Source organism: Rhizobium azibense, assembly GCF_004342325.1.
Classification (GTDB): Bacteria; Pseudomonadota; Alphaproteobacteria; order Rhizobiales; family Rhizobiaceae; genus Rhizobium; species Rhizobium etli_B.
Genome location: NZ_SMBJ01000004.1, coordinates 168,077 through 224,760 on the forward strand (window position 1 = coordinate 168,077; position 56,684 = coordinate 224,760).

General features: G+C 59.7%; 50 protein-coding genes, 1 tRNA gene and 4 pseudogenes (1 of these 55 cut by a window edge). 29 read left to right on the forward strand and 26 right to left on the reverse strand.

Going from position 1 to position 56,684, the window contains the following annotated elements; translation table 11 throughout:
* Both EV130_RS11215 and EV130_RS11220 read right to left on the reverse strand, forming a co-directional pair.
* On the reverse strand, positions 1 to 192 hold the 5' portion of the coding sequence (locus EV130_RS11215; protein ID WP_074060015.1) for a class I SAM-dependent methyltransferase. The gene continues 471 nt to the left of window position 1, outside the view; the window shows 192 of its 663 coding nt (coding positions 1-192); it begins with the start codon at positions 190 to 192; the stop codon falls past the left edge of the window.
* Positions 193 to 393: 201 nt separating this feature from the next.
* A complete protein-coding gene (locus EV130_RS11220; protein WP_074060014.1) occupies positions 394 to 720 on the reverse strand; it encodes a hypothetical protein in 327 nt (108 codons plus the stop codon).
* Positions 721 to 917: 197 nt separating this feature from the next.
* Between EV130_RS11220 and EV130_RS11225 the strand changes: the two genes are divergently transcribed.
* Positions 918 to 1,388, forward strand: coding sequence for an aminoacyl-tRNA deacylase (locus EV130_RS11225; protein WP_074060013.1), 471 nt, complete (start codon positions 918 to 920; stop codon positions 1,386 to 1,388).
* 1,007 nt (positions 1,389 to 2,395) lie between these two features.
* A pseudogene (locus EV130_RS33315) lies at positions 2,396 to 2,689 on the forward strand (type II toxin-antitoxin system HipA family toxin); the annotation flags it as partial.
* Positions 2,690 to 3,207: 518 nt separating this feature from the next.
* On the opposite strand, the gene EV130_RS11235 reads toward EV130_RS33315, so the two are convergent.
* From EV130_RS11235 to EV130_RS11245, 3 genes are all read right to left on the reverse strand, one after another.
* Positions 3,208 to 3,284 (reverse strand) — tRNA-Arg (locus EV130_RS11235).
* Between the two features lie 121 nt (positions 3,285 to 3,405).
* Positions 3,406 to 4,905, reverse strand: a complete 1,500-nt coding sequence (locus EV130_RS11240; RefSeq protein ID WP_074060012.1) for an ATP-binding protein — start codon at positions 4,903 to 4,905, stop codon at positions 3,406 to 3,408.
* 144 nt (positions 4,906 to 5,049) lie between these two features.
* Complete coding sequence (locus EV130_RS11245) at positions 5,050 to 7,047, reverse strand: methyl-accepting chemotaxis protein (protein WP_132660302.1); 1,998 nt, start codon at positions 7,045 to 7,047, stop codon at positions 5,050 to 5,052.
* A gap of 451 nt (positions 7,048 to 7,498) precedes the next feature.
* On the opposite strand from EV130_RS11245, the gene rpmH reads away from it, so the two are divergent.
* The 4 genes from rpmH (at position 7,499) to yihA (ending at position 10,646) form a co-directional block, all read left to right on the forward strand.
* Complete coding sequence (gene rpmH / locus EV130_RS11255) at positions 7,499 to 7,633, forward strand: 50S ribosomal protein L34 (RefSeq protein ID WP_016552555.1); 135 nt, start codon at positions 7,499 to 7,501, stop codon at positions 7,631 to 7,633.
* 21 nt (positions 7,634 to 7,654) lie between these two features.
* Positions 7,655 to 8,053 carry a ribonuclease P protein component gene (rnpA, locus tag EV130_RS11260; RefSeq protein ID WP_074060010.1) on the forward strand — a complete coding sequence of 133 codons (399 nt, stop codon included), beginning with the start codon at positions 7,655 to 7,657 and terminating at the stop codon, positions 8,051 to 8,053.
* Positions 8,053 to 9,843 (forward strand): membrane protein insertase YidC, encoded by a 1,791-nt coding sequence (gene yidC, locus EV130_RS11265; protein WP_132660306.1) that lies wholly within the window; start codon positions 8,053 to 8,055, stop codon positions 9,841 to 9,843. Before rnpA ends, yidC begins: the two co-directional genes overlap by 1 nt.
* 146 nt (positions 9,844 to 9,989) lie before the next feature.
* Complete coding sequence (yihA, locus tag EV130_RS11270) at positions 9,990 to 10,646, forward strand: ribosome biogenesis GTP-binding protein YihA/YsxC (RefSeq protein WP_074060008.1); 657 nt, start codon at positions 9,990 to 9,992, stop codon at positions 10,644 to 10,646.
* Positions 10,647 to 10,678: 32 nt separating this feature from the next.
* Here the strand turns inward: yihA and EV130_RS33320 are convergent.
* The 3 genes and pseudogenes from EV130_RS33320 to EV130_RS11285 form a co-directional block, all read right to left on the reverse strand.
* Positions 10,679 to 10,960 (reverse strand): annotated as a pseudogene (locus tag EV130_RS33320) (fasciclin domain-containing protein); the annotation flags it as partial.
* 106 nt (positions 10,961 to 11,066) lie between these two features.
* The gene (locus EV130_RS11280) at positions 11,067 to 11,792 is read right to left on the reverse strand and encodes an anti-sigma factor (RefSeq protein WP_132551112.1); all 726 of its coding nucleotides are present in this window, start codon (positions 11,790 to 11,792) and stop codon (positions 11,067 to 11,069) included.
* Positions 11,789 to 12,330 (reverse strand): annotated as a pseudogene (locus EV130_RS11285) (sigma-70 family RNA polymerase sigma factor). Before EV130_RS11285 ends, EV130_RS11280 begins: the two are co-directional and overlap by 4 nt.
* 121 nt (positions 12,331 to 12,451) lie before the next feature.
* Here EV130_RS11285 and argB point away from each other — a divergent pair.
* Positions 12,452 to 13,339, forward strand: coding sequence for an acetylglutamate kinase (gene argB / locus EV130_RS11290; RefSeq protein WP_132660308.1), 888 nt, complete (start codon positions 12,452 to 12,454; stop codon positions 13,337 to 13,339).
* Position 13,340: 1 nt separating this feature from the next.
* On the opposite strand, the gene EV130_RS11295 is transcribed toward argB, so the two are convergent.
* Both EV130_RS11295 and EV130_RS11300 read right to left on the reverse strand, forming a co-directional pair.
* Positions 13,341 to 14,120, reverse strand: coding sequence for an isocitrate lyase/PEP mutase family protein (locus tag EV130_RS11295; protein WP_074060005.1), 780 nt, complete (start codon positions 14,118 to 14,120; stop codon positions 13,341 to 13,343).
* Complete coding sequence (locus tag EV130_RS11300; RefSeq protein ID WP_132660310.1) at positions 14,120 to 15,196, reverse strand: bifunctional transcriptional activator/DNA repair enzyme AdaA; 1,077 nt, start codon at positions 15,194 to 15,196, stop codon at positions 14,120 to 14,122. Before EV130_RS11300 ends, EV130_RS11295 begins: the two co-directional genes overlap by 1 nt.
* A gap of 98 nt (positions 15,197 to 15,294) precedes the next feature.
* On the opposite strand from EV130_RS11300, the gene EV130_RS11305 reads away from it, so the two are divergent.
* On the forward strand, positions 15,295 to 16,005 hold the full coding sequence (locus tag EV130_RS11305; protein ID WP_132660312.1) for a pyrimidine 5'-nucleotidase: 711 nt from the start codon (positions 15,295 to 15,297) through the stop codon (positions 16,003 to 16,005).
* A gap of 392 nt (positions 16,006 to 16,397) precedes the next feature.
* Here EV130_RS11305 and EV130_RS11310 read toward each other — a convergent pair whose 3' ends face one another.
* Positions 16,398 to 17,264, reverse strand: coding sequence for an LOG family protein (locus tag EV130_RS11310; RefSeq protein ID WP_074063030.1), 867 nt, complete (start codon positions 17,262 to 17,264; stop codon positions 16,398 to 16,400).
* A 193-nt stretch (positions 17,265 to 17,457) separates the two neighbouring features.
* Between EV130_RS11310 and dapD the strand changes: the two genes are divergently transcribed.
* The 3 genes from dapD to EV130_RS11325 all read left to right on the forward strand — a co-directional run bounded on the left by dapD (position 17,458) and on the right by EV130_RS11325 (position 20,206).
* On the forward strand, positions 17,458 to 18,318 hold the full coding sequence (gene dapD, locus EV130_RS11315) for a 2,3,4,5-tetrahydropyridine-2,6-dicarboxylate N-succinyltransferase (RefSeq protein ID WP_074060003.1): 861 nt from the start codon (positions 17,458 to 17,460) through the stop codon (positions 18,316 to 18,318).
* Between the two features lie 111 nt (positions 18,319 to 18,429).
* Positions 18,430 to 19,623, forward strand: coding sequence for a succinyl-diaminopimelate desuccinylase (gene dapE / locus EV130_RS11320; RefSeq protein WP_132660314.1), 1,194 nt, complete (start codon positions 18,430 to 18,432; stop codon positions 19,621 to 19,623).
* A complete protein-coding gene (locus tag EV130_RS11325; protein ID WP_132551118.1) occupies positions 19,610 to 20,206 on the forward strand; it encodes a hypothetical protein in 597 nt (198 codons plus the stop codon). Before dapE ends, EV130_RS11325 begins: the two co-directional genes overlap by 14 nt.
* A gap of 18 nt (positions 20,207 to 20,224) precedes the next feature.
* On the opposite strand, the gene truA is transcribed toward EV130_RS11325, so the two are convergent.
* The 5 genes from truA to EV130_RS11345 all read right to left on the reverse strand — a co-directional run bounded on the left by truA (position 20,225) and on the right by EV130_RS11345 (position 24,559).
* Complete coding sequence (gene truA, locus EV130_RS11330; RefSeq protein WP_132660316.1) at positions 20,225 to 21,028, reverse strand: tRNA pseudouridine(38-40) synthase TruA; 804 nt, start codon at positions 21,026 to 21,028, stop codon at positions 20,225 to 20,227.
* Positions 21,028 to 21,963, reverse strand: coding sequence for a methionyl-tRNA formyltransferase (gene fmt / locus EV130_RS11335; RefSeq protein WP_132660318.1), 936 nt, complete (start codon positions 21,961 to 21,963; stop codon positions 21,028 to 21,030). Before fmt ends, truA begins: the two co-directional genes overlap by 1 nt.
* 310 nt (positions 21,964 to 22,273) lie before the next feature.
* Positions 22,274 to 22,420: a hypothetical protein gene (locus EV130_RS32545; RefSeq protein WP_165918520.1), complete on the reverse strand. Its 147-nt coding sequence runs from the start codon at positions 22,418 to 22,420 to the stop codon at positions 22,274 to 22,276.
* Positions 22,421 to 22,449: 29 nt separating this feature from the next.
* Positions 22,450 to 22,968, reverse strand: coding sequence for a peptide deformylase (gene def, locus EV130_RS11340; protein ID WP_074059998.1), 519 nt, complete (start codon positions 22,966 to 22,968; stop codon positions 22,450 to 22,452).
* Positions 22,969 to 23,062: 94 nt separating this feature from the next.
* Positions 23,063 to 24,559, reverse strand: coding sequence for a globin-coupled sensor protein (locus EV130_RS11345; protein ID WP_132660320.1), 1,497 nt, complete (start codon positions 24,557 to 24,559; stop codon positions 23,063 to 23,065).
* Between the two features lie 205 nt (positions 24,560 to 24,764).
* Between EV130_RS11345 and EV130_RS11350 the strand changes: the two genes are divergently transcribed.
* From EV130_RS11350 to EV130_RS11360, 3 genes and pseudogenes are all read left to right on the forward strand, one after another.
* Positions 24,765 to 25,988 (forward strand): DNA recombination protein RmuC, encoded by a 1,224-nt coding sequence (locus EV130_RS11350; RefSeq protein WP_132660322.1) that lies wholly within the window; start codon positions 24,765 to 24,767, stop codon positions 25,986 to 25,988.
* A 50-nt stretch (positions 25,989 to 26,038) separates the two neighbouring features.
* Positions 26,039 to 26,938, forward strand: a complete 900-nt coding sequence (locus EV130_RS11355) for a ribokinase (protein WP_132660324.1) — start codon at positions 26,039 to 26,041, stop codon at positions 26,936 to 26,938.
* A 228-nt stretch (positions 26,939 to 27,166) separates the two neighbouring features.
* Positions 27,167 to 29,490: pseudogene (locus EV130_RS11360) on the forward strand (methyl-accepting chemotaxis protein).
* A 77-nt stretch (positions 29,491 to 29,567) separates the two neighbouring features.
* Here the strand turns inward: EV130_RS11360 and ptsN are convergent.
* The 6 genes from ptsN to lptC form a co-directional block, all read right to left on the reverse strand.
* Entirely contained in the window at positions 29,568 to 30,032 is a 465-nt protein-coding gene (gene ptsN / locus EV130_RS11365) for a PTS IIA-like nitrogen regulatory protein PtsN (protein ID WP_074059993.1), read from the reverse strand.
* 70 nt (positions 30,033 to 30,102) lie between these two features.
* Positions 30,103 to 30,675, reverse strand: coding sequence for a ribosome hibernation-promoting factor, HPF/YfiA family (gene hpf / locus EV130_RS11370; protein WP_074059992.1), 573 nt, complete (start codon positions 30,673 to 30,675; stop codon positions 30,103 to 30,105).
* Between the two features lie 255 nt (positions 30,676 to 30,930).
* Positions 30,931 to 32,469, reverse strand: a complete 1,539-nt coding sequence (rpoN, locus tag EV130_RS11375; protein ID WP_132660326.1) for an RNA polymerase factor sigma-54 — start codon at positions 32,467 to 32,469, stop codon at positions 30,931 to 30,933.
* A gap of 156 nt (positions 32,470 to 32,625) precedes the next feature.
* Positions 32,626 to 33,414: an LPS export ABC transporter ATP-binding protein gene (lptB, locus tag EV130_RS11385; RefSeq protein ID WP_074059990.1), complete on the reverse strand. Its 789-nt coding sequence runs from the start codon at positions 33,412 to 33,414 to the stop codon at positions 32,626 to 32,628.
* A 39-nt stretch (positions 33,415 to 33,453) separates the two neighbouring features.
* Positions 33,454 to 34,059 (reverse strand): LptA/OstA family protein, encoded by a 606-nt coding sequence (locus tag EV130_RS11390; protein ID WP_132551135.1) that lies wholly within the window; start codon positions 34,057 to 34,059, stop codon positions 33,454 to 33,456.
* Positions 34,060 to 34,073: 14 nt separating this feature from the next.
* Entirely contained in the window at positions 34,074 to 34,739 is a 666-nt protein-coding gene (gene lptC, locus EV130_RS11395; protein ID WP_074059988.1) for an LPS export ABC transporter periplasmic protein LptC, read from the reverse strand.
* Between the two features lie 219 nt (positions 34,740 to 34,958).
* Here lptC and sppA point away from each other — a divergent pair, with 219 nt between their 5' ends.
* From sppA to EV130_RS11410, 3 genes are all read left to right on the forward strand, one after another.
* Positions 34,959 to 35,909 (forward strand): signal peptide peptidase SppA, encoded by a 951-nt coding sequence (gene sppA / locus EV130_RS11400; RefSeq protein WP_132660328.1) that lies wholly within the window; start codon positions 34,959 to 34,961, stop codon positions 35,907 to 35,909.
* A 29-nt stretch (positions 35,910 to 35,938) separates the two neighbouring features.
* A complete protein-coding gene (locus tag EV130_RS11405) occupies positions 35,939 to 36,238 on the forward strand; it encodes an integration host factor subunit beta (RefSeq protein WP_132551137.1) in 300 nt (99 codons plus the stop codon).
* A gap of 111 nt (positions 36,239 to 36,349) precedes the next feature.
* Positions 36,350 to 36,682, forward strand: a complete 333-nt coding sequence (locus EV130_RS11410; protein ID WP_132551138.1) for a LapA family protein — start codon at positions 36,350 to 36,352, stop codon at positions 36,680 to 36,682.
* A 7-nt stretch (positions 36,683 to 36,689) separates the two neighbouring features.
* Here the strand turns inward: EV130_RS11410 and EV130_RS11415 are convergent, their stop codons facing one another.
* Together EV130_RS11415 and EV130_RS11420 are read right to left on the reverse strand one after the other, a co-directional pair.
* Positions 36,690 to 37,124 (reverse strand): GNAT family N-acetyltransferase, encoded by a 435-nt coding sequence (locus EV130_RS11415; protein ID WP_132660330.1) that lies wholly within the window; start codon positions 37,122 to 37,124, stop codon positions 36,690 to 36,692.
* 46 nt (positions 37,125 to 37,170) lie between these two features.
* On the reverse strand, positions 37,171 to 37,623 hold the full coding sequence (locus EV130_RS11420) for an SRPBCC family protein (protein WP_074059986.1): 453 nt from the start codon (positions 37,621 to 37,623) through the stop codon (positions 37,171 to 37,173).
* Positions 37,624 to 37,739: 116 nt separating this feature from the next.
* Between EV130_RS11420 and EV130_RS11425 the strand changes: the two genes are divergently transcribed.
* The 5 genes from EV130_RS11425 (at position 37,740) to olsB (ending at position 43,465) form a co-directional block, all read left to right on the forward strand.
* Entirely contained in the window at positions 37,740 to 38,837 is a 1,098-nt protein-coding gene (locus tag EV130_RS11425; RefSeq protein ID WP_132660332.1) for a class I SAM-dependent methyltransferase, read from the forward strand.
* A complete protein-coding gene (locus EV130_RS11430; protein WP_074059984.1) occupies positions 38,834 to 39,694 on the forward strand; it encodes a TrmH family RNA methyltransferase in 861 nt (286 codons plus the stop codon). Before EV130_RS11425 ends, EV130_RS11430 begins: the two co-directional genes overlap by 4 nt.
* On the forward strand, positions 39,691 to 40,194 hold the full coding sequence (gene lspA / locus EV130_RS11435) for a signal peptidase II (RefSeq protein WP_074059983.1): 504 nt from the start codon (positions 39,691 to 39,693) through the stop codon (positions 40,192 to 40,194). The genes EV130_RS11430 and lspA overlap by 4 nt, the downstream gene beginning before the upstream one ends.
* 55 nt (positions 40,195 to 40,249) lie before the next feature.
* Positions 40,250 to 42,487 (forward strand): hybrid sensor histidine kinase/response regulator, encoded by a 2,238-nt coding sequence (locus tag EV130_RS11440; protein ID WP_132660334.1) that lies wholly within the window; start codon positions 40,250 to 40,252, stop codon positions 42,485 to 42,487.
* 99 nt (positions 42,488 to 42,586) lie between these two features.
* Positions 42,587 to 43,465: a l-ornithine N(alpha)-acyltransferase gene (gene olsB / locus EV130_RS11445; protein WP_196776322.1), complete on the forward strand. Its 879-nt coding sequence runs from the start codon at positions 42,587 to 42,589 to the stop codon at positions 43,463 to 43,465.
* A 229-nt stretch (positions 43,466 to 43,694) separates the two neighbouring features.
* Here olsB and EV130_RS11450 read toward each other — a convergent pair whose 3' ends face one another.
* Positions 43,695 to 45,977, reverse strand: a complete 2,283-nt coding sequence (locus EV130_RS11450) for an NADP-dependent malic enzyme (RefSeq protein ID WP_074059980.1) — start codon at positions 45,975 to 45,977, stop codon at positions 43,695 to 43,697.
* 113 nt (positions 45,978 to 46,090) lie between these two features.
* Here EV130_RS11450 and mutS point away from each other — a divergent pair, with 113 nt between their 5' ends.
* From mutS to murJ, 4 genes are all read left to right on the forward strand, one after another.
* The gene (gene mutS, locus EV130_RS11455) at positions 46,091 to 48,817 is read left to right on the forward strand and encodes a DNA mismatch repair protein MutS (RefSeq protein WP_132660336.1); all 2,727 of its coding nucleotides are present in this window, start codon (positions 46,091 to 46,093) and stop codon (positions 48,815 to 48,817) included.
* Between the two features lie 8 nt (positions 48,818 to 48,825).
* On the forward strand, positions 48,826 to 49,101 hold the full coding sequence (locus EV130_RS11460; protein WP_132660338.1) for a hypothetical protein: 276 nt from the start codon (positions 48,826 to 48,828) through the stop codon (positions 49,099 to 49,101).
* Between the two features lie 110 nt (positions 49,102 to 49,211).
* Positions 49,212 to 52,106: a [protein-PII] uridylyltransferase gene (locus tag EV130_RS11465; protein WP_074059977.1), complete on the forward strand. Its 2,895-nt coding sequence runs from the start codon at positions 49,212 to 49,214 to the stop codon at positions 52,104 to 52,106.
* Positions 52,103 to 53,683: a murein biosynthesis integral membrane protein MurJ gene (gene murJ / locus EV130_RS11470; RefSeq protein ID WP_132551150.1), complete on the forward strand. Its 1,581-nt coding sequence runs from the start codon at positions 52,103 to 52,105 to the stop codon at positions 53,681 to 53,683. Before EV130_RS11465 ends, murJ begins: the two co-directional genes overlap by 4 nt.
* A 16-nt stretch (positions 53,684 to 53,699) precedes the next feature.
* Here murJ and EV130_RS11475 read toward each other — a convergent pair whose 3' ends face one another.
* Positions 53,700 to 54,125 carry a YcbK family protein gene (locus tag EV130_RS11475; RefSeq protein ID WP_074059975.1) on the reverse strand — a complete coding sequence of 142 codons (426 nt, stop codon included), beginning with the start codon at positions 54,123 to 54,125 and terminating at the stop codon, positions 53,700 to 53,702.
* A gap of 385 nt (positions 54,126 to 54,510) precedes the next feature.
* Between EV130_RS11475 and EV130_RS11480 the strand changes: the two genes are divergently transcribed.
* The 3 genes from EV130_RS11480 to EV130_RS11490 all read left to right on the forward strand — a co-directional run bounded on the left by EV130_RS11480 (position 54,511) and on the right by EV130_RS11490 (position 56,637).
* On the forward strand, positions 54,511 to 54,915 hold the full coding sequence (locus EV130_RS11480; protein ID WP_074059974.1) for a VOC family protein: 405 nt from the start codon (positions 54,511 to 54,513) through the stop codon (positions 54,913 to 54,915).
* Positions 54,916 to 55,004: 89 nt separating this feature from the next.
* Positions 55,005 to 56,069 (forward strand): tryptophan--tRNA ligase, encoded by a 1,065-nt coding sequence (trpS, locus tag EV130_RS11485; protein ID WP_132660340.1) that lies wholly within the window; start codon positions 55,005 to 55,007, stop codon positions 56,067 to 56,069.
* A 76-nt stretch (positions 56,070 to 56,145) separates the two neighbouring features.
* Positions 56,146 to 56,637, forward strand: a complete 492-nt coding sequence (locus EV130_RS11490; RefSeq protein WP_074059973.1) for a universal stress protein — start codon at positions 56,146 to 56,148, stop codon at positions 56,635 to 56,637.
* Positions 56,638 to 56,684: the final 47 nt, after the last annotated feature.

A 56,684-nucleotide genomic window follows, 5' to 3' on the forward strand; every position in this document is an offset into this window, starting at 1 on the left:
AAGCAGCGCCCTGGTGAAAACTCCCGTACCGGGGCCAAGTTCGATGATCGGCCCGTCAAGCGCGGCGATCTCCTTCGTCATCAGCTTGGCAAGCGAAACGCCGGAGGGAGCGATTGCAGCGACGCGAAGTGGATTGGTGATCCACGAACGGAAGAAGTGCAGGAAATCCGAGCATGCCATGTCTGCTGTCATGTTGATTGGCCCCACTTTTGAAATCAAACGCCCTTACCTGCCAGGCACCGCTTCCCGAACATCGATTTGCAGACGCCATCGGCAAAGGATCCCTTATTGCACTTTTTTATCTATTGCATTTTTGCACTTAGTGCAAGAGATGGTCGCGGGCAGATGCCGCCACACCAGCCGGCAAGAAATTCCCCACCGTCAATAAGAGCGTTACGGACTGCCAGATCGTTCGTAGACGGCGCGATAACCTTCGGACGAGGCGCAGGCATCATATTGCCTGCGCGCAGCGTCGCGCGAGAGCGCTTCGGCTTCGGCGCTATCATAGTCACCAGTCATCTGTGCACGCAGTTTGTACTGCTGCGCCGCTTCGCTATACATCGCGTTGGCTTCGCCGATGCACATCACGTGAGCAATGAACGGCGGATTGACCGGGCTTGCCACGGGATAGAGAACCGGCTTGGCGTCATAGGTGACACATCCGGCAAGAACGACCGCGACCGCCGCCATCGAAATCACAACCTGGGTTCTCGCCTTCATAATTCTCCCCGCGCCCCGCTCCGCACCACTTCGGCGCTGGACGACGATACCTGCGCAAGATTGCGCGAAACTAAGCAAGTTGATCGAGGACGGTCTCCCAACGCCTACACTTGCAGCCGCCCATTCGTCGTTGACTTCCCGGATGATGAGAGGAAAATGTCCTTATGCGTCCCAGGCAAACATAGGGAGTGCCTACGATGACGATCGCGGGGAAACTTCAGGACTATATCGCCGGTGAGGGTATCGCTTACGACACCGTCGCTCATCACCGCACTGCAACAACCAGCCAGTCGGCGCAAGCCGCACACATTCCGGGCAGCAGGCTGGCCAAATCCGTGGTCGTCCATCACGAAACGGGCTACGTCCTTGCTGTTGTTCCGAGCACACACCGGATCGAGCTCTCCACATTGCAGGATCTGATGAACAGGCGCCTTGGTCTCGCCTCGGAGGAGGAGGTTAGCTCGCTTTTTTCGGATTGCGACATTGGCGCGGTACCACCCATCGGATCTGCTTACGATGTGCCTGTCATCCTCGACGAGAGCCTCGGCGAGGCGAGTGACGTCTATTTCGAAGGCGGTGACCACAAGACACTGGTGCATGTCAGTGGGCCTAACTTTCGCAGTCTGATGAAAGATGCGCAAATCGCCCGCTTCAGCCACCGGCCGTAGATCACACAATCCCGGTCGTCGACAGGGTGGGCCCTCATTGACTTCATGGACAGCCGGCCGCAGATGAAGTGGCTGTATAACTTTTCCGATGAGTCGTCTAGGTTGTACGCCGGTGGAGTCAACGAGCAATTGCCGGAGTCAACCAACGTGAACGACAGCAACAAGAATCCAGAGCAGCTGGCGCGCGATCAGATCGACGAGTGAAGGGGTGACGTGTCTGCGGGCTCGGTCCCACGCCTCATGTCCTATGCCATGCCCAAGGGCGGCCAAGGAGTTAGATCGGCGCGGGGGCAGCCGTTTGGCGTTCGATGCGCGCCTGTGGGGCCGAAGCCGAACCACGGATCAGATTTTCCGTGAAGGCTTAGCCAAAGAACTCCGTACAACCAACTTCATGACACCCCGAACTTCTCAACCGTCGCGCCCGGCGCGCGGAAATATGTATATAATTCTGGTCACAAACCGGTCTTATGACCAATCAAATGAACAAAGCTTGACTTCATCCCAACCGCCATAGAGGCGTGTATGTCACGCCTTCTGGTGATCCGAAACTAACAAAGGTGATGTCATCGCCTGGATCGACATTATGCTTGGCAGTTACGACAACGAACTTTTGCGTATCGCCCCGGTTGGTCGCCAGAAAGCCTATTCCCGTATAATCGTCGCCGTTCTTCTGGACGAAAACGGCCGGCACACTCTTACGATATTTCTGCGCTACCTAGGTTGGGCCTAGCAAGACGTTGTCGAGGATGCGGAGCGAGATGATGTACGCGATCCGGGTCTTGTGCCACAGCGAAGGGGCCCGTTGGGAACGAGCACGCCGTTATCGGACACAAGCCCCCATTCGATGAGCTGATTGAGTAGCAAACCAACCACCTACATATTTTGAGTGGCTTGCGTCGCGATTTATAACTATCGCGTATATGAAACACGCGAAAGTTAGAAAATCTTGTTTTCTCGACATCGTAGATGCCAACTTTCCCGTATGTGAGATACGCGAAAGTTGGAAAATGCCGCTGCATCTGGTCGGAGAAAACATCGATAAGGCTCGTAGCCACTACCAGGCTGAGACGGGAAAACTCGTCCAGCTCATGCGCGGCATCTATGTCGATGCTGGCGAGGATATCGAGGCGACTGTGCTGAGACACGCCGTCCGGATCGCAAGATACCTCTATCCCCATGCCTACCTGTCAGCCGCAAGCGCCGTACTTCTGGGGCCAACGCGGGACGGTCGCCTGTTCCTCAGCGGGCGGCGGATACAGCGCACGCGCCTGCGGTCAACCAGGCCGGTGCCGCACTTGGCAAAGCGGTCGCTGGGAAATTCATCGAGCGGGCAAAAAAAGACGGGTCAGACTAGCGGAAGGGAGGAGGCCGGTTTGATCCGTTTGCCAGCGGATGACCGCCGGCGCCTTCTCCTGAGAATGTCGCAATCCCAAGCGAGGGGTTCTCGGTCGAACGTTCCGTTCACGCAGCAGCCGACGTGCGAGACGATGCAGATGCGGCGCGTCTCATGGCCATTGCTTTCCCACTATGTGTGCTTTTTGGCGATCAAGGGATCGTCCATTGCCTCAGATTGCGCCTGCAGCTCTTCCAGGCCTGAATTGATGAGGTCATGACCCGCGGCCGTTTTTTAGTCGTGAAAGACAAGCGGCACACGCGGGTCGGTTGCTTCGCACCAAAGACGGCGGACAAGCGCGATGCGGGATGCTTCGTCGCGATCGTCCTTTGGCTTCGAAGCGCGCGACGACGCCCATGTGCGTGAATGGGCACAGAAAAATAGCCCAAAGGGCTCTGCGTAAGTATTTGTTTTTATGGGAAGTAATGGCGCACCCGAAGAGATTCGAACTCCTGACCCCCAGATTCGTAGTCTGGTGCTCTATCCAGCTGAGCTACGGGTGCGTACCAAAGCGGCCGTGCCGCTTGCGTGGGCGATCCTCTAAAGCGTCCTTTTGGCGAATGCAATAGCAATTCGAAAAAAATCACGACTTTGGTTGCAGATGGCTGAGATGCGGAATTTGCATCACTTTTCCGCCTGGGTGCGCGAACGGTAGTCCTCCAGCGAAACCGGCCGGTCCGGGATTTCGATGCGGAACTGCGTGCCGGCCGCGGGCTTCTCGACGAGGGCGATCGTGCCGCCATGCGCCAGGACCAGTTCGCGCGCGATCGTAAGTCCGAGGCCTGTGCCGCCGCTGCGGGCCGAACCGCGGAAGGCCGCAAAGAGATTCTGCCGGGCCTTCATCGGCATGCCCGGCCCGGTATCGTCAACGATGATGCTGACGACGCTACCGACCCGCTGGGCCGATACAGTGATGCGTTTGACGCCGTCAGGGGCAGTTTCGCCGGTCAACGCCTGCAACGCGTTCCGGCAGAGATTGTGAATCACACGGAAGAGTTGCTCGCTATCGGCATCGATCTCTATGTCCGGCGGCATCTGCTCGGCAAACTCAACGCCGCTCTGCGGATCGATCGCCAGCATATCCCGAACGTCCTGCGTCAGATCGTAGAGCCTGACCCGCCGCCGGCGGGGCGCCGATTCGCTTGCCTGACCAAAGGAGAGCACTTCCGTCGTATAGCCGACCGCGCGATCGATGGTGCGCAGAAGCTTCGGTGCGAAGCTCTTAACCATCGGGTCATCGACATCTACGAGACGATCTGACATCAGCTGTGCCGAGGCAAGGATGTTGCGCATGTCATGATTGATCTTTGAAACCGCAAGGCCAAGTGCCGCAAGATTCTTCTGCTGCTTCAGCGTCTTTTGTAGTTCCATCTGCATTGCCGTCAGACGCCGTCCCGCGACCGCCAGTTCATCGCGCCCGCCATCGCCCACGAAGATATGCTGCGGGTTTTCCGGATCGGCCGAAAACTGCTGCATGTTGCCGGTCAGCCTGCGAATCGGGCGGATCAGGATGCGATTAATGACGAAGAAAATCAGCGTCGCGGTGAAGAGCGCAATCAGCACGGAGAGGAGCAGAACATTGCGTGCATAGACGAGCATCGCCGTGCGCAACGGCTTTTCCTTCATCAGCACTTCGACGCCCATGTTCGTCTCGCCGACCGGACCGTAAACGCGGATGATGCGGTTGCCGCCAAAAAGCAGCGTATCCAATGCGTCTCCCATGGAACTGATCGGCGTGGCCTTGGTCAGGTCATACTGCTCATCGACGGATGTCGGCATGCTGCTCATCGCCAGAAGCCTGGAGGTGCCTTCCTTGCGAAGAACGATCGCCTTCGTGCCGGTCGCCGCCAATGTTTCCTTCTGCAATGCGTACGGCAGTTCGACGGGCTGCAGGCCATCAATAACGATGGCGGCGGCAGCAGCCGTGTTCAGCTTGTCCTCCAGCCAGCGTATGCGCATGCTGGCGATGGAAGGGAAGAAGATCAGCACTTCGGCGAGCATGATGAACAGGACAGTCAGCCAAAGCAGCTTCCCCGACAGGCCGCCGAACGCACCCGCCGGACGGTTTGCGCCGTCCGCGGCGCTGTCGACAGTCGAATTTTCGCCTTGCTGTTGCTCCGGCATCGTCATTTCCGATCGGCTAAGCGCCTGAAACCAGACTTCTATATTAGCCGATCGAAGCGCGCTTTCAAATCTTCGCGAGCAATGCCAAGCCGCCACAAAAGAAAACGCCGCCCCAAGGCGGCGATTTCTGACTGTCGAAGATGCTCAGAATTCTTCCCAATTCTGCCCGGCAACCGCCGTGTTGCCGTTGAAGGCCCGCGACACGGTCTTCATCACACGGCGCGCCGGCGAGGCCACAGGGCGGTGTTCTTCGCTCCGGGCAACGGCGAGCGGCACTGCAGCAGCATTCGATATCCTGAAATGGGCAATAAGATTGACGAGACCGTCGGCTTCCGCGGAGAGCTTGTGGGTCGCCGCCGAGGTTTCCTCGACCATCGCCGCATTCTGCTGCGTCACCTGGTCCATCTGGTTTATGGCAGTGTTGACCTCCTTGAGACCGGTCGATTGCTCCTTTGCCGCGGTCGCGATCGAATGAATGTGATCGTTGATCGCAATGACGCGGGTTTCGATCTCGCCCAGCGCCTCGCCGGTTGCCTGCACCAGCTTCACACCGACATGAACTTCATCGCCGGATTTGGTAATGAGCGCCTTGATGTCCTTTGCGGCCGTTGCCGAGCGTTGGGCGAGTTCGCGAACCTCCTGCGCCACGACCGCGAAGCCCTTGCCTGCTTCTCCCGCGCGTGCCGCCTCGACGCCGGCATTGAGTGCAAGAAGGTTGGTCTGGAAAGCGATCTCGTCGATTACGTTGATGATCTGGCTGATTTCGCGCGATGCCTGTTCGATACGGCCCATGGCATCGACCGCGTTGCGGACGACGATGCCGGAGCGGCCCGCATTTTCCTTCGCTTCCGAGACCATGATGGTGGCCTCCTGCGCCCGTTCCGTCGAGTTCTGCACGACGGCAGTGATCTCGTCGAGCGCTGCGGAAGTCTCTTCGAGTGCTGCCGCCTGCTGTTCCGTGCGCCTCGAAAGGTCGTCACTGGCAACGCGGAGCTCGTTGGTGTTGCCGTTGATGGCTTCGGTGGTCTCGCGGATCTCGCGCATGGTCGTCTGCAGCGTCTGGAACGTGTTGTTGACGTTCTGCTGCAACTCGGCAAATGCGCCTTGGAAGTCGCCGCGCATGGTTTGTGTCAGATCGCCATCCGCAAGACTTGCAATGACGCGGCGGGTTTCGCCGACGCCGGCATCGACGCTTGAAAGCAGTGTGTTGATATTGCCTGCGAACTGATTGAGATTCTCGTCCTCATAGTCCTTTTCGATACGACGGCTGAAATCACCAGCAGCCGCGGCTGCGACCACGACGGACATGCTCGACTGCAGGTCGTCGCTCTTGGTGCGCATGGCCGCTTCCTGTGCATGCAGGCGCTTGATGGCCAAGCCGTTCTCCTTGAAGACGGCGACGGCGGCTGCCATCTCGCCGATCTCGTCCTTACGGCCGGCATAAGGCACATCCGCGTCGAAATTTCCGTTGGCGACCTCATTGATGGCGGTCGTTACACGCTTGATCGGACGGCTGAGATGACTGGTACCGATGTAAAAGCCCATGCCGACGCCCGTCGAAATGCCGACGCCGGCAATGGCAAGCACGAGCCAGAACAGCGAGGCACGGAAATCTTCGATCTCGGCGTCGACGGCCTGCAACTCAGCCTTGTCGGTTTTGACGATCGCATCGATCTCGGCCTGGAAGGCCTTTCGGTTCGCGCGGTTGGCCTCATTATTGCCTTGGGTGTTGGCGGCTGCCGACCCGACTTCAGTGCCGAGACGGACCGTTTCGGTGCGGAAGGTGCGAAATTCCCTGGCGCGCTCGACGAGCTTTCCGAAGCTTTCCTTCTGGCTTTCGGGAACGAGCGGCGCCCATCCGGCGATCACCTTGTCGATCTCGTCGAGATTCGCCATCAGCCCCTTGGCGAAGTTGCCGGTATCCTTGATTTCCTTCGCCGCGTAGATGCCGCGGGCTTCCATAACTGTCGCAGTCACGAAGCGGTTGAGCCGCTCGCCGGCATAGGCACGCTGTGAGGCGCTCTTGTAGGCGCTGAATTTGTTGTTGTACTCGTTCATGGCGACAAGGGCAGTTGCGCCAATCACAAGGGCGACAGCTGCCATAACGGAAACGAGCAAATTGATCTTGCCGCGGATTTTCAACGGAATGCCTCCTGAGGGTCTAACGACAGTCTGGAAAGCAAATTCCCAGCCGATAGAATGAAGATCGGCTAAATGTCTTAATGTTACATTTCGAATGCGATGGTTTAGTGCTACAAAAAATTACCCATATTATCCGCCCATCGACGCCATTCTTCGCAAAAATTGCATGGACTCGAGTAAAAATATCATCGATGGCATGTCTGCCACGCCAAAATCAGCAAAATTCAACTTTTCGACGTGTTCAACGCAATCGTTAACACCAGAATGCGAATTATTGCTGTCTGGCCCGGCCGAGAGATGATTAAACGGCGATAATTGACTCTTTGGGGCTTCATCCGTATAAGCCGCCGCACGTTCGGTCACTTCGGTCTTTGGCCTCGCCCGTTCGAAAAACAACGCTCCTTGCAATATGCAAATTCAAGAAGGGCCGCACTCCGCGGTGTTTAAATAAATGAAGCGTACCTACCAACCATCGAAGCTTGTCCGCAAGCGCCGCCACGGTTTCCGTGCGCGTATGGCTACCAAGGGCGGCCGCAAGGTCATCGTTGCCCGCCGCGCGCGTGGCCGCAAGCGTCTTTCGGCCTGAGGCCGGATTGCCCGATAACAGATGGCGGGCGAATTGACGACCACTGAAAAAAACACTGCAGGGCGGTTGAAAAGCCGCCCGCAGTTTCTTGCTGTCCGCAACGGCGAAAAACGCAAGGGCCGCCTCTTCCTGCTCGAGGTTCTCGACCGAAAAGAGCCCGAAACCGAAGCCCGCGTCGGCTTCACCGTCACAAAAAAACATGGCAACGCGGTCGAGCGCAACCGCATGCGCCGCCGCATCAAAGAGGCGGTGCGGCTTCATGTGGGGTTTGCAATGCAGCCCGGACACGACTATGTGGTTGTCGCGCGAAGAGACTGCCTGACAGCGTCCTTCAAGGAATTGAGCGCGGAGCTTAAGGCACGCGTCGAAAACAAGCCGAAACACAGGCGATCCTCCGACGGACGCCCCAGGAACGTATGATGCAAAACAACCGCAATTATTTCATTGCGATCGCTCTCTCGGTGCTGATCGTTCTCGGCTGGCAGTTTCTTTACATGAACCCGCGCATCGAAGCACAGCGCAAAGCGCAGGAAGCTCAGAAAGCGCAGCAGCAGAGCGAGCAAACACAGGCTCCTGCTGCAGGCGGCCAGCCCGCACCGCAGACAAGTGGCGCTGCCCCGACCGGCCAGGCCGCAGCGACCGCAACGCGCGAGGAAGCGCTTGCTAAGGCGCCGCGCATCGCCATCGACACCGAAGCGCTCTCTGGCTCCATCAACCTGGCAGGTGCTCGCCTCGACGACCTGAAGCTCAAAGGCTATCACGAGACGGTCGACAAGAGCAGCCCGATCATCACGCTTTTCTCGCCGGCTGACACCAAGGACGGCTACTTCACCGAACTCGGCTATATCGGCAGCGACCAGACCGGAGCAGTTCCCGGTCCCTCAACCGTATGGACGGCGCCTGAAGGCGCCAAGCTCACCGACAAGTCACCGGTGACGCTGACCTATACCAACGACAAGGGTCTGACCTTTGCGCGTACGATTTCGGTCGACGACCGCTACATGTTCACCGTCACGGACAAGGTGACGAATAGCGGAAGCACTCCGGCTTCCATTTCGTCCTACGGGCGCGTTACCCGCTACAACAAGCCGACGACTCCCTCCGTCTACGTCCTGCACGAGGGCTTCATCGGCGTCATCGGTGAAGGCCTGGTCGAGAGCAAATACTCTGCCGTCGAGGAAGAAGCCGTCACGCCCGCCAAGTCCACCGGCGGCTGGCTCGGCATCACCGACAAGTACTGGGCCGCAACGATCGTGCCGCCGCAGAAATCGGCTTATGAGGCCCGCTTCTCGCATTTCACCGATGGCCAGCCACGCTACCAGGCCGACTACAAGGAAGACGCGGTCACGGTTGGTCCCGGACAGTCGATCGAGCTCAAGAATCTCGTCTTTGCCGGAGCCAAGGAAGTTCCGGTGATCGACGGCTATGAGGCCTCCTACCAGATCCCGCGCTTCGACCGGCTGATCGACTGGGGCTGGTTCTATTTCATCACCAAGCCGATGTTCAAGCTGATGGATTTCTTCTTCCGCTACTTCGGCAATTTCGGCGTTGCAATCCTCATGACGACGATCGTCGTCAAGGGGCTGTTCTTCCCGCTCGCCAGCAAGCAGTACGCCTCGATGGCAAACATGAAGCGCGTGCAGCCGAAAATGGAAGAGCTCAAAGCCAAATTCGGCGACGACCGGATGGGCCTGCAGCAGGCGATGATGCAGCTCTACAAGGAAGAGAAGATCAATCCGATTGCCGGCTGCTGGCCGATCGCCTTGCAGATTCCGGTCTTCTTCGCGCTCTACAAGGTCATCTACATCACGATCGAGATGCGCCATGCGCCGTTCTTCGGCTGGATTCAGGACCTCTCGGCGCCCGATCCCACCACCATCTTCAACCTATTCGGCCTGCTTCCGTTCGAAGCGCCCGCCCTCCTGCATCTCGGCGTATGGCCGCTGATAATGGGTATAACGATGTTCGTGCAGATGCGCATGAACCCGACGCCGCCCGACCCAACGCAGGCGATGATCTTCAACTGGATGCCGCTGGTCTTTACCTTCATGCTGGCAAGCTTTCCGGCCGGTCTCGTCATCTACTGGGCCTGGAACAATACGCTCTCCGTTCTCCAGCAGGGGGTCATCATGCGCCGCCACGGCGTGAAGATCGAGCTCTTCGACAATCTCAAGGGCTTGTTCCGGCGAAAAACGGCACCATCGAAATGAATGAGGAAGCCTCGCTTCGGCGGGGCTTTTTCTTTTCGGCAACCTGGTTTCAATGAAGGCGCACCGAGGAACCGTCGGTTGACAAAACCACGCCAAACCTGAATGCCTTATGCGCAACCGATTGGGACGCGCTGGAAAAAAGCGGTATGACGCAAAACAATGAAAAGCCCCTCTTCGGGCGGCCGTGGATTTTCATTCGCGGCGTGCCTTCCATGAAGTTCCTGCCACCGGAAGGGCCGCTGGAAGTGGCGTTCGCCGGACGATCGAATGTCGGCAAGTCGTCGCTCATCAATGCGCTTGTCGGACACAAGGGACTGGCGCGGACCTCCAACACGCCGGGCCGGACGCAGGAACTGAACTACTTCGTTCCAGAGGGCTATTCCGGCGAAGGCGGCGACCTGCCGCCGATGGCGCTCGTCGATATGCCAGGCTACGGTTATGCGCAAGCGCCGAAGGACCAGGTCGATGCCTGGACGAAACTCGTGTTCGATTATCTGCGCGGCCGCGCAACGCTGAAGCGCGTCTACGTGCTTATCGACAGCCGCCATGGCATCAAGAAGAACGACGACGATGTTCTGAGCCTGCTCGACAAGGCCGCTGTTTCCTACCAGATTGTTCTCACCAAAACCGACAAGATCAAGCCGCCCGCGGTTGCCAAGCTGCTCGCGGAAACGGCAGAGAAGATCAAAAAGCGTCCGGCGGCCTTTCCATACGTTATTGCCACCTCTTCCGAAAAGAGCGAGGGATTGGATGAGTTGCGCCAAGCCATTGCCGAAACGGTCGAGATCAAGAACTGGAATTGAGAAAGGCGCCCGCAGCCGCCTCTCCTTCGTCCTGCTGCAACGACGTGGTAGCTCAGCACCTTGACGAGCGCGGGCTGGTTTTCGGGCTTTAGAAGTGTCTCAACCGTGCCCTTCGGCAGGGCTCGAGGTGCCGACAAGTCCGCCGGCCTTCACCGCGCGACCAGGTGTGGTCCTTCGAGTTGACGGCGTTTTCGATGATTCTTCGTCGGGAACGTCGGAGCCCCACCCGCCATGGGGTTGGCGGCCTGCACAGCAAAGGCGATTGCTGATACGGCAGTGGCAAGCGCAATGGTGCGCAAAGCAGACCTCATCATGATCATTCTCCTCGCGCCGGGCGCCGGTTCGCGTGCGGAATGCCTCGGCCGCCCGGACACCGGCATGTACGAGGCGATGCAGGAAGAGTTTCAGAGGAGGCGATTTTTAACGGCGATGGGTGGTGCCACTGGCGACAACCGGTCCTGTCGGTGCGCCGCTCGTCGATCCGCCAAAAGGCTCGAGGCTGACGGCGAGCGTCGTACCCTCGGCAATTTTGCCGCGCAGATCGGGCGGGATAACAAGCTCGCCATCGTCACCCGACTGGAAAATGCCGAGCGACTTATAAGTGCCGCTTCCTGGCACCAGCCAGAGCTCCAGTGATTTTTTCTCAGCCCCGCCTGCCGGCGCGACAGGAACGAGGCGGAGGCTGCCGCTTTGGGTGTCGTAAGAGGCAAGCAGATTGACCTGGCTGTCGGCGGACGACAATTCGGCAATCAGTTGCGATTGACCTTTCGGCGAGGGAGCGTTGCCGGAGGCAAAAATAATGGCACCGATCGCGACGACCAGCGAAGCGAAGGTCAGCGAGCGCCAGAAGACGGCGGAATTCCAAAGACCGCGGGAAAAGGACCGCGAAAGCTCCGGTTCGCCGAATAGGCGTGCCTCGATCTGCTTGAACGTCTCCCGGCCCGGATTCGCGGCCACTTCATACTCGTCGTTGAAAGCAGAAAGGTTCGTTTCCCAGCGGCTGACGATCGCGGCAAACTGACGGTCCCGGCGCATGCGCTCCTCGACCACCCGGCGATCCTGAAACGAAAGAACACCAAGCACGTACTCGCCGGCGAGCACTTCATCACGGGAACGGCCTCCCTTGCTTTGATCCGGCGATGTCATCGCTCCATGCACTCTCTCAGCTTCAAAAGGCTGCGCCGCAGCCATGTCCGCATGGTGTTCAGCGGAACGCCAAACTGATCGGCAAGTTCCTGATGGCTCAGTCCTTCGACGTGGGCCTTCTTTACCGCCTGCGCCCGATCAGCTTCCAACTCTTCCATGCAGGTGTCAATGCGCCTTCCTTCATCAGACATCACGGCCTGCTTTTCCGGGTCGGGACCAGGATCGGGAAGGTCGTACCCACTGTTCAACTCGCCGGCGACAGGCTTTCGCGCTCGCATCTTGTCGATCGCCTGATTGCGGGCAATGGCTGCGAGAAAGGAGGACGGCGTACCCGGCTCGCCACGAAAGCTCCGGCGCCCTGCCAGACCTTTGGATAAACCTCCTGCAACGCCTCTTCGGCGTCAATACGATCGTTCAGGATACTTAGGCATATGGAGAAAATTTTCGGGCTCGTCTCCATGTAGAGATCGGCGAAAGCCTTCCAGTCCGCCCTGGAGATGCGGCCTACCAATTGCGCCGGTCCATCTGTTTTTGACACGATGGCAATGGACGGCGGCCGGCCAAAATTGACAAGAGGCGCACCAACTAATGCGCAGGGCATTATTCCATCTGTCAAAAACTTGAGATAAAAGGCCGCGATCTATTCTGCGGGGTATGCCATGAACCAGTCCGAAAGCGAAACCCAAGCACGCCTTCTCGCACAGGCGCTGCCTTTCATGCAGCGTTACGAGAACAAGACGATCGTCGTCAAATATGGCGGCCATGCCATGGGCAATCCTGAACTCGGCAAGGCCTTCGCCAGCGACATCGCGCTTTTGAAGCAATCCGGCGTCAATCCGATCGTCGTCCATGGCGGCGGCCCACAGATCGGCGCGATGTTGACGAAGATGGGCATCGAATCGAAGTTTGAAGGCGGCCTTCGCGTCACCGACGCCAAGACCGTCGAAATCGTCGAGATGGTGCTTGCCGGCTCCATCAACAAGGAGATCGTGGCACTCATCAACCAGACGGGCGAATGGGCGATCGGGCTTTGCGGCAAGGACGGCAATATGGTCTTTGCCGAAAAGGCGCAGAAGAAGATCAAGGACCCCGATTCAAACATCGAGCGCGTGCTCGACCTCGGCTTCGTCGGCGAGGTCGTCGAAGTCGACCGGACGCTGCTCGATCTGCTCGCCCGTTCGGAAATGATCCCGGTCATCGCACCGGTCGCGCCCGGCCGCGATGGCGCCACCTACAACATCAATGCCGACACCTTCGCAGGCGCTATCGCTGGTGCACTGAATGCCACTCGCCTGCTCTTCCTGACGGACGTTCCCGGAGTGCTCGACAAGCAGGCCAGCCTCATCAAGGAGCTCTCGGTTTCGCAGGCGCACGCACTGATCGCCGACGGCACCATTTCCGGCGGCATGATCCCCAAGGTCGAAACCTGCATCGATGCCATCAAGGCCGGCGTCCAGGGTGTCGTCATTCTGAACGGCAAGACGGCCCATTCGGTGCTGCTCGAAATCTTCACCGAACACGGTGCCGGAACGCTGATCGTTCCTTGATTCAAGCCTGGACCGCGGCGGCAAAGACCGCCTCGGCTGCCTCCTTCAGTTTATCCATCATTGCGCGGTAGGGTCCCGGCCCATAACTGACACGGCCGACGCCGAGCTTTGCCAAGGTCCTCACATCAGGCACGCCTTGCCGCATCATGATGTTGACCGGCAGCCCAACGGCTTCGCACACTCGGCCGATCAGGTCCCGGTTCGACAAACCCGGCGCAAAAAAACCGCTGGCGCCAGCCTCTGCATAGGCGGCTGCCCGATCGATCGCCTCATCCACCAGCAGCGCATGCCGATCGGGATCGGTGGACTTGAGAAACAGGTCGGTGCGGGCATTGATGAAGAACGCAATGCCCTTGGCCTCGGCCATCTCGCGGATGGCGCGGATGCGGGCGGCCTGCTTGTCGATCGGATGCAGCCCGCTGCCGCCTACCACCTGGTCCTCGAAATTGATGCCGACGGCACCGGCATCAATTAGTCTGGCGACGTTGGCGGCCGCTCCCGCTTTGTCGGTCGAATACGCACCCTCGAAATCGACGGAAAGAGGCAAGTCGTTGGCCGCAGTGATCGACCGCACCGTTGCGACAAGCGCTTCCAGCGGGAGTTTTTCGCCGTCCCCATAACCTTGCGCTGCAGCAACCGACCAACTGCCGGTCGCGAGCGCCTTGGCGCCTGCGTCGCTGACAGCCTTCCCCGAGCCGGCATCCCAGATATTATAGAGGACGACCGGATTGCCTTTCTGATGCAACGCGCCGAACGCCTTCGCCTTTTCCACCTGGTTCATTAAACTTCCTCCTTAAACAGCCCGTTTGGCCGCATTTTTCCTTCGTGCCTCAAAAGCCATTGTTTGCGCCAGAGCCCGCCGCCATAGCCTGTCAGTGATCCGTCTGCGCCAACCACGCGGTGGCAGGGGATGACGATCGCTATCTGGTTTGCACCGTTGGCGCGGCCGATCGCACGCACCATCTGCGGGTTTTCCATTTCCCTGGCCAGATCACCATAGCCGCGTCTTTCTCCGACCGGAATTTCCCGAAGCTTCGCCCAGACCGCCCGCTCGAAGGCGGTGCTGTTGGCGAGCGCCAAGGGAGTTTTGAAGTTCGCGGATTTGCCCTCGAAATAGGCTTTCAGCTCGGCATCGATCTGTTCGATCGCAGGCGGTCTGCCGGCGGCAACCGAGGAACGCGTCTTGCGCTGCAGGTTTTCCAGCTCAGCCTGAAGCGCCTTGCGATCGTGGAACTCCAGAAGATGCAGATGCGTCTGATCGGCCACTGCGACCATCGGCCCGAGCGGCGTTTCAAACCAGTCTGCGAAGAGCAGTTCGCGGTTGATCGACATGGCAGGCGCCTTGCCTATCAACCGCTGGAACGCGGCGCGAAACCCGCTGGCCGATTCGTAACCTGCATCCAGCTGGACATCGATGACGCGGGCGCCGCCCGCAAGCTGCCTTGCTGCCTCGCCGACACGGCGGTAGCGGGCGATGTCTAAAAATGTCATGCCCAGCGATCGTTTGAAAGCGCGCCGAACCGTGGAGGGATCGTAACCTCGGCGGACCAGATCATCCTCGGTCCATCGCGCCGCCGGAGCGCAATCGAGCGCTTCCAGCAGTTCGTCGACGATCGGTTCCCTGCCCGCCTGTTCCAGTGGCCTGCAGCGCCGGCAGGGCCGGAAGCCGGACTGCATGCAGGTGGCGATGGAATCGTAGAAGAGCGTGTTCTCACGTTTCGGCTTGCGCGCGGGGCAAGTCAACCGGCAGAAGACGCCGGTCGTTCTCACGCAGACATAGGCAAGCCCCTCGTAATCGGAGCTGCGGGCGAGCAGCGCATCATAAAGCGTGTCTTCATTGGGAAGATCGAAAAGCATGGATGGCCTTTTATCATCCCTTCCCTTTTCCGTCCGTCGAAAATCGGGCGTCTATTTTTTTGTTCGGCAATTTCCTTGGCCCATGCCATAACGCCGCCATGACAAAGATAGATCGCACTCCGACCAAGGCCGATTTTGCGCATGTGACCGAATGGGTCTTCGACCTCGACAACACGCTTTATCCGCATCACGTCAATCTCTTCGCGCAGATCGACCAGAACATGACAGCCTATGTCTCGGCGCTTCTGCAGATGGAGCGGGACGAGGCGCGCAAGCTGCAGAAGCAATATTATCTGGATCACGGCACCACGCTGCAGGGTCTGATGATCCATCACGGCGTCGACCCGAACGACTTTTTGGAAAAGGCCCATGCCATCGACTATTCGAGCCTCACGGCTCAGCCCGAATTGGGTGCGGCGATCAAAGCCCTTCCGGGCCGCAAGTTCATCTTCACCAACGGCAGCGTCAAACATGCCGAAATGACGGCCGGTGCGCTCGGCATTCTCGAACATTTCGACGACATCTTCGACATCGTCGCCGCCGAATTCGTACCGAAGCCGGCACAGGTTACCTATGACAAGTTCATGGCGCTCAAACGGGTCGAAACCGGCAAGGCGGCCATGTTCGAGGACCTGCCGCGCAACCTCGTGGTTCCAAAGACGCTCGGCATGCAGACCGTGCTGCTGGTGCCGAACAACCTCGAGGAAACCATCGTCGAATGGTGGGAACAAACGAGCGGCGACGAGGACCATATCGATTTCGTCACCGACGATCTTGCTGCCTTTCTGGCAAGGGTGGTTGTGGACTAGGTTGCAAAGCTTTCATTCAGCTTGCCGGTCAATCAGATTGACGCATCGGCCTGCCTTTCCCGAACGCGATCCCCAGCGAGTGGATGGCCAAATTGCGGCAACGAAAACGCGCTCCAAACGCTCTGCAGACGGCCGGTGAACAGCCGAAGATTTCGAAGCGCGCCGACCGTCCGCTGGGATCAGCGCTCGGGGGTGCCGCAGGATGATGTTCAGGCCGGCGATGGGTGGACGGCCAGGTCTCCAGGCAGAAAGCCGTGGCCACCTCGGCATGTCCTTCATCCGCATGGATCAAACGAGGACGGCTCGATCTCCAACGAAGACATGCCTAAGCGGCCGCGCCCGTAAGCAAGGACTTACCGCTGTCACCCTTAATCGCCATCGTGACGGGCTTTCTATTCCTGATGTTCATAGAACTCCTGGATGATCTTCCAGGCAGCATCTGCCGTATCGACGAAGCTGATCAGCTTCACGTCGTCAGGCGCGATCGTCCCGAACTCGGCAAGCGCGTCGAAATTGACGATGCTTCGCCAGAACTTCTCGCCGAAGAGAATGAGCGGCATCTTTTCCATGCGTCCCGTCTGGATCAACGTCAGGCATTCGAAGAATTCGTCGAGCGTTCCAAAGCCGCCCGGAAACACCGCGATCGCCTTCGCGCGGACCATGAAATGCATCTTGCGGATCGCGAAATAATGGAAGTTGAAGCTGAGCTCCGGCGTCACATAGGCGTTGGGGGCCTGCTCGTGCGGCAGCACGATATTGAGGCCGATCGAGGGCGCACCTTCGTCGGCTGCTCCGCGGTTGCCCGCCTCCATGACGCCCGGACCGCCGCCGGTGACGATCACATATTCATGGAAATCGGAGCCGGCGGAATATTTCGAGCAGAGCCGGGCGAACTTGCGCGCTTCGTCATAATAGACCGAAGCCGCCTCCAGATTGGCGCGCTGGATGTCGTTGCGCGCTGCCCATGCGCTCTGGCCGGGCGCCGGAATACGCGCGCCGCCGAACATGACGACAGTGGATTTGATCCCGCGTTCCGTCAACATCATCTCGACCTTCAAGAGTTCAAGCTGGAGACGGATCGGCCGAAGCTCCTCGCGGCAGAGAAAGTCGTCGTCGGCATAGGCAAGGCGATAGGAAGGCGAAAGCGTCTGCGGCGTCTTCGGCACGGCCAGTGCGCGATGCCTGTCGATCTCGCTCGACTTCAGCGGGGCCCAGACCCCGTCCTTGCGCCTGAGCTTGCCGTTCTTTCCCTTCGCCATTTCAGAATGCCCTTCAAAAATGCCGGCAACACTTGCCGGGTATGTCAATAACGCCTTGAATCCAGAAACGATCTCGTTCGAAAAATCATTCCATTTTAGCCGCTCATGCGATAGAGCAGATCGCATCCCGCCGATCACAATTCCCGGAGACTTGTCAGTCTTCAGGATAAGGCTCGAAGTTTAAGGAATTCTCATGAGCGCCACCGACCTTGCATCCCTCGAAAAGACCATCGAAGCGGCCTTCGAAAACCGCGACAACGTGAATGCGTCGACGAAAGGCGAAGTTCGCGAAGCCGTGGAAGCAGCGCTCGAGCTTCTCGACGGTGGCAAGGCTCGCGTCGCCGAACGCGGCGTCGATGGCGTCTGGACAGTCAATCAGTGGCTCAAGAAAGCCGTACTGCTTTCCTTCCGCCTGAACGACATGGAAGTCGTCAAGGGCGGCTCCGGCAATTCCACCTGGTGGGACAAGGTGCCTTCCAAGTTCGAAGGCTGGGGCGAGAACCAGTATCGCGCCGCGGGTTTCCGGGCCGTTCCGAACTGCGTCGTCCGCCGCTCGGCCTACATCGCCAAGAACGTCGTGCTGATGCCGTCCTTCGTCAATCTTGGTGCCCATGTCGGTGAAGGCACGATGGTCGACACCTGGGCGACGGTCGGCTCCTGCGCGCAGATCGGCAAGCATGTGCATCTATCGGGCGGCGTCGGCATCGGCGGCGTGCTGGAACCGATGCAGGCCGGCCCGACGATCATCGAGGACAACTGCTTCATCGGCGCCCGCTCGGAAGTCGTCGAAGGCTGCATCATCCGCGAGGGCTCAGTTCTCGGCATGGGCGTCTATATCGGCAAGTCGACCAAGATCGTCGATCGCGCCACCGGCGACGTCATGTATGGCGAAGTACCGCCCTACTCCGTTGTCGTTGCGGGTTCGATGGCGAGCGGCAACAAGACCATGGCAAACGGCCAACCGGCACCGCATCTCTATTGCGCCGTCATCGTCAAGCGCGTCGACGAGCAGACCCGCTCGAAGACCGGCATCAATGAATTGCTGCGCGACTAAGCTTGCAGTGACAGCCGAAGTCCGATCCGGTAAACAGACGGCGTTCTTTTCAGCGAGGCGGTTCGCCGCCTTGCCATGTCTTTGCCATTCCCGCCGGATATTTCGACCCTCATGACCGCCACCGATCCCGTCGCCAACCTCCAGACGCTCATCCGCTGCCCCTCCGTGACTCCTGCCGAAGGCGGTGCACTTGCGGCGCTCGAGGCCATGCTTTCGCCGCTGGGTTTTAAGGTGGACAGGGTGAAGGCAACGGAAGCCGGAACGCCCGACATCGAAAACCTCTACGCCCGCCTGGGCAGTGATGGCCCCCATCTGATGTTTGCGGGACACACGGACGTCGTGCCGGTTGGCGACGAAGCCGCCTGGACGCACCCGCCCTTCGCCGCCGAAATTTCAGGCGGCGAACTCTTCGGTCGTGGTGCGGTCGACATGAAGGGCGGAATCGCCTGCTTCGTGGCAGCCGTTTCCCGGTACCTCGAAAGACACGCGAATCCGAAGGGCTCGGTTTCCTTGCTGATCACCGGCGACGAGGAAGGCCCCGCAATCAACGGCACGATCAAGCTTCTGCAATGGGCGGCAGAACGCGGCGAGCGCTGGGATGCATGCCTCGTCGGCGAGCCGACCAATCCCGACACGCTTGGCGACATGATCAAGGTCGGCCGCCGCGGTTCGCTCTCCGGCAGGCTCACTGTCCACGGCGTTCAGGGCCACGCCGCCTATCCACATCTCGCCGACAATCCGGTGCGCGGCATGCTGCAGCTTACCAGTGCGCTGATGGATCCCCCGTTCGACAATGGAACCGAAGACTTCCAGCCGTCGAACCTCGAGGTGACGACCATCGATGTCGGCAATCCGGCCACCAACGTCATTCCGGCGAAGGCAACGGCAAGCTTCAATATCCGCTTCAACGACACCTGGACGGTCGACACGCTGCAGGCGGAAATCCTCCGCCGCCTTGAAGCGGCCGCCAGGAATGGCGCCCTGCGCACCGGCCGCGAGGCAGTAAGATATGACATTGCCTGGGCGGATCGTCCGAGCCATGTCTTCCTCACCCGCAACAACGCACTGATTGCATCGCTTTCCTCAGCCATCGAGAGCGTTGCCGGAAAAACGCCGAAGCTCTCGACCACTGGTGGCACGTCCGACGCGCGTTTCATCAAGGACTATTGCGCGGTCGTCGAATTCGGGCTCGTCGGCCAGACCATGCACATGGTCGACGAACGCGTAGCTGTTTCAGATCTCGAAACGCTGACGCGGATCTACGAGACCTTCATCGAGCGATGGTTCGCGAATGCCGGGGCTTAGGGAGGTTCAATACTATCTGTCGGGTTTGTGGCTGCTGATCCGCATGGATACGCGGGGCTTCCGCTTTCTCGACATGTCGGACCGCGGCGTCAACCGCTCCTTCTGGGCAATGGCCTGGTGCCTGCCGCCGATGGGCATTTCATGGCTCTGGTGGCGTCAGGCCTTTCTGCAGTCCATGCCGCCGCATGTCGAGGTCGGCCTTCCCTTCTATTTCCGTTTGGGCCTGGTCGAAATCGCCAATTGGTTCGTGCCGCTGGTGTTTGCCGGACTGTTGCTGTTTGCCTTCCGCATGGGCGATCGCTTTGCCGCGGTGGTCGTCAGCATCAACTGGCTCGGTGTGCCGCTTTCCTACATCAACGGCCTGTTGCTGGCGCTGGTCTTCTTCATTCCCGGCGCCATCAGCGTCGTGTCGATCCTGCTTCTGGTCTTCATGATGGCGCAGGTCTTCATGCTCGCAAGGATTTTGCGGATGATCTTTCACGGCCACGGGCTGATGGTCGGGGCGCTGACGCTGGCACTTTTGGTGCCGACCATGATCCTCGCCGAATACCTCCAGCGCTTTCTCGGCATTTATCCGGTCTAGATGAACGGCCTTGCGGGGTCACAGCAGATCGTCATCTCCATTCACCTGCGCGCGCTTGCGCCGATCGGTGATCACCGCCGGATAATCGACCTGCAAGAAATATAGTCCTTCGGGCGGAGCAACAGGACCGCAGGCCTTTCGGTCACGCGCCTCTAGCGCGGCACGAACATCCTGCGACGTCCATTTTCCTTCTCCTGCAAGCTTCAGCGTTCCGGCAAAGGAGCGGATCTGATTGTGCAGGAAACTCTGTGCCGTTGCTCGGATTTCGATGAGCACGCCGATCCGCGTCACATCGAGCCGGTCGAGTGTGCGCACCGGGCTGTTTGCCTGGCAATGCGCGGAACGAAAGGTGGAAAAGTCATGCCTGCCGACGAGGACCTGGGCAGCCTGATGCATCGCCTCATGATCGAGCTCCTTCGGCACCCACCAGGCCTTCCCAGCCTCGAGCGCCAGCGGCGCCCGGCGGCTGATGATGCGGTAGAGATAGTGGCGCCGCTCCGCGGAAAAGCGGGCATCGAAGAACTCTCCAACCGCCTGCACCTCCAAAATGGACACGCGCTCGCCCGCCAGCTTCAGATGCGCATTCAGCGCGTTCTGCAACTTGAACGCCGACCATTCCTTTGAAAGATCGGCATGGATCACTTGACCCATCGCATGCACGCCGGAATCGGTACGCCCGGCGCCGCGGATCGACACGGTCTCGCCGCTTAACGACAGGATCGCCGCTTCGATTGCCCCTTGCACAGAGGGACCGTTTTCCTGACGCTGCCAGCCGACATAGGGTCCGCCGTCATATTCGACGGTCATCCGGTAGCGCGGCATCAGACGAGTCTCGTGCCGCGCGCAAGCGGTGCGCCGCGCAGGAAATCCGCCGCCGCAAGCGGCTTGCCACCGGCCTTCTGCAATCTGGTCAAACGAACCGCTCCGGATCGACAGGCGATGACCAGGTCATCGGTCAGCACTTCGCCGGCCGGACCGCGCCCTTGGGCAAGCTGCGAACCCAGCACCTTCACCCGCTCCGGCTTGCCGCCAATCACGACTTCGATCCAGGCGCCGGGAAACGGCGAAAGTCCGCGAATATGATCGTGAACCACCCTTGCGTCCCTGCCGAAATCGATCCGCGTTTCGCCCTTGTCGATCTTTTCGGCATAGAGCACGCCCTCTTGCGGCTGCGGCGTCAGCGGCAGGTCACCCATTTCGAGCTTTGCCATGGCTTCGCAGATCGCCTCGGCGCCGACATGCATCAGTCTGTCGTGCAACTCGCCGGCCGTCATGTTCGCGCCGATCTCGACCTCGCGGGTCAACGCGACAGGGCCGGTATCCAGTCCCTTGTCCATCTTCATCACCATCATGCCGGTCTTTTCGTCGCCTGCCATGATCGCTCGCTGGATGGGGGCTGCGCCGCGCCAGCGCGGCAGCAGCGAGGCGTGGCCATTATAGCAACCGTTGCGTGTTCCGTTCAAAATCGCCTCCGGCAGCAGCAGTCCATAGGCGACGACAACCGCCACATCCGCATTGAGCGACCGGAAGCGCTCGCGTTCTTCCGCCTCCTTGAAATTGAGCGGCGTGAAGACGGGCAGACCGAGCAGTTCGGCAGCCTGATGCACCGGCGACTTCTGCAGGTCGAGACCGCGCCGTCCACCCGGTCGCGGCGGCTGGGTATAGACCGCGACAATCTGATGCCCCGTGTCCACCAGGCTGCGCAGGGTCGGAACCGAGAACTTTGGCGTTCCCATGAAAATGATGCGAAGCGACATTCAATCCCGCCAGGTTTTATCAGCCATCTTCAAACGGGTTTACGAGCCCGAGATCAAGCCCTTCGACATCTTTTATGTCGCAAGTAAACACCTCGAGCCTCAAGCGAGGCGCAGATGGCGGCGACCACAGCGTCCTGGATCGTCGATATCGGCCGCCCATGCTTTCAGGCTTTTTCCGCGGCTGTTGCGATCACGGCATGGCGATCAAGGACGAGTATCCTGTTTCAGCATCTGGCGAATTTGTCGATGACCGCTTTTATTTCGTTTCCGCAGACGCTCGCCGGCCTGAGACTGCTCCATCACGACAATTTCACAAAAACAAAGGCCAGATTTGCCCCTGGCTTGTCATCGGCGTCTTGACGCGCCCGCTCAGCAATGTTCCGTTCATCGCGCCGGAAATATCACGGATCAGCAGATCGCCCGCACGGCACCTCCATTTCGATTTCAGCGAAATCATAATGGGCTGCGTCCTTAGTTCAACGCAACTTACAGGGCCTTCGTCGACTTCGCCGCCTTCGTGAACTTCTTGATCACCATTTCCCGCTTCAGCCGCGAAATATGGTCGATGAAGAGTACGCCGTTCAGATGGTCGATCTCGTGCTGAAGGCAAGTGGCAAGGAGGCCGTCGGCGTCGACCGTCTGCTCCTTGCCGTCACGGTCGAGATATTCGACGCTGACGGCGGCGGGACGCTCGACCTCGGCATAATAGTCCGGAATGGAAAGGCAACCCTCTTCGTAGACCGATCTCTCGGTTGAAGATTTGACGATCTTCGGATTGATAAAGATCTGCGGCTGCTTTTCCTCGCCTTCCCGCGAGACGTCGATCACCAGTATACGGCGCGGCACGCCGACCTGGATTGCCGCCAGGCCAATGCCCGGTGCGTCATACATCGTCTCCAGCATATCGTCGGCAAGACGCTTGAGATCGGCATCGACCCGCTCGATCGGCTTGGAAACCTGCCGGAGGACGGGATCTGGAAGAATGATAAGTGGCTTGATGGTCATCGCGTTCCCATAACCTATCTTTTCCAGCTAGGGAATTATCCTGAAACTCCGGAACGTGCTTTTTTCGCAGACCTGCGGAATTTGCGGCATTCGGTCAGGCTGCTCGGTGCGATGTCGGCGCCAGACGCTCCTGCGAGCGCACATTGAAGTGCTGCAGCAGCGCCACGAGATTATCCACCTCCGCGCGCAAGTGACGGCTCTCTGCCGAGGTATGTTCTACCATGCTCGAGTTCTGCTGCGTGATCGTGTCCATGTTGCGGATCGCAATGCTGACTTCGTTCACCCCTGTCGCCTGATCGCGTGCTGCTGCTGCGATGTCGGCAACGAAGCGATTGATGATGTCGATACGGCTGATCATATCGCCAAGTGCCTCGCCGGTACTGCTGACGATGCCGACGCCCTCATTGACCTGTACGGAACTTTCCGAGATCAGATTCTTGATCTCCTTGGCTGCATCGGCGGTGCGCTGCGCGAGCTGGCGCACTTCCTGTGCGACGACCGCAAAGCCTTTGCCCGCCTCGCCGGCACGCGCGGCCTCGACGCCGGCGTTCAGTGCCAGAAGGTTCGTCTGGAAGGCGATTTCGTCAATGACGCCGATGATCTTGGCTATCTCGGAGGACGACTTCTCGATACCCGCCATGGCCGACACCGCGCTTGTCACGAGCTCGCCTGAACTCTTCGCCTTCTCCTGCGTCTCACGCACCGCACCGGATGCCTTCTCGGCATTTGCTGCGGTCTGGCCAAGGCTGACGGAAAGCTGCTGGAGCGCCGCAGAGCTCTCCTCGATGCCGGCCGCCTGTTGCGCCGTGCGCATCGCCAGATCGTCGGTCGCCTTGGAAATCACCTCGGTGCCGCTGGAAATTTCGCCGGAACTGCTGCGCACCGAGGCGAATGAAGCGCGAAGTGCGGCGACGGCGCGGTTATAGTCCTGCGCCATGTGCCGGAAATTGCCCGGCAGGTCCGCCGGCAGCGTTGCTTCGAGATCGCCTTTTGAAAGCGCTTCCAATCCGCGGCGCAGATGCTCGAGCGCAATCGCCTGATCGGCCTCCGCCTTGGCTCGCTCCTCTTCGTGCTTGCGCCGCTTCTCTTCCAGCGCATCGAGATAGACAGAAATTGAATAGTCCATGTCGAGCATGCTCGCCTTGATGACCGAGGCAAGCTTTTCGGCAAGCACACTGCCCTTTTGCCGGCCGAAGCGTGACGGCCACTGCTTCTCCATGATGCCCTTGACGAGTTCTGCCATGACGATCGCATAACCGCCGATATACCAGCGCGGTTCAAGGCCAATCCGGGCATGCGCCCTGCCGACGGCGGTGACGCCGTTCACGTAGCTCTCGTCGAAATTGGCGCCGGAAAGCTGCGCCCAGTGGTCTTCCTGGCGTTTCTTGGCCTGTCCGGCATGCGTTTTGTCGGAAAAGAAGCCGGCCAGCGCGGGTGTCTTGGCGATCTTGCCGTAAAACTTGTCCAGCGCGCCACCGATCAGTTCGCCGATGACCGGGCGCAAGTCCCTAATCGTCTTTCTCGCCTCACTGTCGAGTTCGATGAAGTCAAGGCGCTGCTTGAGTGCGTTTTCGGATTGCTGGCTTGTCATAATGTATTTCTGTCCCGGCGCATGATGCGATAAAGGTCTCTTCGAAACGACAATTCGAAAATATAGTTGACTATCCGTTAAGAAGAGGCGGCGATCTTCGGCAGCTTGGTCCCGCGGTGCTGCGGCAATTTGTCTCCGAAATTGCGCTGTGGATTTGTTCACGTTTTGATCTAGCCATCGCCGGCGAGTTTGTTATTGTGCGCGAATGAACAATGTTACCGACTCACTGACGATTTCGATCGCCGGGCTCAGCCCGGCCCTCCTTGCGCTTGCCGGTGGCGCTGTCGCTGTCGTTGTCGTGCTGCTCGTGTTTGTGCTGGTCAAGAGCAGCAACCTGCGGCGCGAACAGGATGAGGAGGCAGCGATCCGGATCGCGGAGGCCGATGCCCGGATGGTCGAGCTTTTGAAGATCCAGGCCGAAATGCAGGGACGCATTTCGACCATGGCCGAGGTCTTCGGAACGCGTCAGGCCGAACTCAACCAGGCAATCGGTCAGCGCCTCGACGGCATGTCACAGCGCGTCAGCACGACGATTAGCGAACAGACGAAATCGACGCATGAGAACCTGCAGCGCCTGCAGGAGCGGCTCGCCGTCATCGATGCAGCTCAGAACAATATCCAGACGCTGGCGAAGGATGTCGTCGGGCTTCAGGCTATCCTGTCCAACAAGCAGACGCGCGGCGCCTTCGGCCAGTCGCGTATGGAGACGATCGTCGCCGACGGTCTGCCGATGGGCGCCTATGCCTTCCAGCAAACGCTCTCAAACGGCTCGCGGCCGGACTGTACCGTGCGCATGCCGAACGGTGCACCGCCGCTGATCATCGATGCCAAGTTTCCTCTCGAAGCCTGGAATGCCATTCGCGACGCCGGCACGCCGGAGGCGACCAAGCTTGCCTCGCAGCAATTTCGCCGCGACATGGAAATCCATGTCCGCGATATATCGGAGAAGTATCTTATCCAGGGCGAGACGCAGGATACGGCATTTCTCTTCGTTCCTTCGGAATCGATCTTCGCTGAAATTCACGAGAATTTCGAACCGATCGTCCAGAAAGCGCATCGTTCCCGCATCGTCATTGTTTCGCCTTCGCTGCTGATGCTGTCGATCCAGGTCATCCAGGCCGTCTTGAAGGATCAGCGCATGCAGGCGCAGGCGCACCTCATCCAGGGCGAGGTAGCCATCCTAATGGATGATCTCGGGCGGCTCGATGAGCGCGTGCGCAAACTGCAGACTCACTTCTTCCAGGCACAGCGCGATGTTGATCAGATCATCACGTCCACGGACAAACTCTCCAAACGCGGCGCAAAAATCGAAGCTTTGGAGTTCGAGGGTGCAGAAGCGCTCAAGGAGGAACGTGAAAGCGGACCTGCGGCGAAGTCGGTCGAAAGCCGCACCGGTCTTCTCAAACTCAGGGTGGTTGACGAGGAGTGAGCCCATCGGGCAGTGTCCGGTCGCATGAGAAGCATGACGGGACAGCCTTTATGATCACAGTCTTCGGCTCCATCAACATGGACCTTATCGCCACCACCGATCGCCTGCCAAAGCCTGGGGAAACAGTGGCCGGCAACGATTTTGCAACGGCGGCGGGCGGCAAGGGAGCCAACCAGGCATTAGCCGCGCGACGCGCCGGCCGCATCGTCCATATGGCGGGCGCAGTCGGTAAGGATGAATTTGCTGCACCGGCGCTGTCGCTTCTCGATCAGGCGGGCATTTGCCTTGCTGGCGTAAAGCATGTCGATGGACCCACCGGTACGGCGCTGATCCTCGTCGGTGGGGACGGCGAGAACATGATCGCCGTCGTGCCGGGCGCCAACGGGACCATCGCGCCCGAGGATGCCGATGCGGCGATCGGCGCCATGAGCAAGGGCGATTTTCTGATGCTGCAGCTCGAGGTGCCCGCCCCGGCAGTCGAGCGTGCGCTGGCCTCATCCAGGCTCAAGGGCGTCACGACCATTCTTAACCTCGCTCCGCTGATTGCAGACGCCCCGCGGCTCGGACGTCTCGCCGATATCGTCATTGCCAACGAGACGGAATTCGAGCGGCTTGCTGGCCAGAACGACATGGACCCGGCTGATCGCGAAACGGCGTTGAGACGCCTGCATCAAGAGACCGGACAGACGTTGATCGTGACGCTCGGCGCCGACGGCGTGATCGCAATCCGCGATGGCGTCATTACCGAGGCGAAAGGCCTGAAGATCGAGCCGGTGGATACCGTCGGGGCAGGTGATACATTCTGCGGCTACTTTGCCGCAAGCCTCGATGGAGGCCTCGATTTCGAGGCGTCTCTGCGCCGGGCCGCCGTGGCCAGTTCGCTTGCCTGCCTCAAGGCCGGAGCACAGCCATCCATTCCCTTGTCCGCCGACGTCGCAATCAAGATATAGTCTTGTCTATTTTCACCGGGCACTCGAAGAAATATGAATCAACTCAATATATTAGCGGAATGAAACGGCCTCGTTTCATTCAAATTTAAGAGATTTGCGGCGATCGTTCTTTTGATCGCCAGGCTTTGGTTCACGGGCCTAGGCAACGTCACGGCTGCTCCATGAGGGTGCGGCATTTCCTCCCGTGTCGGAGAATGCGACTCCGGTGCGTGCCCTGCCGAGGAACCCATGGCCATCTTCCGCATGAAATCGCTTGCAGCAAAGCTCATCCTCATTACCGGCGCAGCTATCGCGCTTGTCCTCCTGGTGTCCAACCTGTTCCTGATTGGCCAGACCCGTGATCGCGTTCATGCGTTGACGATGGACCAGGCCAACCTCGAAGCTAAATCAATCGCCAACGAGATCGCCGCCAATGTCGGCGAGCTGGCAAGCGCCGCGCGCTCAATGGCGGGCGTCCTCGGCCGCGGTCACGAAGGCAAGAGCTTCGACCGCAAGGGCATCATAAACATCCTGAAGGCCAACCTCGAGCAGAATGCCTTTGCCTTCGGAAGCTGGTTTTGCGAACAGCTCGGCGCCTTTGACGGCAAAACAACCGAGATCGCCGACAAGCTCGACGAGGGCACGAACAAGAACGGCGCCTTTACCCCCTACTGGTCGAAGACGAGGGATGGCGCCATCCAGTTTTCGACCTTCGACAACGACTATGCCGCCGAATGGTGGAAACTTGCCGCCGAAACCGGAAAGGGGGCCATCACGCCACCCTATCTTGCCGAAGGCACCGACGTTCCGACGCTCTTGACTTCCATTGCCTATCCGGTCGTGTCCGGCGGCAAGACGATTGGTGTCGAAGGCGTCGACATCTCACTCAAGTCCCTCACCGACAAACTGCAGGCATTGCAACCCTTCGGTTCGGGCCGTGTCACTCTCGTTGCGCAAAACGGCAACTGGATCGTGGCGCCGACGAAAGAACTGATGTCGAAACCCTACGGCAACGGCCAAGGCGCCGCCGAAGTCAAGTCAGCGCTAGCCTCGATGACTCCGAGTGTAATCCGCAACCTTGCCTTTGATGGCTATGAACCTTTCGATCGCGTCGTCTATCCGTTTGCCGTGCCGGATCTTCATGCCGCCTGGGTCGTACTCGTCGATGTTCCCCACAGCGCCATCAATGCACCGGTGCGAGATCAGACCTTCATGATGATCGCCGGTGGCATCGTTGTCCTTGGTGGCGTCATGCTGGCTCTCTATTTTGCCGTCCGCTCCCTGGTGCAAAAGCCTCTTGGCCTGCTCGTTGCAAATGTCAAGGCACTCGGCGACGGCAAGTACGAGGAGCCGGTTACCGGCCAGGAGCGCGCAGACGAGATTGGTTCCGTCGCCAAGGCTCTCGAAGGATTCCGCTTTACGCTTGCCGATACGCAAAGGCTCGAGGCAGAGGCGGACAGCCAGCGCATTGCCGCTGATGCCGAGCGCAGCCGCTCCGAAAGCGAGCGGCTGGAATCGATCGCGCTACAACGCCAGATCGTTTCCATCGTCGGCGCCGGGCTCTCAGAATTATCGCAGGGCAACCTTAGTCACCGCCTCACGGAGGAGTTCCCCGGCGAATATTCCAAGCTGAAGCAGGATTTCAACGCTGCGCTTGCCAGCCTTGAAGAGACAATCAACACGACAAACCTCAGCGTCGTGAATATCGGTTCCGGCACCAGCGAAATCAGCAACAGCGCCTCCGACCTTGCCAGGCGCACGGAGCAGCAGGCGGCAAGCCTGGAAGAAACCGCCGCCGCGCTCAACGAGCTGACCGCTCAGGTCAATTCAAGTGCCAAGAATGCCGCACAGCTGCAGAAAACGTCAATCTCGCCTGTGAAGATGCGGAGAAATCCGGCGAGGTCGTGCAGAAGGCAATCGCCTCCATGCACGGCATCGAACAATCTTCCACGGAGGTCTCGCGCATCATCGGCGTGATCGATGAAATCGCTTTCCAGACGAACCTGCTGGCACTCAATGCCGGCGTCGAGGCGGCGCGCGCTGGTGAAGCGGGCAAGGGCTTTGCTGTGGTTGCTCAGGAAGTCCGTGAACTGGCTCAACGCTCTGCAACTGCAGCCAAGGAGATCAAGACCCTCATCAACACCTCCGCCATCCAGGTCAAGGAAGGCGTCGATCTCGTCGGCCGCGCCGGCGGTATGCTGCATAAGATCGCCGAGCAGGTGATGGGCATCAACGGTCTCATCCGCCAGATCTCCGCCTCCGCAAGCGAACAGGCGATAGGCCTCAAGGAAATCAACCAGGCCATGAACCAGATGGATCAGGTGACCCAACAGAATGCCGCAATGGTGGAAGAGGCGACAGCAGCCAGTGTCGCGCTGAATGACGAGGCCCAGACGCTGAAAGCGCTCGTTCTTCGCTTCCGGGTGTCCGCCCAGGGCAACGCCAAGGCGCTGCACTCAACGGCGCAGCAGATGACGCGAAGCTCCCGTGCCCCGGCTCCTGCTCAGCGCCGCCCTGTGCCACAGCAGCACGGTTCGGCTGCCGTTGTTCAGGACAACTGGGAAGAATTCTGAGGCAGACGTCTTCACGCATGGAAAGAGGCGTCCCGACAGGGGGGCGCCTCTTTTCATTTCAGGCGATCGTCTGCCGCTCAGGCAGCGTTCGATGCTTGTTCTTCGTTGAGGAAAGCGTAGATCGCCGATGCCGAATCCGTGGCACGCAGCTTCGTGACGAGATCGTGATCGCGAAGCACGCGAGCAATGCGCGACAAGGCCTTAAGATGGTCGGCGCCCGCCCCTTCCGGAGCGAGAAGCAGAAACACCAGGTCGACCGGCTGGTCGTCCAGCGCTTCGAAGTCGACCGGACTTTCCAGCCGCGCGAAGACGCCGACAATCGATCGGACACTTGCGAGCTTGCCGTGCGGAATGGCGATGCCATTGCCGACACCCGTCGAGCCGAGACGCTCGCGCTGCAGAACGACATCGAAAATTTCCCGCTCGGAAAGGCCAGTGATCTTGGAGGCCTTGGCCGCCAACTCCTGGAGCAACTGTTTCTTCGAATTTACCTTTAGGGCGGGAATGATCGCATCTTGGTGCAGCAGATCTGCCAATGCCATTTCTTTTTCCTTCTGTCGCCGAAACCGGATGATTGGGAGAGCGGCGTGGCTACCGCTCATCGCCCGGATGTCAGCTCTTGATACTGGCGGCGTCGATCCAGCCAATATTACCGTCATGCCTGCGGTAAACGATGTTCAAATGCTCCGTGCCGGGGCTGCGGAACAAAAGCAGTGGCTCATCCGTCATATCGAGCGCCATCACGGCGGTCGCAACGGACATGGTCTTCAACTGCTTCGTGCTCTCGGCAACGATTACCGGGGCGAAATCGTCTGGGACCTCTTCTTCATGATCCGGGACAGCATCCATGACGGTATAGGCGACTTCCGCACCGTTCAGATGGTTTCCGGCATGATGATCCTTGAGCTTGCGCTTGTAGCGGCGCAGACGCTTTTCGATGCGCTCCGAAGCGGCATCGAATGCGAGCTGCGGGTCCATGGCTTCGCCTGCCGCATGCAGCACCACCCCGCTGTCAAGATGGAGCTTGCAATCCGCAGAGAACCGCGAACTCGATTTCTCCACAATTACCTGCCCGGAATATCCCCCGTCGAAGTATTTCGTGATGGCCATGTCCATTTGGTCCTCGATCCTTTGACGGAACGAGTCCCCAATTTCCATATGTTTACCGGATACACGCACACTCATGGAGTTTCCCTTCTTATAGTGGTTTGCGGTACCAGTTTACGCCAAGGCCAGACCTCATCCAAGCACTTCACGCAAACTCAAGCAATATCGGCTTAAGTCGTGTGCTTCAATCGCCCTGAGGATGATGGGGATAAGTCCAAACGCCGTTCGCAGCGCCAGCTGCGGCGGGCTTCTAACGGCAGACTGCCGAATTGTCAACGGCTGTGCCGTCGCGCTGATGTGGCCGTGCAGGCACGGGTTGAATTAGCACGACCTTCAAAAGCCGGAAACCTTCGCCATTGCCCGCTTTTCGCGCCGTCGCTGAACGGAGGAGGCGATATTCATCGCCTCGCGGTATTTTGCAACCGTCCGGCGAGCCAGCTCGATCCCTTCCTTCTTCAGCATGTCGACAATATCATCGTCGGACAGGACCGCATCCGTGCTTTCCTGCATGATCAGGGAGCGTATCCTGTGACGAACGGCCTCAGCCGAATGGCTATCGCCGCCCTCCACCGCGCTGATCGACACCGTGAAGAAATATTTGAGCTCGAAGAGGCCGCGCGGCGTCAGGATGTACTTATTCGAGGTGACGCGGCTGACAGTCGACTCATGCATCTTGATGGCATCGGCAACGGTCTTCAGGTTCAGCGGGCGAAGGTGATCGACGCCATGCATCAGGAAGGCGTCCTGCTGGCGCACAATCTCGCTTGCGACCTTCATGATCGTCTTGGCGCGCTGGTCGAGACTGCGGGTGAGCCAGTTGGCGCTTTGAAGGCATTCGGACAAGAACGTGTAATCACCGCCGTTCTTTGTGACATGGGCGAAATAGGATTGATTGACGAGCACGCGCGGGAGCGTATCCGGATTCAACTCCACCAGCCAGCTCCCATCCGATGACGAACGGACGACGACATCCGGCATGATCGCTTCAGAAAGGCTGGTTTCAAAACCGCTGCCGGGCTTCGGGTTCAGCTGGCGAATCTCTGCGAGCATATCAAGCAGGTCTTCCTCGTCGACGCCGCAAAGCCGCTTCAGCGTCGGAAAGTCGCGCCGCGCCAGCAGTTCGAGGTTGGAAACGAGGGCCTGCATGGCGGGATCGAAACGGTCCTTCTGCTTCAGCTGGATGGACAGGCATTCGGCCAGGCTGCGAGCAAATACACCGGGCGGGTCAAGCGTCTGCAGCTCGGCAAGAACACGTTCGGCAGCCGCAGGATCGCTGCCCAGTCTTTCGCCGATGTCGGCAGGGTCGGTCTGCAGGTAACCCGCCTCGTCGAGCTGGTCGATCAATTGCTGCGCGATCAGCCGGTCTCCCGCGTCCGGCAGGATGAACGGAATCTGCTGTGCCAGGTGATCCCTGAGCGAGACCTGGCCCGCAACAAAGTCGTCGAGATCGTAATTCTCCTGGTCGCCGCCTCCCGGCATCGACTTCCATTGGCTGATCAGCTCAGGCGCATCGGCTCGCGCAGGCACGCCATCGTCGGGGAAGACATTTGCATAATTGACGTCCAGCTCTTCGCTCAGCCGTGTGGCGCTGCCGTCATTGCCATTGTCATACCAGTCGGCGGAAAGCGCCTCGGTGCGGTCGTCATCATCGTCGGACTGGCGCCCGTGCTGCTCCTCCTGCGCATCGCTGTCGCTGCCCGTTTCCGCGTCATCTGACGGAAATTCGAGCAATGGGTTCTTCTCGACTTCCTGTGCGATAAACTGGACTAGCTCGAAGTGCGTCATCTGCAGCAACTGGATGGATTGCATCAGTTGCGGCGTCATCACCAGGGACTGGTTCTGTCGCAGGAAAAGATTGGCAGACAGGGCCATAGCGGACGCGAAACTCCCGTTCAATTCCTCCGGGAAACCGCGATCGAGCAGAGTTCGGGCCGCGGAAATCCAACTTGGCCCAAAAATTGCTTTTTTATTCTATTTGGTCAAGCGCAAGTATGCCAGGAAGGTGAATTTCCGTCGCCTTCGATCCTATCAAAGGCTGAATTTATCGCCAAGATAGAGGCGGCGCACTTCCGGATTGTTGACGATATCGTTCGCTCGCCCATGCGTCAGCACTTCGCCGGCATGGATGATATAGGCCCGGTCGATGAGGCCAAGCGTCTCGCGCACATTGTGATCGGTGATCAAAACGCCGATGCCGCGCGCCGTCAGATGGTGGACGAGGTTCTGGATGTCTGCGACCGAAATGGGATCGACGCCTGCAAAAGGCTCGTCAAGCAGCATGAAGGTCGGGTCGGTTGCGAGCGCGCGAGCAATTTCCAGACGCCGGCGCTCACCGCCCGACAATGCGACGGCCGCCGATTTTCGCAGCTTGGAGATATGGAATTCCTCCAGAAGCTCGTCGAGCTTCTTCTCCCGCTCCACCTTGTCCTTCTCGTGCACTTCGAGCACGGCGCGGATATTCTCTTCGACCGTCAGGCCGCGGAAGATCGAGGCCTCCTGCGGCAGGTAGCCGACGCCGAGGCGCGAGCGGCGATACATCGGCATCGTCGTCACGTCATTGCCATCGATCTCGATCGTGCCTTCGTCCACCGGCACCAGTCCGGTGATCATATAAAAACAGGTCGTCTTGCCGGCACCGTTCGGTCCCAGAAGGCCGACAGCTTCGCCGCGCCTGACGACCAGCGAAACGCCGTTGACGACACGCCGGGTGCTATAGGTCTTCGTCAGACCGCGTGCAATCAGCGTGCCGTGGTAACGGCTCTTGTCTCCGCCGGCGGCAGAGTCCGCGGCAGATTGCGGCCCGGCCCTGCCGAACATGGTTGAAAGCGAGAATAATTTCACGTCGGGCGGCCGGTCTCAGTTCTTTTTCTGGGATTTCGGATCAAGCTGGATCTGGACGCGCCCCCCGCAGCTATCCAGTTGCGCCTGCCCTGTCTGCATATGAACCGTAAGCTGGCAGCCCGTGAAGACGTTCGGTCCATCAGACAGCACCACCTTTTCGCCCTTCAGGACGAAGAGCTGCTGGGCCATATCGAAGGAGCCATTGTCGGCGGTCGCCGTCTGCGTGCCGGAACTCAGGAAAACCTTGTCGGTAACGATGATACGGTCGATGTCGGCATTGCCGGATGAGATGGACGCGGCTCCCGCGTCGGCCTTTGCACCGTTTGGTTGGGTGTCGCCGCCCTGTGCCTTGTAAAAGACCGTCATATGACCGGCCTGCAAGGTCGTCTTCCCCTGAACGACCTTCACATTGCCGGTAAAGTCGGCCTTGTGCTCCTGATCGTGAATCTCCAGCTTGTCGCTTTCGATCTGGATCGGTTGATTGCTGTCGAGCTTCAGGCCGTCCATCTGGCTGGTCGTCGCCTGCGCAAGGGCCGCTCCTGCCATCAGTAGAAGCGCCAGGGCGCTGCCGCCAAGTGTTATGCCAGACTTACGAAGTGAAAAGTGACAATCTATTGTCATGAGTGACCCGGCTGTTAGGTGCCCTGTTTACGGATGACGGATGGATCCACATTCATGCGAACTTTCCCCTCGAATGTGATCACGCGCCCCTTATCCGTCATCTTGAGCGACTGCGCAACAATCGAAGCGCCGTCTTTTTGAATCTCGATAGGATCGTCTGTCGTCATCTTGCCGCCCTTGATATCGAGCTTGGCAGATTGGAATTTCGCCGTCAGACCGTTGCTCAGCAAAATCGTGAACGGGTCCCTCAGCGCAAGGTTGTCCGTGGATCGGTCATAGTCGGCCGTGGCAGCCTCAACGCGGGCGATCAGATCATCGTTGACCGGCACTGCGGCCTTGATCGTTTCGAGCGTGATAAGGTTCGGGTTCTTGATGTCTTGCAGTGCGCGCTCGGCAAGCATCGAATAGTTGATGCCGTCGGCATTGCGCCCGGCGATCGCCGGCTTTTCCATGACGATCTTGCCGTCTTCGATCTTGGCGCCCTCGATCTTCAGATTCTCGGGCAGGTAAGCCCTGACCATCGAGACGGCAATGAAGGCCAGCGAAATGATGACGGCAGCGACAGGCAGCAGTATCTTCAGGCGGCGGACACGTGCAGAATGGAAGAGCGCAGTCGCATAGGCGCTCCGTTCAGGCCCGGCAAAGGCAGGCTTCCCGCTGCTGTTCAATGTGTTGAGCATTCACATGTCCGTGTCTGTTGATCGGCAACCCTATATAGGAACTACATCCACCGATCACAGATCGTTTCGCATTATTACACTAGCTTGCCAATATGGATTTTTTTCTGCAACTAGCAAATAAGGCATGAAAACGGGGTAAATCGGCATTTGCGAAGAAGGAATGCCGCCTTATCTGATGCCATGTTGCATGAAGCCGGCGCACCGGCTCTGGAGGACCTTATGGACAGTTCGACGATCGCGGATCGCCGCAGGCTTCGCCGCAAACTTGGCTTCTGGCGTATTGCGGCGGTCTTGCTCTTGGTCGCGCTCGGCTTCGGTCTTTACCAATTCGTCGCAGGCGACCTCGCCACTCAGCGGCCGCATATCGCCCATGTGACGATTTCAGGCCTCATTACCGACAACGACGAATTGCTCGAGAGGCTGAAGAAGATCGAAGAAAACGACCGCGTCAAAGGCGTGATCGTCTCCATTTCCTCGCCCGGAGGCACGACCTATGGCGGGGAGAAAATATTCAAGGCGATCCGGGCGATCGCGGCGAAGAAGCCGGTGGTCTCCGATATCCGAACGCTTGCCGCTTCCGCAGGCTACATGGTCGCGACCGCTGGAGATACGATCATTGCCGGAGAAAGCTCGCTTACCGGTTCGATCGGCGTGATTTTCCAGTATCCTCAGATCCAACCATTGCTCGACAAGCTCGGCGTCTCTCTGCAAGAGATCAAGTCGTCGCCGCTGAAGGCAGAGCCATCGCCTTTCCATGCTGCCAGTGAAGAAGCGAAAGCCATGATCAATAATATGGTCATGGACAGCTACGCATGGTTCGTGGACCTGATTGTCGACCGCCGCAAACTGCCGCGCGACGAGGTGCTGAAGCTTGCCAACGGAACCATTTTCACCGGCCGCCAAGCGGCGAAGGTCAAGCTCATCGACCGGGTTGGCGGCGACGCGGAAATCCGGGACTATCTCGCCGGCAGGGACGTCGGCAAGGATCTTCCGGTCGTCGATTGGGACAGGAAGAGCAATACGGCATTTCTGCTCGCAGGGGCCGTTTCGAAGCTCGCAGTTCTGCTTGGCTATGGCGATCTCGTAAAGAGCCAGGACATCATGGGCATTCTGCCACAAAAGTTGCTCCTTGACGGGCTCGTTTCAGTTTGGCAGGTTGGCCACGATTGATAAGAAATCAATAATTTAAGGGGGCGACCGTGATCAAGTCGGAATTGGTGCAGATCGTTGCCGCGCGCAACCCGCATCTTTATCACCGGGATGTCGAAAATATCGTCAACGCGGTTCTCGACGAGATCACCGATGCGCTCGCAGCAGGCAACCGCGTCGAGCTTCGCGGCTTCGGTGCATTTTCCGTCAAGAATCGCCCCTCGCGCTCCGGGCGCAATCCGCGCACCGGCGATACCGTCTTCGTCGAGGAGAAGTGGGTGCCGTTCTTCAAGACCGGCAAGGAATTGCGCGAGCGGCTGAACCCCGGCCAGACCGACCACGACGATTGAGCTTCAACCAGACTGCGTCGAAATCGCGCTTGAACCTCGCGCGCAGCTTTCTATTTTGCTGAGCAGTCGTGCGCCTATCGAAGCGGCGCAACCAGGTCGCGGAGGCCACTGATGGCGAAGAAGATCATCAACCTATTGATTTTGTTGCCGCTTGGCATCATTCTCATCATCTTCTGCGTTGCCAACCGGCAGAGCGTGACGCTGGCATTCAACCCGTTCCGCCCCGAAGATCCGGTTCTCGCGGTTTCTGCGCCGTTCTTCGTTTTCATCTTCATCGCGCTGATTATCGGCATGCTGGTCGGATCGACCGCGACATGGCTCACGCAGGGCAAATATCGCAAGCGCGCGAAAATCGAGGCGAAAGAGGCCGTTCGCTGGCACAGCGAGGCGGACCGCCAAAAGACCCGCGCCGAAGAGATCGCCGGTCGATTGCCATCCCGCTGATTTACACTCAGGCAGGAATGAAGCTCAGTTCCTCGTAGTCGCCTTCAGCCGACGTGCCGCTACCAGTGACCACGAAACCGCGGCCGGCATAGAATGTCTTGGCGCTTGTGTTGTTGATCAGGCACTTCAACCGGTATTGACGGCGCGGCCATCCCGGCAGGGCCTTCAGCAGCGCGGTGCCGATGCCCCTGCCCTGCCATTGCTTGCGGATATAGAGCATGTGGATGAAATCATCGGCGGCCCACAGCGTCATGAAGCCGGCAATGTCGCCATCACCTGCTTCGGCAACAAAGACAATCTCACCCTGGGAATGGGCAAGAAAATCCCCATGGCGAAAATTGCCGGGATCGACCCAGGTGAAGGTCCGTCTGCGCTCGTCGAGATAGATTTCGCCGAGCTGCCCATTGTCCGAAGGGCGGGAATTTCTGACTGTGTAATCCATGGATGCGATCTGGAAGAGGCCAAAGACTGTGCCAAGCCAAAGGCCGCTATTGCGCGGCCTTTTCGCTGACGACAGCATTGAAATCTGCAAAGAACTGCTGCGCAAGCTTTTGCGATGTCGAGTTCACCAGCCGCGCTCCAAGCTGGGCAAGCTTGCCGCCGACCTGCGCCTTTACCGCATATTGCAGCACGGTCTCTGCACCTTCCGCCCTCAAGGTGACGTCGGCCCCGCCCTTGGCAAAGCCTGCGACACCGCCTTTGCCCTCGCCCGAAATCGTATAGCTCTCCGGCGCGTTGACATTTGTCAGGGTCACTTCACCGTTGAAGGTCGCCGAAACCGGTCCGATCTTGACTTTGACGACAGCTGCAAGCTCGGTTGGCGATCTCATCTCGAGGCTCTGGCAGCCGGGGATGCATCGCTTCAAGACTTCTGGATCGTTCAAGGCTACCCACACAGCATCGCGCGATGCATTGATGCGTTCCTCGCCGGTCATGTCCATTTCGAAATCCTCCCGTTTCAATTCTTTAAACTTATCACAGCGGGAAAGGACTTTGCCAAGGTGACTGGGGATGCTATTTCCACGGGCTCAATCAAACCTGAGACGCGGAAATCACGTTGAGACAGAAAGAGCGCCGGCCGGGCCATAAGGCGCAGCCTGCCGGCTCACCCGGCAATCGCCGCTATGACGAACGCTCGGGCCACCCGTCAAAAGCGGTCAAACCTGCGGCCGCGCGCGAGAGCGTGCGGGAGGCGGCCGCGCCTGCTGCAAGCGAGCGGCCGCTAAAGGAGCGCACCGGCAACCGTCCTCATGAGCGCGTTCCTGTCGTTCTGGAATCCCTCGGCGCTGGCGACTTTCACCTCATCGACAGCGGCGCCGGCCTGAAGCTTGAGCAGTACGGCCCCTATCGTATCGTCCGCCCGGAGGGCCAGGCGCTCTGGCAGCCGTCGCTCCCATCTCATGTATGGGAAAAGGTCGACGCGATCTTTGCCGGCGATACGGACGAGGAAGGCACTGGCCGCTGGCGCTTTCCGAAGGAGGCGCTCGGCGAGACCTGGCCGCTGCATCTTCTGGGCGTCGACTTTTATGGGCGCTTTACCTCCTTTCGCCATGTCGGCGTATTTCCGGAACAGATCGTCCACTGGAGCTGGATGAAGGAAAAGGTCGAGGCCGCCGGCAGACCGCTGAAGGTCCTCAATCTTTTCGGCTATACAGGCGTTGCCTCGCTGGTCGCGGCGGCGGCCGGTGCGGAAGTCACCCATGTCGACGCCTCCAAGAGGGCGATCGGCTGGGCACGTGAAAATCAGGCGCTCGGCCGCCTGGAGAAACTGCCGATCCGCTGGATCTGCGAAGACGCGATGAAGTTCATCCTGCGCGAGGAGCGCCGCGGCAATACCTACGACATCATCCTTACCGATCCGCCGAAATTCGGCCGTGGCCCGAACGGCGAAGTCTGGCATCTCTTCGAACACCTGCCTTTGATGCTCGATGTCTGCCGCGAGATCCTGTCACCTCAGGCGCTTGGCCTGGTGCTGACCGCCTATTCCATCCGTGCCAGCTTCTATTCGATCCACGAATTGATGCGCGAGACGATGCGCGGCGCAGGCGGCGTGGTCGAATCCGGCGAGCTCGTGATCCGCGAGGCGGGCCTTGACGGCAAGACGCGGGGCCGCGCGCTATCGACCTCTCTCTTCTCCCGCTGGGTGCCGAAATGAACCATGAACATCGGGGCCATGGCCCCCACAAGGTCGGACATGTGAAAGAGGTGACCTCGCTCGCCAATCCGATCATCAAGGACATCAAGGCACTGGCCAACAAGAAGTCACGCGAGGAGAGCGGCACCTTCATGGCCGAGGGCCTGAAGCTGGTCATCGACGCGATCGAGCTCGGCTGGGCGATCCGCACGCTGGTCTACGCCAAGGCAGCCAAGGGCAAGCCGCTGGTCGAGCAGATGGCGGCAAAGACGGTTGCCTCCGGCGGCCTCGTCCTCGAAGTCAGTGAAAAGATCCTTTCCTCGGTCACGCGGCGTGACAATCCGCAGATGGTGGTCGGCATTTTCGAGAGCCGCTGGAAGCCGCTGAAGGACATCCGTCCGAAGGAGGGAGAGACCTGGATCGCACTCGACCGCGTACGCGATCCCGGCAATCTCGGCACCATCATCCGCACGGCGGATGCCGCAGGTGCTTCCGGCGTCATCCTCATCGGGGAAACGACCGATCCCTTCTCCCTTGAAACGGTGCGCGCCACGATGGGCTCGCTCTTTGCCGTGCCTGTTGCGAAGGCGACGCCAGAGGAATTCATCGGCTGGAAGAAATCCGCCGGCGTGGCCGTCGTGGCCACCCACCTTGCAGGTTCGGTCGATTATCGCACGATCGATTACAAGAAGAAGCCGGTCGTTCTGCTCATGGGCAATGAGCAGGCCGGCCTGCCCGACCAGCTGGCTAAGGAAGCCGACGCACTTGCACGCATCCCGCAGCAGGGCCGTGCCGACTCCCTCAATCTCGCCGTTGCAAGTGCCGTCATGCTATTTGAAGCGCGGCGCCATCTCCTTTCGCTTTCCGAGGGCAAATGACCGATAAGACGCTTGACCGTCCGGCGCTCCTGTCGCGCCCGCTGCCGATCCTGATTTTCATTCTCGTCGCTGTCGCTATCGACCAGATCGTCAAGATCGCGGTCGATCGCTATCTGCCATTGCACGAAGCGGTGCCGATGATCCCGATGCTGGCGCTCTACCGCACCTACAATCTCGGCGTCGCCTTTTCGATGCTGTCGGGCATGGACGGCTGGTTCATCGTCGGCATGCGCCTTGTCATCGTGGCCTTCGTCATCTGGCTCTGGCGTCGCACCTCCAAGGACCGCTGGATTGCCCATAGCGGATTTGCGCTGATCATTGCCGGTGCGCTCGGCAATCTGATCGACCGTTTCCTTTACGGTCATGTCATCGACTACATTCTCTTCCACACCGAAAGCTGGTCCTTCGCCGTCTTCAATCTCGCCGACAGCTTCATCACGGTGGGCGCCGGTTGCGTCATCCTCGACGAGCTTTTGCAACCGAAAAAGACGGAAAGCTAAAATCTTAGGTTTTTCCTGAAGGCATTCGGAACGGCACATATGGTAGCCAGCAATTATGCACAGTCTGGCTCAATTGCAGGAACGTCTCGCCGCCGCATTCGGCGCGTCCGCCAAGCCGCATGATCTGCGGCCGGCAGACGATGTCGTTCAGCCGGCGCCGGCAACACCAAAGCAAAAGCATCGGCTGCGCATCCCGGTCTTTTACTGGCTCGGCGGGCTTGGCCTTTTTGCTGCAATCGCGCTCCTTGCACTCGGGCAGGCAGGCGGACCTCCGCTATTTTCCGCAGGTCTTGCAATCCTTGCCGTAGCACTTGCAGGTTATCTATTGCTGGTGAGGCTGCGCCAGCGGACCGGCAACCAGCCTCAGGCAGGCGACGCCGCTCACGTATTCGCCAATGTTCACGACGCCCTCGGCGACATAACCGTTACCCGAACCATCGACGGGCGGATCATCGGCGCCAATGCCACTTTTCGCCGCCTGACGGGCCGTCTGAAGCCGGAAGGGCAGACCTGCGAACAACTCGGCATCGCCTTTCGCCCTGACGCCGAACCATATCGCTTCGATGTCGAGATCTCGACGCCTCAAGGCCAGCGCATCTTCGCCTGGCATGATGTCGTCACCCGCGATCCGCCGAAGGGACGTCTGCTGCTCCAGAGCGTCGCCCGCGACGTGACGGCCGAGCGCCTTGCAGCGCAGGCGCGAGAGGAGGCACGCCAAAAGGCCGAGTACAACAGTGCGGCAAAATCCCGCTTGCTTGCAACCGTCAGCCATGAAATCCGAACACCACTATCCGGCATTCTCGGGATGACCCATCTGCTTAGCCAGGCGCAGATGACACAGGAGCAGCAGAACTATCTCGACGGCATCCGCCAGTCAGGCCATGCGCTTGCCCAACTCGTCGAAGACCTGCTCGATTTCTCCACAATCGAAGTCGGACGCTTCCAGCTTCGTCCGCGCACCGAATCGCTGCGTCAGCTCTTGGAAAGCGTCGTCGAAATGCTGGCACACCGTGCCCACGAAAAGGGCATCGAGATCGGTGCGACCGTCTCTTCCGACGTGCCTGAATTCATGAGTTTCGATCCGGCGCGGCTGCGTCAGGTCCTATTCAACGTCATCGGCAATGCGGTGAAGTTCACCCAGGTGGGCGGCGTCTTCATCCGTGTATCCTTGCGTAACGACGACCTCGTGATAACGGTGACCGACACCGGCCCGGGAATGACGACGGAGGAGCATTCCCGAATCTTCGGCGAATTCGAGCAGGGAGGAACCATGACGGAAAAGAGCGGCGGCACCGGGCTCGGGCTCACCATCTCCGCCCGCATCATGCGCGAATTCGGCGGTTCGCTGACGGTCGTCAGCGAAAAGGGCAAGGGCAGCGAATTCACGATCCGCTTTCCTGCAAATATTCCAGCAGAGGTTCGCGGCAGCCGCAAATCCCTGCTTGCCGGCAATGTCGTCGTGCTTCTTGCGCCGGACGGTGCAGCCCGCGCCGCAATCGCCGAGACCATCGTCGCTCTCGGCGGCGATTGCCATCTGGTGGCCGACGGCGAAAAGGCTCGCGAGACGCTTCTCTACATTGCCGGGATCGGCCATCGCCCGACGGACATCATCGTCGATCATCGCATGTCCGCGGAGTTTACAGAGCATCTTGCCGACCGCGTCGAAATTGCCGCGCTCGGCTTGCGCAAGACCCTTCTCGTCAACCCGGAAGAGCGTAACGCCCATCCGCTTGATCTCTTCGACGCCTGGCTTATTCGCCCTCTTCGCGAACAGTCGCTGATCGACGTGCTTCGCGGACGCATGCGCGGCATGGAAAAGCGCGATGCGCTGAACGACAACCAGCCCGGCTTTACCGCCGCCATCCCCGAAGCGAACATGCCAGGCGGACTGAATATCCTTCTCGGAGAAGACGATCCGATCAACGCGATGCTTGTCCGCGCCATGCTGGAGAAGGGCGGACATAAGGTTCGACATGTCGAAGACTTCGAGACGTTGCTCGATTGCGCCCTTGCCGAAGGCAGCATGCGGCCCGACATCGTCATCAGCGATCTCACGATGCCGGGCGGCGAAGGTGTGGAAATGATCGGCCGGTTGCGCGGTCACGAACGGCGGCTGCAGGTCGTTCCGGTGCCGGTCATCGTGCTGACTGCCGACAAACGCGACGAGTCGCGCCGCCAGGTCCTGCTTGCCGGCGCAAACCGGGTGATGCTGAAACCTGTCGACCCAATCCGGCTATTGACGGAAGTCCATGCCGTTGCAGCTCTTTCCGCCCGCCGGGCCGAAGCGCTCTGAGCAGAGTGACACAAGCGTCGTTTTTCCGTAAAATCCATGTCACTTTCCTGTCGTACAGAAGTGTTTTATGACACGCCATGAGCCGGCAACGGGAGAATCATCATGTCCATCGACATCCTTAATCGCGACACGACGCCGGAGATTTCTCCGCCTGCAGCGACCGTCGCGCCGAAGGAAGGCGACGTCCTGGGCCGCATTGGCAACCTGGAAACCCGCCTTGCGCGCACTGCTTGCGAGATCGATGCTGCGCAGCATGTGCGCTACCGCGTTTTCGTTCAGGAAATGCAGGCGCAGCTTCCGCCAGAGGCCATGCGCCGCGAACGCGACTTCGACGCCTACGATGCATTCTGCGATCACCTTCTCGTCCTCGACCGCTCGATCGAAGGTGATAGCGAAGACCAGATCGTCGGAACCTACCGCCTGCTGCGCCAGGACGTGGCAATGGCAAATGGCGGTTTTTACTCGGCTTCCGAATTCGCGATCGGCGAGCTTCTGGCGCGCCATCCAGACAAGCGCTTCATGGAACTCGGCCGCTCCTGCGTGCTGCCGGAATACCGCACGAAACGCACCGTCGAACTTCTCTGGCAGGGCAACTGGGCCTATGCCTTGAAACACGGCATGAGCGCCATGTTCGGCTGCGCCTCTCTGCCGGGTGTGCATCCGGAGAGCCATGCGCTGGCACTTTCCTTCCTGCACCACACGGTCCTTGCCAAGGGCGAATGGGCGGTCGGCGCTCTGCCGGGACGAGCTCGCAGCATGGATCTCATGCCGCCGGAGGCCGTCAACCCGAAGAAGGCGCTGATGGCCCTTCCGCCGCTGATCAAGGGCTACCTTCGCCTCGGCGCCATGGTCGGCTCCACCGCGGTGGTGGACCACGCGTTCAACACGACGGACGTGCTGATCGTGCTGCCGATCGCGAGCATTTCGGATCGCTATTTGAACTACTACGGCGCTGACGCCGGCCGTTTCGCAAGCTGATTTTTGAAAAGATCGAGCTGGCGGCGCATTCTGGTGATCTCGTCAGATGGAAGCGAGGCGTTCACTCCTTCTGATGCCCTCTCGCGCCGCCGTCGCATCCAACCTTCCCCGCCTCCCTATCCGTTGGGGAGACGGGGAGAGTTTCGCATGGGTTCTGGCGATGCCGAAGATGGGCAAGCAGCGTCGCGAGGCCCTGCTTTCCAGCGGGAGAAGGTAGCTCGCCTGGCTGCTATCCCGCCGAATAAGCCGCGATCGCCGCCATGTTGACGATGTCGGAGTCCTTGGCGCCCATCGAGGTGATCTGAATGGCCTTGTCGAGACCGACAAGGATCGGGCCGATGACCGTCGAACCGCCGAGTTCCTGCAGCATCTTCGTCGAGATCGAAGCAGAGTGGAAGGCCGGCATGACCAGCACGTTGGCGGGAGCCGACAAGCGGCAGAACGGGTACTGTTCCATCACCTTTCGGTTCAGCGCCACGTCGGCTGCCATTTCGCCATCATACTCGAAATCGACGCGGCGCTTGTCGAGGATCTTCACGGCTTCGCGCACGCGCTCGGAACGTTCGCCCGAAGGATGACCGAAGGTGGAATAGGCGAGCAGCGCAACGCGCGGCTGATAGCCCATGCGGCGCGCAAGGCCCGCCGCTTCTTCGGCGATATCGGCCAGCTCCTCGGCAGTCGGCATATCATGAACCGCAGTATCTGCCACAAAGACCGCCCGGCCGCGGACAATCACCAGCGATACGCCGATGACGCGGTGGCCCGGCTTCTCGTCGATGCAGCGCCGCACGTCCTCCAGCGCCGTCGAATAATTGCGCGTAATGCCGGTCACCATGCCGTCCGCATCGCCAAGGGCCACCATCGTCGCGGCGAAATGATTGCGATCGTTGTGGATCAGGCGCTGTGCATCGCGGTGCAGATAGCCCTTCCGCTGCAGCCGGGCGTAGAGGTAGTCGGTGTAGGCCTCGATGCGCGTCGAAATGCGCGCATTGACGATCTCGAGGCCGGGCCGGTTGAGGTCGATCCCTGCCCGCTCCGCCGTCGCCCTGATCAGGTCTTCGCGGCCGAGAAGAATTGCCGTGCCGAGCTGCTGGTTGGCGTAGGACATCGCCGCGCGCATGACCTGCTCTTCTTCCGCCTCGGCAAAAACCATCCGTTTCGGACGGCGGCGAACCCGCTCGTAGAGGCTCGCAAGCGTCGACGCGATCGGATCGCGCCTTGCCGACAGCTCGCGGCGATAGCCGTCCATGTCGGTGATCACCTTGCGGGCAACGCCAGTTTCGATCGCAGCCTGCGCGACGGCGGCCGGGATTGCCGAAATGAGGCGCGGATCGAAGGGCACCGGAATGATATATTGCGCGCCAAAGCGCGGGCGGTTGCCCTGATAAGCGGCAACGACGTCGTCGGGCACATCCTCGCGGGCCAGGTTGGCAAGCGCCTTGACGGCGGCGATCTTCATCGCGTCGTTGATCGTGGTTGCCCGCACGTCCAGCGCGCCGCGGAAGATATAAGGAAAACCGAGAACGTTGTTCACCTGGTTCGGGTAATCCGATCGCCCTGTCGCCATGATGGCGTCATCGCGGATGCGCGCGACTTCCTCGGGCGTGATTTCCGGATCGGGGTTTGCCATCGCAAAGATGATCGGCCGGTCGGCCATCGAACGAATCATCTCTTCGGAGAAAGCACCCTTCTGCGACAGGCCGAACACGACGTCTGCACCGTTCATCGCATCTGCCAGCGTGCGAGCCTTTGTCTTTGCCGCGTGTGCCGATTTCCACTGGTTCATGCCCTCGGTGCGCCCCTGATAGATGACGCCCTTGGTGTCGACAAGGGTGATGTTTTCAGGTGCAAAACCCATCGCCTTGACGAGCTCGACACAGGCGATTGCGGCAGCGCCTGCGCCGTTGCAGACGAGTTTCGTTTTTTTCAGGTCACGTCCCGTCAGCTCAAGCGCATTGATGAGGCCGGCCGTTGCAATAATCGCTGTGCCGTGCTGGTCGTCGTGAAAGACCGGAATATCCATCAGCTCGCGGAGACGCTGCTCGATGATGAAGCAGTCTGGCGCTTTGATGTCCTCCAGATTGATGCCGCCGAAAGACGGGCCAAGGAAACGCACACAGTTTATGAACTCGTCGACATTCTCCGTGTCGACCTCAAGATCGATGGAATCGACATCGGCAAAGCGCTTGAAAAGGACCGATTTGCCTTCCATCACCGGCTTGGATGCCAGGGCGCCGAGATTGCCGAGGCCTAGAATTGCTGTGCCGTTGGAAATGACAGCCACCATATTGCCGCGCGTTGTGTAGTCGTAGGCAGTGCCCGGATCGGCGGCAATCGCCTTTACCGGCACCGCGACGCCCGGCGAATAGGCCAGCGACAGATCGCGCTGCGTCGCCATCGGTTTCGTCGGGTTGATTTCCAGCTTCCCGGGCCGGCCCATGGCATGAAACTCGAGCGCTTCACTGTCGGTAACGGACGTCACCGGTTGCGACTTCTTTTCGATATCGGGCATTCTTCCTCCAACGTCCTGTGGGTGACGCCTTGCGCTTCCTCAATGGCGGTTGTCATCTATAGCGGCGGGCGGCTAGGGTTGGCACCTGTTTTTTTTTGGAAAATTGCGCTTCCGTGAACCAACGAATAGACGCCAGGAACGAAGCCTTTTCGGCTGCCGAGCTATCCACGGAGGAAAGCCGTGCCTCGGCCACGCCGATGATGGAGCAATTCATCGAAATCAAGGCGAACAATCCCGACTCGCTGCTCTTCTATCGAATGGGCGATTTTTACGAATTGTTCTTCGAAGACGCCCTGGAAGCCTCGCGGGCGCTGGGCATTACGCTCACGAAGCGCGGTCAGCACATGGGGCAAGATATCCCGATGTGCGGCGTTCCCGTGCATGCCGCCGACGATTACCTGCAGAAGCTGATCGGACTGGGCTTCCGTGTCGCGGTGTGCGAACAGGTGGAAGATCCGGCGGAGGCGAGGAAGCGCGGCTCGAAATCCGTCGTCAAGCGCGATGTCATTCGGCTTGTCACACCGGGAACCATCACCGAAGAAAAGCTGCTATCGCCCTCCGAATCGAACTATCTGATGGCGCTTACCCGGATTCGCGGCGCCTCCGAACCACAGATCGCGCTGGCCTGGATCGACATTTCTACCGGCGTCTTCCGGCTGGCGGAAACAGAGCCATCACGGCTGCTTGCCGACATCCTGCGCATCGATCCCCGCGAACTGATACTGCCCGACACGATGTTTCACGATCCCGAGCTGAAGCCGGTCTTCGACGTGCTCGGCCGCACTGCCGTGCCGCAGCCTTCCGTGCTTTTCGACAGCGCGACGGCAGAAAATCGCATCGCGCGCTATTTCGGAATTTCGACGCTCGACGGTTTCGGCAGTTTCTCCCGCGCCGAACTTGCGGCAGCGGCGGCAGCTGTTGCCTATGTCGAGAAGACGCAGATCGCCGAACGCCCGCCGCTTGGCAAACCGGAGCGCGAGAGCGGCGCCTCGACACTCTTCATAGATCCCGCAACCCGCGCCAATCTGGAGCTTGCCCGCACGCTGTCGGGCGACCGCAACGGCTCTCTGCTCAAAGCAATCGACCGCACGGTCACCGGTGGAGGAGCACGCCTTCTTGCAGAACGGCTGATGTCACCGCTGACCGATCCTGCCGGCATCAACCAGCGGCTGGATTCGATCGGCTTCCTGATGGAGGAGCCGAGGCTTTGCGGCGACCTGCGCGATGGCTTGAAGCATGTGCCGGACATGCCACGCGCACTCTCCCGTCTTGCGCTCGACCGCGGCGGCCCGCGCGATCTCTGGGCGATCCGGCAAGGACTTGCCGCTGCTTGCGACCTTGCAAAGCTGCTCGCCGACGCGCTTTTGCCCGAAGAACTCAATGCGGCCCTTTCCGGGTTGCGGGCCTTGCCTGCAGCTCTTCAATCTCTGCTTGGAGAAATGCTCGCCGACGAACTGCCGCTGTTGAAGCGTGACGGCGGCTTCTTGCGCGACGGTGCCAATGCCGATCTGGATGAAGTTCGCGCGCTTCGCGATCAGTCGCGCCGGGTGATCGCCGGATTGCAGCTCCAATATGCCGATGAGACCGGCATCAGGTCTTTGAAGATCAAGCACAACAATATCCTCGGCTATTTCATCGAAGTGACAGCCGGCAATGCCGGGCCGATGACGGATGCGCCGGAGGCCAAGGCCCGCTTCATCCATCGCCAGACCATGGCAAATGCCATGCGCTTTACGACGACCGAGCTTGCCGACCTGGAAAGCCGGATCGCAAACGCGGCCGACCGCGCGTTGCAGATCGAGCTCGAAGCCTTCGACCGAATGACGGCCGCCGTCGTCGCCGAAGCCGAGGCAATCAAGGCCGGCGCCCGCGCGCTTGCCATCATCGACGTTGCTGCCGGCCTCGCACTCTTGGCGGAGGAGCAGGCCTACTGCCGCCCGCTCGTCGATGCCTCGAAAATGTTTGCGATCGAAGGCGGGCGCCATCCGGTTGTCGAACAGGCGCTGCGGCGTCAGTCCTCCGGCCCTTTCGTTGCCAATAATTGCGATCTCTCGCCTGTCGCGGACGGTAAAGATGGAGCAATCTGGCTGCTGACCGGTCCGAATATGGGCGGCAAGTCGACATTCCTGCGCCAGAACGCGTTGATTGCCATCCTGGCGCAGATGGGATCCTTCGTGCCCGCGAGCTCCGCTCACATCGGCATCGTCGATCGCCTCTTTTCGCGCGTCGGCGCCTCGGACGACCTGGCGCGCGGCCGTTCCACCTTCATGGTCGAGATGGTCGAGACGGCCGCGATCCTCAACCAGGCGACCGACCGCTCTCTCGTCATCCTCGATGAGATCGGCCGCGGCACTGCGACTTTCGACGGCCTGTCGATCGCCTGGGCGGCCGTGGAGCATCTGCACGAGGCAAACCGATGCCGCGGTCTCTTCGCCACGCATTTCCATGAACTGACGGTGCTGTCGGAAAAACTTGACCGGCTATCGAACGCCACCATGCGTGTCAAGGAATGGGACGGCGACGTCATTTTCCTGCACGAAGTGGGACCGGGTGCGGCGGACCGTTCCTACGGCATCCAGGTGGCCAGGCTCGCCGGCCTGCCAGCGTCCGTCGTCGCGCGCGCCCGCGACGTGCTGACGCGGCTGGAAGATGCCGACCGCAAGAACCCGGCAAGCCAGCTGATCGACGATCTGCCGCTGTTCCAGGTGGCGGTGCGGCGCGAGGATGCCAATCGCGGGCCGTCCAAGATCGAGGAAGCGTTGAAGAAAATGAGCCTCGACGACATGACGCCGCGCGAGGCCCTCGAGGCGCTTTACGGACTGAAGAAGCAGCTGAAGTAGGAGCCGTCATGTTCATGCGCAGTCTCGTCCGTGAAACACAGCGCCTCGCCGACATGTTCACCGTGCTCGAAGCACTGCGTAACGCCGACGAGCACGGCAATCCGCGCAGCTGGAATTCGCCCGTCGGCCTGCTCGAAATCACTCGATCCTGCGCCATCATCTGCGAGCTTGCGGCGGCCATTGCCAAAGCGGGCTACCGCGATTGCGACAGACAGACGCTGGAGGAGATTACCAGCGAGGCGCGCAAGGTCCTTTATTCGGTGAACATGCCGGGGGTGGCTTGAAGCTGTCCCTCTTTCCCCCGGCAAGGGAAGGCAACCACCTTTTCGCCAAAATTAAGGGGTCTTGCAGTATGAAGAGCCGTGTCAAACGCGGGGTAAAGAGGCTATAGCGCATGCAGACGAAACGAGACGCGGTCGCACCGCGCGAACAGGAAGCCGCGCCGCGCATGGCAACGATGACTGACATCGATTTCTCCGAGATTCTCGACACGGCCCTGCTGCAAAAACTCTGCGAGGCCGTTGCCGAAGCCAACAGGTCCCGTCCGGACGTGATGCGCTCGGATCTGCTTGCCATACTCAAGAAGGCAAGCATCGACGGCCGCCAAAGGGCCCGCGCGCTTCTTTCTGCCGACGGCAGCGGGCTTGGCTGCGCCCGGCGCATCTCCTGGCTGCAGGACCAGATCATCACGCTACTCTACGAATTCGTCAGCGCACATATTTTCCCGCAGCAGAAGCACAAGTTCGCCGTGACGGCGGTCGGCGGCTACGGCCGCGATACGCTGGCGCCGGGCTCCGACATCGACCTGCTCTTCCTCTTTCAGCCAAGGCCGTCAGAAGAGACGCACAAGGCTGTCGAGTTCATGCTCTATGTGCTGTGGGATATGGGCTTCAAGGTCGGCCACGCGACAAGGACCATCGAGGAGTGTATGGCGCTCTCCAGGTCCGACATGACGATCCGCACGGCCATCCTGGAGATGCGCTACATCTGCGGCCTAAAATCGCTGGCAACGGAGCTCGAGACCCGCTTCGACAAGGAGATCGTGACGGGCACGGGACCGGAATTCATTGCCGCCAAACTTGCCGAACGCGATGAACGCCACCGCAAGGCAGGCGACACACGCTACCTCGTCGAACCCAACGTCAAGGAGGGCAAGGGCGGGCTGCGCGATCTGCACACGCTCTTCTGGATATCGAAATACTACTATCACGTCCGCGACACGGCCGATCTCGTGGCGCTCGGCGTCCTGTCCAAGCACGAGTACCGCGTGTTCGAGAAGGCCGACGATTTTCTCTGGGCGGTGCGCTGCCACATGCACTTTCTGACCGGCAAGGCGGAGGAACGGCTTTCCTTCGACATCCAGCGCGAGATTGCCGAAGCGCTTGGATATCATTCGCGCCCCGGCCTTTCGGCCGTCGAACGTTTCATGAAGCACTACTTCCTGGTGGCAAAGGACGTCGGCGACCTGACGCGCATCCTGTGCGCGGCTCTTGAAGACCAGCAGGCAAAATCGACGCCGGGGCTCACCGGGGTGATCAGCCGTTTTGCCCATCGCAGCCGCAAGATCGCCGGCAGCACGGAATTCATGGAGGATCGAGGCCGCATCGCGCTCGCCAGCCCCGACGTGTTCAAGCACGATCCCGTCAGCATCATCCGCCTCTTCCACGTTGCCGATATCAACGGTCTCGAATTCCATCCCGATGCCCTGAAGCGGGTCACGCGATCGCTCAACCTCATCGACAACAACCTGCGCGAAAACGATGAGGCGAACCGCCTCTTCATGTCGATCCTGACCTCCAAGCGCGACCCGGCACTCATCTTGCGCCGCATGAACGAAGCAGGCGTACTTGGCCGCTTCATTCCGGAATTCGGCAAGATCGTCGCGATGATGCAGTTCAACATGTACCACCACTATACTGTGGATGAGCATCTGATCCGTACCGTCGACGTGCTCTCCGAAATCGACAAGGGCAAGGCCGACGACCTGCATCCCCTCGCCAACAAGCTGATGCCGGGGATCGAAGACCGGGAGGCGCTCTATGTCGCAGTCCTTCTCCATGACATCGCCAAGGGCCGCCAGGAAGACCATTCGATCGCCGGAGCCCGCGTTGCCCGCAAGCTCTGCTCCCGCTTCGGCCTGTCGCAGAAGCAGACGGAACTCGTCGTCTGGCTGATCGAGGAGCATCTGACGATGTCCATGGTTGCCCAGACCCGCGACCTCACCGACCGCAAGACGATCACCGACTTCGCCGATCGCGTTCAATCGCTTGATCGCCTGAAGATGCTGCTCGTCCTGACGATCTGCGATATTCGCGCCGTCGGCCCGGGCGTCTGGAACGGCTGGAAGGGCCAGTTGCTGAGGACGCTCTATTACGAGACCGAACTTCTGCTTGCCGGGGGCTTTTCGGAGGTGTCGCGCAAGGAGCGCGCCAATTCCGCGACCGAAGCGCTGTTCAACGCACTTTCCGATTGGAGCCAGAAGGATCGCAAGATCTACAGCAAGCTGCACTACCAGCCTTACCTGCTTTCCGTGCCGCTGGAAGACCAAGTCCGTCACGCCGATTTCATCCGCCAGGCGGACAAGAACGGCCAGGCACTTGCGACAACCGTGCGAACGGACAGTTTCCACGCGATCACCGAAATCACCGTGCTGTCGCCAGACCACCCGCGGCTGCTTGCCGTTATTGCCGGGGCATGTGCTGCAGCAGGTGCAAACATTGTCGATGCACAGATCTTCACGACCTCGGACGGACGGGCACTGGATACGATCCATGTCAGCCGCGAATTCCAGGATGACGCCGACGAACTTCGCCGCGCCGGCACGATCGGGCGCATGATCGAAGACGTACTGTCGGGCCGCAAGCGGCTGCCAGAAGTCATCGCCACGCGTACGAAGAACCGCAAGAGGAGCAAGGCCTTCGTCATTCCGCCGTCGGTCAACATCACCAACAATCTGTCGAACAAGTTCACTGTCATCGAAGTCGAATGCCTCGACCGCACCGGCCTGCTTTCGGAAATCACCGCCATGCTTTCCGATCTTTCGCTGGACATCCAGTCGGCCCGCATCACCACCTTTGGCGAAAAGGTCATAGACACCTTCTATGTCACAGACCTCGTCGGCCAGAAAATCTCCAGCGACACCAAGCGCGCCAATATCACCGCCCGGCTGAAGGCGGTGATGGCCGGCGAAGAAGATGAGCTTCGCGAGCGCATGCCCTCCGGCATCATCGCGCCTGCCGCCACGCGCACATCGCAGCCGGGCGAAAAGAAAGCCGGGTCTGCGACATGAGCCTCGTCAAGAAATTCGCCACCGTCGGCGGCGCGACCCTCGGCAGCCGCATCTTCGGCTTTGCCCGCGAGACGCTGATGGCAGCCGCCCTTGGCACCGGCTCCATGGCTGACGTCTTCTATGCTGCCTTCCGGTTTCCCAACCTCTTCCGCCGGCTGTTTGCCGAAGGCGCCTTCAACGCAGCCTTCGTGCCGCTATTTGCCAAGGAGATCGAAGCGAACGGTACGGAAGGAGCCAAGCGGTTTTCCGAAGAGGTCTTCGGAGTGCTTTTTTCGGTGCTGCTGCTCATCACCATCGTGATGGAACTTTGCATGCCGCTGCTTGTACGCTTCATCATCGCGCCCGGCTTTGCCGACGATCCGGACAAGTTCTCGACCACCATCCGCATGGCCGCGGTGATGTTCCCCTATCTCATGTGCATGTCGCTGACGGCTATGATGAGCGGCATGCTGAATTCGCTGCACCATTTCTTTGCTGCAGCAGTCGCGCCCGTTTTCCTCAATGTCGTGATGATTGGTGCACTCGTCTACGCAATTTATACCGGCGCCGAGCCGCTCGCGACCGCCTGGTATCTTTCCTGGGGCGTGCTTGCCGCTGGTATCCTGCAGCTCGCCGTCGTATATGTCGGCGTCCTGCACGCCGGCATGAGCATTGGCTTTCGCTTCCCGAAAATGACGCCGAACGTCAAGCGGCTGCTGATCCTTGCAGTTCCCGCTGCCGTCACAGGCGGCATCACACAGATCAACCAGCTGATCGGCCAGGCGATCGCCTCGTCCCGCGATGGTGCGATCGCCGCCCTGCAATATGCCGATCGCATCTACCAGCTGCCGCTCGGCGTCGTTGGCGTTGCCGTCGGTGTCGTATTGCTGCCGGAGCTTGCCCGCGCACTGAAGGGCGGCAACCTGCGCGAAGCCGGGAACCTGCAGAACCGCTCGATCGAATTCGTGCTGTTCCTGACGATCCCCGCCGCCTTCGCCCTTTGGGTGCTTGCTGACGAGATCATCCGCGTGCTTTACGAACGTGGCGCCTTCCATCAGGACAACACGGCCCTTGTCGGCTCGATCCTCGCAATCTACGGCATCGGCCTGCCGGCCTTCGTGCTCATCAAGGCGCTGCAGCCGGGCTTTTACGCCCGCGAGGATACCAAGACGCCGATGCGCTTTTCAGCCGTTGCTGTCGGCGTCAACTGCGCCACGGCGCTGGCGCTTTTTCCCTATCTTGGCGCACCAGGCATTGCAGTGGCTGAAGCAACCGCCGGCTGGATCAGCACGGTTCTGCTTTTCGCGACGCTGCTTTCCCGCGGTCATCTCGCCTGGGAATGGGCGCTCGCTCGCCGGGCAGCCCTACTCGTCGTTTCGGCGGCCGTGATGAGCGGCGTCATCGTCTTTTTGCAGCATCGCTGGGAACCCTGGCTCGCTTCCAGTGCCCATCTGGCGACCAAGGTCGGTACGCTTGGCCTTTTGATCGCCATTTCGATGGCCGTCTATTTCGCGACCGCCTTTTTGATCGGCGGCGCCGACCTCGGCATGATCCGGCGAAACCTCAACCGGAAAACCGCGCCCAAAGCAAAGGGCTGAACGGCAGCATTGGCTGTCAGCAATGGCGCCAGCGCCGCTTCGGCCCGATATCGACGTGGACGATGCCGTTGCAGTAGCGCCCGATACCGCCGATACCCGGCGCCGTCTGTGCTGCCGCGATGATCGCTTGTTCCGATAAGCCCGGCACGCGGATGTCGGCTGCGTTGCAATGGCGATGTTGAGAATGGGAGCGTCCGGAGTGGCGAAGACCGGACGTCACCATCGGGATTCGGCCGGTCTTGGCCGAGATATGCGCGAGAATCGCTCTGAGTTTCGGCGGGAAGCAGCCGACTTTGACACTGACGGTCTGAACCGTATAGGCCTGTGACGTTGTGTGTTTAAGGAGTCTTACTGGGGGTTTTTTAGCGTTCTGTGCGCCTGCCTCGGCGTAGCAGGACAAAGCGAACAAGCCAGCAAGAACGAGTGATAAAATCGTGTGCATGACGTCCCCTCCAGGTAGAGCGCGGCCGGTTAATCGCCGGGCTCGGATTGGCGCCGAGAACGTTCATTCAAAAAATGGCCAATTTGTGAAATTTTATACTTATATGAAAAGTGAATCATCCTCATATTGCTGGGGTCTATATAAAAGTCATAACTCAAATTGAGTATAAATTACTCTCTACCTTTCGATGAAAAACAAGGCCTTGCAACGAATATTTACTAGAAGGGGTGTGAAGCCGAAGAAGGGCAGTCATAATGCGAAATAGCGGTCTTTAAACGCCGGAGAATGAGGCAATAAGAAGATGCCAATCGTATCGGACGACGCTCGCATCTGACCCAAAGAGGCCGCGACAGATTAACGAGACCCGGCAACTGAAGGCTTGCAGATGTCCCAATCCCTCTTTCTCGTCACCCTCGTCGTCGACGACTATGATCGTGCAAAGGCCTTCTACTGCGGAGCGCTCGAATTCGACTGCCTGCAGGACGAAGTGCAGCCGGAAGGCAAGCGCTGGGTAGTCGTCAAACCGAAGGGCGGGGATGGAGCAGCCTTCCTTCTTGCCAAAGCAGTCGACGAAACACAGAAAGCGGCGATCGGAAATCAAACCGGCGGGCGTGTCGGGTTCTTCTTGAAGACCGATGATTTTGCGCGAGATCATGCCGCCATGCTGGCCAGCGGCGTGCGCTTCCTCGAACAGCCCCGGCATGAAATTTACGGCACCGTGGCCCAATTTCTGGATCCTTACGGCAATAGTTTCGACCTCATCTGTCACGCCGCACCCACCGCCTCTTGATTGCGGCACAGAGCACGTGCATAAGCCGCCGCGTTAGCAACATGGGCGACTGCGCCCTGGGGCCCTCCACCAGCCTAATCGAGGACAAGGTGACCGAATTCAAGAAACTTGTATTTTCCGGCGTTCAGCCGACCGGAAATCTCCATCTCGGCAACTATCTCGGCGCAATCCGCAAGTTCGTGGCGCTGCAGGAAGGCAATGACTGCATCTATTGCGTCGTCGATCTGCACTCGCTGACGGCGCAGCTCGTGCACGACGACCTGCCGGGCCAGATCCGCTCGATCGCCGCAGCCTTCATCGCCTCCGGCATCGATCCGCAAAGGCATATCGTTTTCAATCAATCGGCCGTGCCGCAGCATGCCGAGCTCGCCTGGATCTTCAATTGCGTCGCCCGCATCGGCTGGATGAACCGCATGACGCAGTTCAAGGACAAGGCCGGCAAGGACCGCGAAAATGCTTCCCTCGGCCTGCTTGCCTATCCGAGCCTGATGGCGGCCGACATCCTCGTTTATCGCGGCACGCATGTTCCGGTCGGTGACGACCAGAAACAGCATCTTGAACTCGCCCGCGACATCGCGATGAAGTTCAACCTCGATTATCAGGACCACATTCGCCGAGCCGGCCGCGGTATCGACATTATCGTCGGCGACGAGCCGGTGCACGCCTTTCTTCCGATGGTCGAACCGTTGATCGAAGGCCCCGCTCCGCGCGTGATGTCTCTGCGCGACGGTACGAAGAAGATGTCGAAATCCGATCCCTCCGATCTGTCGCGCATCAATCTGCTCGACGACGAGGAAGCCATCTCGAAGAAGATCCGCAAGGCCAAGACCGACCCGGACGGCCTGCCGGGCGAGATTGAGGGCCTTAAGGGGCGCCCGGAAGCCGACAATCTCGTCGGCATATATGCAGCTCTTGCCGACAAGACGAAGACCGAGGTGCTTGCCGAATTCGGCGGCCAGCAGTTCTCCGTCTTCAAGCCGGCGCTTGTCGATCTCGCCGTTGAGGTACTCTCGCCGATCACCGGCGAAATGCGCCGCCTGCTCAACGATACGAGCCATATCGACGCAATCCTGCGCAACGGCGGCGAACGCGCCCGGGCGCGCGCCGAAGCGACCATGAAGGATGTCCGTGACATCATCGGCTTCCTCTACTAGGCATGCCTTCTGAGGCGAGTCCCCTTCAATGACGGGGGCTTGCAAATTTCCCGGTTAAGGTGTCAGAGTCGGCGCCATGGTATCAAAGCGACTCTCACGGCTCGAAGGGCATCGCCGCAAATTCATGGCGGTGATCGATGGCACACCCGAATGCCAGAGCGCTGTGCATTATGCCGGCCGGCGCGCCAAGAATTCCAATGGCGGACTGGTGCTTGTCTACGTGATTCCCGAAGGTGATTTTCAGCAATGGCTGGGCGTCGAGGAGATCATGCGCGCCGAAGCCCGTGAGGAAGCCGAAGCCGTCGTTGCCAAAGCGGCGCAGGTGGTACGCGAAATGATCGGCATCGAGCCGGAAATCGTCATCCGCGAGGGAAGTGCGGTCGAGGAGATCAATGCGGTGATCGAAGAAGATCGCGACATCGCGATCCTGGTGCTGGCTGCAAGCTCCGCCAAGGAAGGCCCTGGACCGCTGGTGTCGTCCGTTGTCGGAAAAGCCGCGGCTTTCCCGATCCCCGTCACCGTCCTGCCTGATACCTTGACGAACGAAGAACTGGATGCGCTGGCATAAGTTGTGCTGCAGAATGCGGCTATTTCTGGAGTCTTTGTCTCTTGATT

What these genes read in the sequence shown, in the direction of transcription:
- truA (WP_132660316.1), bottom strand. Translation starts at nt 21,028, where the DNA reads ATGCCGCGCTACCGGATGACCGTCGAATATGACGGCGGACCCTATGTC.
- EV130_RS11410 (WP_132551138.1), top strand. Translation starts at nt 36,350, where the DNA reads ATGGCGAAGAAGATCATCAACCTATTGATTTTGTTGCCGCTTGGCATC.
- def (WP_074059998.1), bottom strand. Translation starts at nt 22,968, where the DNA reads ATGACCATCAAGCCACTTATCATTCTTCCAGATCCCGTCCTCCGGCAG.
- EV130_RS11310 (WP_074063030.1), bottom strand. Translation starts at nt 17,264, where the DNA reads ATGGCGAAGGGAAAGAACGGCAAGCTCAGGCGCAAGGACGGGGTCTGG.
- EV130_RS11465 (WP_074059977.1), top strand. Translation starts at nt 49,212, where the DNA reads ATGCAGACGAAACGAGACGCGGTCGCACCGCGCGAACAGGAAGCCGCG.
- EV130_RS11480 (WP_074059974.1), top strand. Translation starts at nt 54,511, where the DNA reads ATGTCCCAATCCCTCTTTCTCGTCACCCTCGTCGTCGACGACTATGAT.
- EV130_RS11305 (WP_132660312.1), top strand. Translation starts at nt 15,295, where the DNA reads ATGACAAAGATAGATCGCACTCCGACCAAGGCCGATTTTGCGCATGTG.
- EV130_RS11430 (WP_074059984.1), top strand. Translation starts at nt 38,834, where the DNA reads ATGAACCATGAACATCGGGGCCATGGCCCCCACAAGGTCGGACATGTG.
- EV130_RS11450 (WP_074059980.1), bottom strand. Translation starts at nt 45,977, where the DNA reads ATGCCCGATATCGAAAAGAAGTCGCAACCGGTGACGTCCGTTACCGAC.
- dapE (WP_132660314.1), top strand. Translation starts at nt 18,430, where the DNA reads ATGACCGCCACCGATCCCGTCGCCAACCTCCAGACGCTCATCCGCTGC.
- fmt (WP_132660318.1), bottom strand. Translation starts at nt 21,963, where the DNA reads ATGTCGCTTCGCATCATTTTCATGGGAACGCCAAAGTTCTCGGTTCCG.
- lptC (WP_074059988.1), bottom strand. Translation starts at nt 34,739, where the DNA reads ATGCTCAACACATTGAACAGCAGCGGGAAGCCTGCCTTTGCCGGGCCT.
- EV130_RS11420 (WP_074059986.1), bottom strand. Translation starts at nt 37,623, where the DNA reads ATGGACATGACCGGCGAGGAACGCATCAATGCATCGCGCGATGCTGTG.
- dapD (WP_074060003.1), top strand. Translation starts at nt 17,458, where the DNA reads ATGAGCGCCACCGACCTTGCATCCCTCGAAAAGACCATCGAAGCGGCC.
- ptsN (WP_074059993.1), bottom strand. Translation starts at nt 30,032, where the DNA reads ATGGCATTGGCAGATCTGCTGCACCAAGATGCGATCATTCCCGCCCTA.
- EV130_RS11355 (WP_132660324.1), top strand. Translation starts at nt 26,039, where the DNA reads ATGATCACAGTCTTCGGCTCCATCAACATGGACCTTATCGCCACCACC.
- lptB (WP_074059990.1), bottom strand. Translation starts at nt 33,414, where the DNA reads ATGTTCGGCAGGGCCGGGCCGCAATCTGCCGCGGACTCTGCCGCCGGC.
- EV130_RS32545 (WP_165918520.1), bottom strand. Translation starts at nt 22,420, where the DNA reads ATGATTTCGCTGAAATCGAAATGGAGGTGCCGTGCGGGCGATCTGCTG.
- murJ (WP_132551150.1), top strand. Translation starts at nt 52,103, where the DNA reads ATGAGCCTCGTCAAGAAATTCGCCACCGTCGGCGGCGCGACCCTCGGC.
- EV130_RS11460 (WP_132660338.1), top strand. Translation starts at nt 48,826, where the DNA reads ATGTTCATGCGCAGTCTCGTCCGTGAAACACAGCGCCTCGCCGACATG.
- EV130_RS11440 (WP_132660334.1), top strand. Translation starts at nt 40,250, where the DNA reads ATGCACAGTCTGGCTCAATTGCAGGAACGTCTCGCCGCCGCATTCGGC.
- hpf (WP_074059992.1), bottom strand. Translation starts at nt 30,675, where the DNA reads ATGAGTGTGCGTGTATCCGGTAAACATATGGAAATTGGGGACTCGTTC.
- yidC (WP_132660306.1), top strand. Translation starts at nt 8,053, where the DNA reads ATGCAAAACAACCGCAATTATTTCATTGCGATCGCTCTCTCGGTGCTG.
- EV130_RS11350 (WP_132660322.1), top strand. Translation starts at nt 24,765, where the DNA reads ATGAACAATGTTACCGACTCACTGACGATTTCGATCGCCGGGCTCAGC.
- EV130_RS11280 (WP_132551112.1), bottom strand. Translation starts at nt 11,792, where the DNA reads ATGACATCGCCGGATCAAAGCAAGGGAGGCCGTTCCCGTGATGAAGTG.
- EV130_RS11240 (WP_074060012.1), bottom strand. Translation starts at nt 4,905, where the DNA reads ATGCCGGAGCAACAGCAAGGCGAAAATTCGACTGTCGACAGCGCCGCG.
- EV130_RS11225 (WP_074060013.1), top strand. Translation starts at nt 918, where the DNA reads ATGACGATCGCGGGGAAACTTCAGGACTATATCGCCGGTGAGGGTATC.
- rnpA (WP_074060010.1), top strand. Translation starts at nt 7,655, where the DNA reads ATGGCGGGCGAATTGACGACCACTGAAAAAAACACTGCAGGGCGGTTG.
- lspA (WP_074059983.1), top strand. Translation starts at nt 39,691, where the DNA reads ATGACCGATAAGACGCTTGACCGTCCGGCGCTCCTGTCGCGCCCGCTG.
- EV130_RS11295 (WP_074060005.1), bottom strand. Translation starts at nt 14,120, where the DNA reads ATGAACCAGGTGGAAAAGGCGAAGGCGTTCGGCGCGTTGCATCAGAAA.
- EV130_RS11415 (WP_132660330.1), bottom strand. Translation starts at nt 37,124, where the DNA reads ATGGATTACACAGTCAGAAATTCCCGCCCTTCGGACAATGGGCAGCTC.
- argB (WP_132660308.1), top strand. Translation starts at nt 12,452, where the DNA reads ATGAACCAGTCCGAAAGCGAAACCCAAGCACGCCTTCTCGCACAGGCG.
- EV130_RS11475 (WP_074059975.1), bottom strand. Translation starts at nt 54,125, where the DNA reads ATGCACACGATTTTATCACTCGTTCTTGCTGGCTTGTTCGCTTTGTCC.
- EV130_RS11300 (WP_132660310.1), bottom strand. Translation starts at nt 15,196, where the DNA reads ATGCTTTTCGATCTTCCCAATGAAGACACGCTTTATGATGCGCTGCTC.
- yihA (WP_074060008.1), top strand. Translation starts at nt 9,990, where the DNA reads ATGACGCAAAACAATGAAAAGCCCCTCTTCGGGCGGCCGTGGATTTTC.
- rpmH (WP_016552555.1), top strand. Translation starts at nt 7,499, where the DNA reads ATGAAGCGTACCTACCAACCATCGAAGCTTGTCCGCAAGCGCCGCCAC.
- sppA (WP_132660328.1), top strand. Translation starts at nt 34,959, where the DNA reads ATGGACAGTTCGACGATCGCGGATCGCCGCAGGCTTCGCCGCAAACTT.
- EV130_RS11325 (WP_132551118.1), top strand. Translation starts at nt 19,610, where the DNA reads ATGCCGGGGCTTAGGGAGGTTCAATACTATCTGTCGGGTTTGTGGCTG.
- rpoN (WP_132660326.1), bottom strand. Translation starts at nt 32,469, where the DNA reads ATGGCCCTGTCTGCCAATCTTTTCCTGCGACAGAACCAGTCCCTGGTG.
- EV130_RS11345 (WP_132660320.1), bottom strand. Translation starts at nt 24,559, where the DNA reads ATGACAAGCCAGCAATCCGAAAACGCACTCAAGCAGCGCCTTGACTTC.
- EV130_RS11220 (WP_074060014.1), bottom strand. Translation starts at nt 720, where the DNA reads ATGAAGGCGAGAACCCAGGTTGTGATTTCGATGGCGGCGGTCGCGGTC.
- EV130_RS11390 (WP_132551135.1), bottom strand. Translation starts at nt 34,059, where the DNA reads ATGACAATAGATTGTCACTTTTCACTTCGTAAGTCTGGCATAACACTT.
- EV130_RS11490 (WP_074059973.1), top strand. Translation starts at nt 56,146, where the DNA reads ATGGTATCAAAGCGACTCTCACGGCTCGAAGGGCATCGCCGCAAATTC.